Annotated in this window: 77 protein-coding genes, 3 tRNA genes and 1 pseudogene (2 of these 81 only partly in view); 10 read left to right on the top strand and 71 right to left on the bottom strand. The window is 67.3% G+C overall.

The features are described 5' to 3' along the window. Positions 1-76: the final stretch of a hypothetical protein gene (locus AC5JJ2_RS19265; RefSeq protein ID WP_495859646.1), read on the top strand. Its footprint begins 665 nt before the window's first position; only the last 76 of its 741 coding nucleotides appear in the window; the start codon falls outside the window, past its left edge; the stop codon is at positions 74-76. Positions 77-118: 42 nt separating this feature from the next. Further along, a tRNA-Arg gene (locus AC5JJ2_RS19260) sits at positions 119-192 on the top strand. 132 nt (positions 193-324) lie between these two features. On the opposite strand, the gene AC5JJ2_RS19255 is transcribed toward AC5JJ2_RS19260, so the two are convergent. Further along, a complete protein-coding gene (locus AC5JJ2_RS19255) occupies positions 325-924 on the bottom strand; it encodes a hypothetical protein (protein WP_495859645.1) in 600 nt (199 codons plus the stop codon). A 242-nt stretch (positions 925-1,166) separates the two neighbouring features. Here AC5JJ2_RS19255 and AC5JJ2_RS19250 point away from each other — a divergent pair, with 242 nt between their 5' ends. After that, positions 1,167-1,379 carry a hypothetical protein gene (locus AC5JJ2_RS19250; protein WP_495859644.1) on the top strand — a complete coding sequence of 71 codons (213 nt, stop codon included), beginning with the start codon at positions 1,167-1,169 and terminating at the stop codon, positions 1,377-1,379. A gap of 2 nt (positions 1,380-1,381) precedes the next feature. On the opposite strand, the gene AC5JJ2_RS19245 is transcribed toward AC5JJ2_RS19250, so the two are convergent. The 28 genes from AC5JJ2_RS19245 to AC5JJ2_RS19110 form a co-directional block, all read right to left on the bottom strand. Continuing rightward, positions 1,382-1,909 (bottom strand): hypothetical protein, encoded by a 528-nt coding sequence (locus AC5JJ2_RS19245; protein ID WP_495859643.1) that lies wholly within the window; start codon positions 1,907-1,909, stop codon positions 1,382-1,384. Beyond that, positions 1,897-2,049 carry a hypothetical protein gene (locus AC5JJ2_RS19240; RefSeq protein WP_495859642.1) on the bottom strand — a complete coding sequence of 51 codons (153 nt, stop codon included), beginning with the start codon at positions 2,047-2,049 and terminating at the stop codon, positions 1,897-1,899. Before AC5JJ2_RS19240 ends, AC5JJ2_RS19245 begins: the two co-directional genes overlap by 13 nt. Next, entirely contained in the window at positions 2,046-2,639 is a 594-nt protein-coding gene (locus tag AC5JJ2_RS19235) for a hypothetical protein (RefSeq protein ID WP_495859641.1), read from the bottom strand. The genes AC5JJ2_RS19240 and AC5JJ2_RS19235 overlap by 4 nt, the downstream gene beginning before the upstream one ends. Further along, complete coding sequence (locus AC5JJ2_RS19230) at positions 2,636-3,811, bottom strand: C1 family peptidase (protein WP_495859640.1); 1,176 nt, start codon at positions 3,809-3,811, stop codon at positions 2,636-2,638. Before AC5JJ2_RS19230 ends, AC5JJ2_RS19235 begins: the two co-directional genes overlap by 4 nt. Beyond that, entirely contained in the window at positions 3,808-4,515 is a 708-nt protein-coding gene (locus AC5JJ2_RS19225) for a hypothetical protein (protein ID WP_495859639.1), read from the bottom strand. Before AC5JJ2_RS19225 ends, AC5JJ2_RS19230 begins: the two co-directional genes overlap by 4 nt. Positions 4,516-4,594: 79 nt before the next feature. Further along, the gene (locus AC5JJ2_RS19220) at positions 4,595-5,179 is read right to left on the bottom strand and encodes a hypothetical protein (protein WP_495859638.1); all 585 of its coding nucleotides are present in this window, start codon (positions 5,177-5,179) and stop codon (positions 4,595-4,597) included. Beyond that, on the bottom strand, positions 5,172-5,936 hold the full coding sequence (locus AC5JJ2_RS19215; protein ID WP_495859637.1) for a hypothetical protein: 765 nt from the start codon (positions 5,934-5,936) through the stop codon (positions 5,172-5,174). Before AC5JJ2_RS19215 ends, AC5JJ2_RS19220 begins: the two co-directional genes overlap by 8 nt. A gap of 3 nt (positions 5,937-5,939) precedes the next feature. Further along, positions 5,940-6,767: a hypothetical protein gene (locus tag AC5JJ2_RS19210; protein ID WP_495859636.1), complete on the bottom strand. Its 828-nt coding sequence runs from the start codon at positions 6,765-6,767 to the stop codon at positions 5,940-5,942. Next, positions 6,767-7,093 carry a hypothetical protein gene (locus AC5JJ2_RS19205; protein ID WP_495859635.1) on the bottom strand — a complete coding sequence of 109 codons (327 nt, stop codon included), beginning with the start codon at positions 7,091-7,093 and terminating at the stop codon, positions 6,767-6,769. Before AC5JJ2_RS19205 ends, AC5JJ2_RS19210 begins: the two co-directional genes overlap by 1 nt. Before the next feature lie 3 nt (positions 7,094-7,096). Next, positions 7,097-7,483, bottom strand: a complete 387-nt coding sequence (locus tag AC5JJ2_RS19200; protein ID WP_495859634.1) for a hypothetical protein — start codon at positions 7,481-7,483, stop codon at positions 7,097-7,099. A 41-nt stretch (positions 7,484-7,524) separates the two neighbouring features. Next, complete coding sequence (locus AC5JJ2_RS19195; protein ID WP_495859633.1) at positions 7,525-7,872, bottom strand: hypothetical protein; 348 nt, start codon at positions 7,870-7,872, stop codon at positions 7,525-7,527. An 89-nt stretch (positions 7,873-7,961) separates the two neighbouring features. Further along, the gene (locus AC5JJ2_RS19190) at positions 7,962-9,641 is read right to left on the bottom strand and encodes a peptidase associated/transthyretin-like domain-containing protein (RefSeq protein WP_495859632.1); all 1,680 of its coding nucleotides are present in this window, start codon (positions 9,639-9,641) and stop codon (positions 7,962-7,964) included. Continuing rightward, positions 9,638-10,657: a hypothetical protein gene (locus AC5JJ2_RS19185; protein WP_495859631.1), complete on the bottom strand. Its 1,020-nt coding sequence runs from the start codon at positions 10,655-10,657 to the stop codon at positions 9,638-9,640. The genes AC5JJ2_RS19190 and AC5JJ2_RS19185 overlap by 4 nt, the downstream gene beginning before the upstream one ends. Further along, positions 10,657-13,746: a tape measure protein gene (locus AC5JJ2_RS19180; protein ID WP_495859630.1), complete on the bottom strand. Its 3,090-nt coding sequence runs from the start codon at positions 13,744-13,746 to the stop codon at positions 10,657-10,659. The genes AC5JJ2_RS19185 and AC5JJ2_RS19180 overlap by 1 nt, the downstream gene beginning before the upstream one ends. Next, the gene (locus AC5JJ2_RS19175; protein WP_495859629.1) at positions 13,743-14,021 is read right to left on the bottom strand and encodes a hypothetical protein; all 279 of its coding nucleotides are present in this window, start codon (positions 14,019-14,021) and stop codon (positions 13,743-13,745) included. The genes AC5JJ2_RS19180 and AC5JJ2_RS19175 overlap by 4 nt, the downstream gene beginning before the upstream one ends. A gap of 41 nt (positions 14,022-14,062) precedes the next feature. After that, positions 14,063-14,422 (bottom strand): hypothetical protein, encoded by a 360-nt coding sequence (locus tag AC5JJ2_RS19170; protein ID WP_495859628.1) that lies wholly within the window; start codon positions 14,420-14,422, stop codon positions 14,063-14,065. Between the two features lie 37 nt (positions 14,423-14,459). Continuing rightward, a complete protein-coding gene (locus AC5JJ2_RS19165; RefSeq protein ID WP_495859627.1) occupies positions 14,460-15,002 on the bottom strand; it encodes a hypothetical protein in 543 nt (180 codons plus the stop codon). A gap of 6 nt (positions 15,003-15,008) precedes the next feature. After that, a complete protein-coding gene (locus tag AC5JJ2_RS19160) occupies positions 15,009-15,461 on the bottom strand; it encodes a hypothetical protein (protein WP_495859626.1) in 453 nt (150 codons plus the stop codon). A 1-nt stretch (position 15,462) separates the two neighbouring features. Next, positions 15,463-16,146 carry a hypothetical protein gene (locus AC5JJ2_RS19155; protein ID WP_495859625.1) on the bottom strand — a complete coding sequence of 228 codons (684 nt, stop codon included), beginning with the start codon at positions 16,144-16,146 and terminating at the stop codon, positions 15,463-15,465. Then, positions 16,143-16,949: a phage head completion protein gene (locus tag AC5JJ2_RS19150; RefSeq protein WP_495859624.1), complete on the bottom strand. Its 807-nt coding sequence runs from the start codon at positions 16,947-16,949 to the stop codon at positions 16,143-16,145. The genes AC5JJ2_RS19155 and AC5JJ2_RS19150 overlap by 4 nt, the downstream gene beginning before the upstream one ends. Continuing rightward, positions 16,946-17,536, bottom strand: coding sequence for a head-tail connector protein (locus tag AC5JJ2_RS19145; RefSeq protein ID WP_495859623.1), 591 nt, complete (start codon positions 17,534-17,536; stop codon positions 16,946-16,948). Before AC5JJ2_RS19145 ends, AC5JJ2_RS19150 begins: the two co-directional genes overlap by 4 nt. A gap of 13 nt (positions 17,537-17,549) precedes the next feature. Beyond that, positions 17,550-17,993, bottom strand: a complete 444-nt coding sequence (locus AC5JJ2_RS19140; RefSeq protein ID WP_495859622.1) for a hypothetical protein — start codon at positions 17,991-17,993, stop codon at positions 17,550-17,552. 75 nt (positions 17,994-18,068) lie between these two features. Beyond that, a complete protein-coding gene (locus AC5JJ2_RS19135) occupies positions 18,069-19,622 on the bottom strand; it encodes a phage major capsid protein (RefSeq protein ID WP_495859621.1) in 1,554 nt (517 codons plus the stop codon). Positions 19,623-19,799: 177 nt separating this feature from the next. Then, positions 19,800-20,666: a S49 family peptidase gene (locus tag AC5JJ2_RS19130; protein ID WP_495859620.1), complete on the bottom strand. Its 867-nt coding sequence runs from the start codon at positions 20,664-20,666 to the stop codon at positions 19,800-19,802. Continuing rightward, positions 20,666-22,321, bottom strand: a complete 1,656-nt coding sequence (locus AC5JJ2_RS19125) for a phage portal protein (RefSeq protein WP_495859619.1) — start codon at positions 22,319-22,321, stop codon at positions 20,666-20,668. The genes AC5JJ2_RS19130 and AC5JJ2_RS19125 overlap by 1 nt, the downstream gene beginning before the upstream one ends. Then, positions 22,294-22,473: a hypothetical protein gene (locus AC5JJ2_RS19120; protein WP_495859618.1), complete on the bottom strand. Its 180-nt coding sequence runs from the start codon at positions 22,471-22,473 to the stop codon at positions 22,294-22,296. Before AC5JJ2_RS19120 ends, AC5JJ2_RS19125 begins: the two co-directional genes overlap by 28 nt. A gap of 7 nt (positions 22,474-22,480) precedes the next feature. Continuing rightward, complete coding sequence (locus AC5JJ2_RS19115) at positions 22,481-24,157, bottom strand: terminase large subunit (protein WP_495859617.1); 1,677 nt, start codon at positions 24,155-24,157, stop codon at positions 22,481-22,483. Next, positions 24,154-24,504, bottom strand: a complete 351-nt coding sequence (locus AC5JJ2_RS19110) for a hypothetical protein (RefSeq protein WP_495859616.1) — start codon at positions 24,502-24,504, stop codon at positions 24,154-24,156. Before AC5JJ2_RS19110 ends, AC5JJ2_RS19115 begins: the two co-directional genes overlap by 4 nt. Before the next feature lie 274 nt (positions 24,505-24,778). Here AC5JJ2_RS19110 and AC5JJ2_RS19105 point away from each other — a divergent pair, with 274 nt between their 5' ends. The 4 genes and pseudogenes from AC5JJ2_RS19105 (at position 24,779) to AC5JJ2_RS19090 (ending at position 26,719) form a co-directional block, all read left to right on the top strand. Next, positions 24,779-25,018 (top strand): hypothetical protein, encoded by a 240-nt coding sequence (locus tag AC5JJ2_RS19105; RefSeq protein WP_495859615.1) that lies wholly within the window; start codon positions 24,779-24,781, stop codon positions 25,016-25,018. A gap of 173 nt (positions 25,019-25,191) precedes the next feature. After that, positions 25,192-25,353, top strand: a pseudogene (locus tag AC5JJ2_RS19100) (hypothetical protein); the annotation flags it as partial. A gap of 187 nt (positions 25,354-25,540) precedes the next feature. Then, the gene (locus AC5JJ2_RS19095; protein WP_495859614.1) at positions 25,541-26,152 is read left to right on the top strand and encodes a hypothetical protein; all 612 of its coding nucleotides are present in this window, start codon (positions 25,541-25,543) and stop codon (positions 26,150-26,152) included. A 174-nt stretch (positions 26,153-26,326) separates the two neighbouring features. Next, positions 26,327-26,719: a hypothetical protein gene (locus AC5JJ2_RS19090; RefSeq protein WP_495859613.1), complete on the top strand. Its 393-nt coding sequence runs from the start codon at positions 26,327-26,329 to the stop codon at positions 26,717-26,719. 11 nt (positions 26,720-26,730) lie between these two features. Here the strand turns inward: AC5JJ2_RS19090 and AC5JJ2_RS19085 are convergent, their stop codons facing one another. The 41 genes from AC5JJ2_RS19085 to AC5JJ2_RS18885 form a co-directional block, all read right to left on the bottom strand. After that, positions 26,731-27,192: an HNH endonuclease gene (locus tag AC5JJ2_RS19085; protein ID WP_495859612.1), complete on the bottom strand. Its 462-nt coding sequence runs from the start codon at positions 27,190-27,192 to the stop codon at positions 26,731-26,733. A gap of 455 nt (positions 27,193-27,647) precedes the next feature. Further along, entirely contained in the window at positions 27,648-28,970 is a 1,323-nt protein-coding gene (locus AC5JJ2_RS19080; protein ID WP_495859611.1) for an ISL3 family transposase, read from the bottom strand. 3 nt (positions 28,971-28,973) lie between these two features. Next, the gene (locus AC5JJ2_RS19075; protein ID WP_495859610.1) at positions 28,974-29,666 is read right to left on the bottom strand and encodes a hypothetical protein; all 693 of its coding nucleotides are present in this window, start codon (positions 29,664-29,666) and stop codon (positions 28,974-28,976) included. 3 nt (positions 29,667-29,669) lie between these two features. Further along, on the bottom strand, positions 29,670-29,939 hold the full coding sequence (locus AC5JJ2_RS19070; RefSeq protein WP_495859609.1) for a hypothetical protein: 270 nt from the start codon (positions 29,937-29,939) through the stop codon (positions 29,670-29,672). 96 nt (positions 29,940-30,035) lie between these two features. Further along, the gene (locus AC5JJ2_RS19065; RefSeq protein ID WP_495859608.1) at positions 30,036-30,338 is read right to left on the bottom strand and encodes a hypothetical protein; all 303 of its coding nucleotides are present in this window, start codon (positions 30,336-30,338) and stop codon (positions 30,036-30,038) included. Positions 30,339-30,341: 3 nt separating this feature from the next. Continuing rightward, positions 30,342-31,190 carry a DNA adenine methylase gene (locus AC5JJ2_RS19060; RefSeq protein ID WP_495859607.1) on the bottom strand — a complete coding sequence of 283 codons (849 nt, stop codon included), beginning with the start codon at positions 31,188-31,190 and terminating at the stop codon, positions 30,342-30,344. Beyond that, positions 31,183-31,506: a hypothetical protein gene (locus AC5JJ2_RS19055; protein ID WP_495859606.1), complete on the bottom strand. Its 324-nt coding sequence runs from the start codon at positions 31,504-31,506 to the stop codon at positions 31,183-31,185. The genes AC5JJ2_RS19060 and AC5JJ2_RS19055 overlap by 8 nt, the downstream gene beginning before the upstream one ends. Positions 31,507-31,692: 186 nt before the next feature. After that, a complete protein-coding gene (locus AC5JJ2_RS19050) occupies positions 31,693-31,929 on the bottom strand; it encodes a hypothetical protein (protein WP_495859605.1) in 237 nt (78 codons plus the stop codon). Between the two features lie 109 nt (positions 31,930-32,038). Beyond that, positions 32,039-32,905 carry a RusA family crossover junction endodeoxyribonuclease gene (locus AC5JJ2_RS19045; protein ID WP_495859667.1) on the bottom strand — a complete coding sequence of 289 codons (867 nt, stop codon included), beginning with the start codon at positions 32,903-32,905 and terminating at the stop codon, positions 32,039-32,041. Positions 32,906-33,025: 120 nt separating this feature from the next. Next, positions 33,026-33,820: a hypothetical protein gene (locus AC5JJ2_RS19040; RefSeq protein ID WP_495859604.1), complete on the bottom strand. Its 795-nt coding sequence runs from the start codon at positions 33,818-33,820 to the stop codon at positions 33,026-33,028. A gap of 78 nt (positions 33,821-33,898) precedes the next feature. Further along, positions 33,899-34,231 carry a YfdP family phage-associated protein gene (locus AC5JJ2_RS19035; RefSeq protein ID WP_495859603.1) on the bottom strand — a complete coding sequence of 111 codons (333 nt, stop codon included), beginning with the start codon at positions 34,229-34,231 and terminating at the stop codon, positions 33,899-33,901. Between the two features lie 15 nt (positions 34,232-34,246). Then, complete coding sequence (locus AC5JJ2_RS19030; protein ID WP_495859602.1) at positions 34,247-34,459, bottom strand: hypothetical protein; 213 nt, start codon at positions 34,457-34,459, stop codon at positions 34,247-34,249. A gap of 11 nt (positions 34,460-34,470) precedes the next feature. Further along, a complete protein-coding gene (locus AC5JJ2_RS19025) occupies positions 34,471-34,791 on the bottom strand; it encodes a hypothetical protein (protein ID WP_495859601.1) in 321 nt (106 codons plus the stop codon). A gap of 94 nt (positions 34,792-34,885) precedes the next feature. After that, entirely contained in the window at positions 34,886-35,908 is a 1,023-nt protein-coding gene (locus AC5JJ2_RS19020) for a hypothetical protein (protein ID WP_495859600.1), read from the bottom strand. Further along, positions 35,898-36,314, bottom strand: a complete 417-nt coding sequence (locus tag AC5JJ2_RS19015) for a Mom family adenine methylcarbamoylation protein (protein ID WP_495859599.1) — start codon at positions 36,312-36,314, stop codon at positions 35,898-35,900. The genes AC5JJ2_RS19020 and AC5JJ2_RS19015 overlap by 11 nt, the downstream gene beginning before the upstream one ends. Before the next feature lie 76 nt (positions 36,315-36,390). Next, positions 36,391-36,463 (bottom strand) — tRNA-Glu (locus AC5JJ2_RS19010). Positions 36,464-36,480: 17 nt separating this feature from the next. Beyond that, positions 36,481-36,756, bottom strand: a complete 276-nt coding sequence (locus AC5JJ2_RS19005) for a hypothetical protein (RefSeq protein WP_495859598.1) — start codon at positions 36,754-36,756, stop codon at positions 36,481-36,483. 34 nt (positions 36,757-36,790) lie between these two features. Continuing rightward, positions 36,791-38,044: an AAA family ATPase gene (locus AC5JJ2_RS19000; protein ID WP_495859597.1), complete on the bottom strand. Its 1,254-nt coding sequence runs from the start codon at positions 38,042-38,044 to the stop codon at positions 36,791-36,793. A gap of 36 nt (positions 38,045-38,080) precedes the next feature. After that, positions 38,081-38,311: a hypothetical protein gene (locus AC5JJ2_RS18995; protein WP_495859596.1), complete on the bottom strand. Its 231-nt coding sequence runs from the start codon at positions 38,309-38,311 to the stop codon at positions 38,081-38,083. Between the two features lie 2 nt (positions 38,312-38,313). After that, entirely contained in the window at positions 38,314-38,652 is a 339-nt protein-coding gene (locus AC5JJ2_RS18990; protein WP_495859595.1) for a hypothetical protein, read from the bottom strand. Further along, the gene (locus AC5JJ2_RS18985) at positions 38,633-39,241 is read right to left on the bottom strand and encodes a J domain-containing protein (RefSeq protein ID WP_495859594.1); all 609 of its coding nucleotides are present in this window, start codon (positions 39,239-39,241) and stop codon (positions 38,633-38,635) included. Before AC5JJ2_RS18985 ends, AC5JJ2_RS18990 begins: the two co-directional genes overlap by 20 nt. Positions 39,242-39,260: 19 nt before the next feature. Beyond that, positions 39,261-39,791, bottom strand: coding sequence for a DUF1643 domain-containing protein (locus tag AC5JJ2_RS18980; RefSeq protein ID WP_495859593.1), 531 nt, complete (start codon positions 39,789-39,791; stop codon positions 39,261-39,263). Beyond that, positions 39,788-40,129, bottom strand: coding sequence for a DUF4326 domain-containing protein (locus tag AC5JJ2_RS18975; protein ID WP_495859592.1), 342 nt, complete (start codon positions 40,127-40,129; stop codon positions 39,788-39,790). The genes AC5JJ2_RS18980 and AC5JJ2_RS18975 overlap by 4 nt, the downstream gene beginning before the upstream one ends. Further along, a complete protein-coding gene (locus AC5JJ2_RS18970) occupies positions 40,117-41,559 on the bottom strand; it encodes a DNA cytosine methyltransferase (RefSeq protein ID WP_495859591.1) in 1,443 nt (480 codons plus the stop codon). Before AC5JJ2_RS18970 ends, AC5JJ2_RS18975 begins: the two co-directional genes overlap by 13 nt. Positions 41,560-41,571: 12 nt before the next feature. Next, the gene (locus AC5JJ2_RS18965; RefSeq protein WP_495859590.1) at positions 41,572-41,880 is read right to left on the bottom strand and encodes a hypothetical protein; all 309 of its coding nucleotides are present in this window, start codon (positions 41,878-41,880) and stop codon (positions 41,572-41,574) included. Further along, positions 41,877-42,398 (bottom strand): hypothetical protein, encoded by a 522-nt coding sequence (locus AC5JJ2_RS18960; RefSeq protein WP_495859589.1) that lies wholly within the window; start codon positions 42,396-42,398, stop codon positions 41,877-41,879. The genes AC5JJ2_RS18965 and AC5JJ2_RS18960 overlap by 4 nt, the downstream gene beginning before the upstream one ends. Next, the gene (locus AC5JJ2_RS18955) at positions 42,391-42,738 is read right to left on the bottom strand and encodes a hypothetical protein (protein ID WP_495859588.1); all 348 of its coding nucleotides are present in this window, start codon (positions 42,736-42,738) and stop codon (positions 42,391-42,393) included. Before AC5JJ2_RS18955 ends, AC5JJ2_RS18960 begins: the two co-directional genes overlap by 8 nt. Continuing rightward, positions 42,725-43,108 (bottom strand): hypothetical protein, encoded by a 384-nt coding sequence (locus AC5JJ2_RS18950; protein WP_495859587.1) that lies wholly within the window; start codon positions 43,106-43,108, stop codon positions 42,725-42,727. The genes AC5JJ2_RS18955 and AC5JJ2_RS18950 overlap by 14 nt, the downstream gene beginning before the upstream one ends. A 2-nt stretch (positions 43,109-43,110) precedes the next feature. Then, a complete protein-coding gene (locus tag AC5JJ2_RS18945) occupies positions 43,111-44,058 on the bottom strand; it encodes a hypothetical protein (RefSeq protein ID WP_495859586.1) in 948 nt (315 codons plus the stop codon). After that, positions 44,055-44,936, bottom strand: a complete 882-nt coding sequence (locus AC5JJ2_RS18940; protein ID WP_495859585.1) for a YqaJ viral recombinase family nuclease — start codon at positions 44,934-44,936, stop codon at positions 44,055-44,057. Before AC5JJ2_RS18940 ends, AC5JJ2_RS18945 begins: the two co-directional genes overlap by 4 nt. Beyond that, on the bottom strand, positions 44,911-45,489 hold the full coding sequence (locus AC5JJ2_RS18935) for a sigma-70 family RNA polymerase sigma factor (protein ID WP_495859584.1): 579 nt from the start codon (positions 45,487-45,489) through the stop codon (positions 44,911-44,913). Before AC5JJ2_RS18935 ends, AC5JJ2_RS18940 begins: the two co-directional genes overlap by 26 nt. A 126-nt stretch (positions 45,490-45,615) precedes the next feature. Continuing rightward, positions 45,616-46,227, bottom strand: coding sequence for a DUF7666 domain-containing protein (locus AC5JJ2_RS18930; RefSeq protein WP_495859583.1), 612 nt, complete (start codon positions 46,225-46,227; stop codon positions 45,616-45,618). A 26-nt stretch (positions 46,228-46,253) separates the two neighbouring features. Next, positions 46,254-46,499 carry a hypothetical protein gene (locus tag AC5JJ2_RS18925; RefSeq protein WP_495859582.1) on the bottom strand — a complete coding sequence of 82 codons (246 nt, stop codon included), beginning with the start codon at positions 46,497-46,499 and terminating at the stop codon, positions 46,254-46,256. A gap of 15 nt (positions 46,500-46,514) precedes the next feature. Then, complete coding sequence (locus AC5JJ2_RS18920; protein ID WP_495859581.1) at positions 46,515-46,709, bottom strand: hypothetical protein; 195 nt, start codon at positions 46,707-46,709, stop codon at positions 46,515-46,517. A gap of 90 nt (positions 46,710-46,799) precedes the next feature. Then, the gene (locus AC5JJ2_RS18915; RefSeq protein ID WP_495859580.1) at positions 46,800-47,216 is read right to left on the bottom strand and encodes a hypothetical protein; all 417 of its coding nucleotides are present in this window, start codon (positions 47,214-47,216) and stop codon (positions 46,800-46,802) included. A 34-nt stretch (positions 47,217-47,250) separates the two neighbouring features. Further along, positions 47,251-47,322: transfer RNA gene (locus AC5JJ2_RS18910), tRNA-Met, on the bottom strand. Positions 47,323-47,329: 7 nt separating this feature from the next. Then, positions 47,330-47,545, bottom strand: a complete 216-nt coding sequence (locus tag AC5JJ2_RS18905; RefSeq protein ID WP_495859579.1) for an Acb2/Tad1 domain-containing protein — start codon at positions 47,543-47,545, stop codon at positions 47,330-47,332. Positions 47,546-47,685: 140 nt separating this feature from the next. Continuing rightward, positions 47,686-48,318: a hypothetical protein gene (locus tag AC5JJ2_RS18900; RefSeq protein WP_495859578.1), complete on the bottom strand. Its 633-nt coding sequence runs from the start codon at positions 48,316-48,318 to the stop codon at positions 47,686-47,688. A 164-nt stretch (positions 48,319-48,482) separates the two neighbouring features. Further along, positions 48,483-48,641 carry a hypothetical protein gene (locus tag AC5JJ2_RS18895; RefSeq protein WP_495859577.1) on the bottom strand — a complete coding sequence of 53 codons (159 nt, stop codon included), beginning with the start codon at positions 48,639-48,641 and terminating at the stop codon, positions 48,483-48,485. A gap of 91 nt (positions 48,642-48,732) precedes the next feature. Beyond that, positions 48,733-49,047, bottom strand: a complete 315-nt coding sequence (locus AC5JJ2_RS18890) for a hypothetical protein (RefSeq protein WP_495859576.1) — start codon at positions 49,045-49,047, stop codon at positions 48,733-48,735. Between the two features lie 183 nt (positions 49,048-49,230). Continuing rightward, entirely contained in the window at positions 49,231-49,494 is a 264-nt protein-coding gene (locus tag AC5JJ2_RS18885) for a hypothetical protein (RefSeq protein ID WP_495859575.1), read from the bottom strand. 188 nt (positions 49,495-49,682) lie between these two features. Between AC5JJ2_RS18885 and AC5JJ2_RS18880 the strand changes: the two genes are divergently transcribed. Both AC5JJ2_RS18880 and AC5JJ2_RS18875 read left to right on the top strand, forming a co-directional pair. Continuing rightward, positions 49,683-49,874 carry a hypothetical protein gene (locus AC5JJ2_RS18880; protein WP_495859574.1) on the top strand — a complete coding sequence of 64 codons (192 nt, stop codon included), beginning with the start codon at positions 49,683-49,685 and terminating at the stop codon, positions 49,872-49,874. A 76-nt stretch (positions 49,875-49,950) separates the two neighbouring features. Beyond that, the gene (locus tag AC5JJ2_RS18875) at positions 49,951-50,130 is read left to right on the top strand and encodes a hypothetical protein (protein ID WP_495859573.1); all 180 of its coding nucleotides are present in this window, start codon (positions 49,951-49,953) and stop codon (positions 50,128-50,130) included. A 53-nt stretch (positions 50,131-50,183) separates the two neighbouring features. Here AC5JJ2_RS18875 and AC5JJ2_RS18870 read toward each other — a convergent pair whose 3' ends face one another. Continuing rightward, entirely contained in the window at positions 50,184-50,582 is a 399-nt protein-coding gene (locus AC5JJ2_RS18870; protein WP_495859572.1) for a hypothetical protein, read from the bottom strand. Positions 50,583-50,727: 145 nt separating this feature from the next. On the opposite strand from AC5JJ2_RS18870, the gene AC5JJ2_RS18865 reads away from it, so the two are divergent. After that, a protein-coding gene (locus AC5JJ2_RS18865; protein ID WP_495859571.1) for a tyrosine-type recombinase/integrase crosses the window boundary here: on the top strand, positions 50,728-51,104 show its 5' end (the start). The gene runs 1,009 nt beyond the window's last position; 377 of the gene's 1,386 nt are visible here — the first part of the coding sequence; the start codon lies at positions 50,728-50,730; its stop codon lies off the right edge, out of view.

Here is a 51,104-nt window from a genome sequence, read left to right as displayed (position 1 = left end):
CGCCGTCGTCCCGGCGGCCGCGACGGTGAAGCCGGCGGCGGCGAACCCGATCGCCCGCCCGTTCACGTCGCCGTGAGGCTTGAGCCGGCCGGGTGCGGCTCGTAGACTAGCGGGAGCCGCACCCGTAGCTCAACTGGACAGAGCATCGGTCTTCGGAACCGAGGGTTGGGGGTTCGAATCCCTCCGGGTGTACTGGGTTGTGACGATGAGGCCGGCCGGGTGTCCCCAATCGGGTGTACCCGGCCGGCCTCATTTCAGTCGATGTCGAATTCCACCAGCGGCGCGCGGCGGATCATCAGAACGAGAAACGGTAGAGAAATCAGGTCAACCGCCAGCCAGCATAAGAGAAACCTGAACAGGAACTCCAACGTCTCCATGCTCGGCCTCCTCGATGTGAAGGATTGATTGATCCCGCGCGTCGGGCGGGGAAGCTGACGCTCCCGGCCGCTGTTCCGGCACCGGCACGCCGCCCGACGCGCTGAGTCTCTGTTGTTCGATCGCCGCGTGCCGCTCGCAAATCTCCCGCCCCTCGGCCACGTCCCTTACCCGCGTCCACTCCCCGCCGTCGATCCGGAGCAGGAACACCCCCTCGCTTTTCTTCACGAGCCGGTAACGATCGTTGCCCGCGTAGTGGAGCCGCGGCAGCCAGCCGTTCACGAGGAACGTCGGGTCGTGCCGGGGGACCACCTTCCACGCGACCAGCGGCGGGGGCTGCGTCTTCCACTCCGTGTACCGGTCCAGCGCGACGGCGATGTCCCGGCGGAGCCGCTCGGCCTGGCCCAGGGTGAGCCGGAGCGAGTACGCGCCGCAGGTGAACCGGAACGGGTGGGTGCCCTTGACCTCCTGGGCCGTGCCGATGCTGTCGCCGGGCGGGTCGAAGGTAACGCCGACCTCGCGGCGGCCGTTTGGGTCGGACGTGGTCATGGGGCCTCCGGGGTTCTCTCTAAACGCCCAAAGCCCGCCGCACTCCGTGCGACAGGCCGGGCGAGGCGACTTCCTTGCCGCCAGGCATCGGGCCGGTTCCGTGTGGGGCCGGATTGCCGATGTTGAGCCTATGCTAGCCTCGGCTAGCCGTGGCGTCAAGTGGATTTCCCTTGCTTGCCTCGGAATGCCTGCGTATGATTGGGCTATCGCATTCCGCGGCAAGGGGTTATACGATGCAACTCATGGCCAAAAAGAAACCGAATTCGGCCGGCGGCCGTAGCAAGCGGGACTCCGTCTTCATGCCGGCGGGGTGGAGCGAGGTCGCGGAGAAATTGGCGGAAAAGGCCCGGCAGCCCATCGGCTGGTACGTGGTCGAGTTGCTCAAGCGCGAGGCGGACGCGGCCGGCATACCGACGCCGGCCGCCCCGTGGGAGTCGGGCAAATCTGCCGAATAGCTTCACCCGCCCGTGACCGCCGCGTGCGCGGCGTTCACCGCGTTGGGGTTCCCCTCGAACAGCCGCAGCAGGGCCAACAGCCGGTCGTCCAGCGTCGTCTCCGTGTTCGGGGCCGTGCGCTCGAGTATCTTGATCGCCACGGCGATCGCGACCTTCACGGCGATGCTTGCGGCCGGGTCGAATCCGGCCCCTCGTGCGGCCGCCTCCGCCCGGTCCACCACCGCCGAATCTTCGTGCAGCGCCTTCAGCACCTCGAACAGCTTCCCGCGGCCCTCGCCCCGCCGACGCAACTCGAGCGCGGCGGCCCGGAGGCCGAACCGCGACCGGTCGGACAGCCCCAACGGGGGGCCGGCCTGAATCCGGGGGACGCCGTCGTTGAAGATGTCCGGGGCGTCCTCGGGGACCACGACGATCACCTCGAACTCCTTCCCCTGAATCACCTTCACCGCCCCGCCGCCGGCGGTGGCCGCGAGCAGCAGGCCGACGATCAGTTTCCAGTAGGACTTCACCAACTTCTTCACGGTCTCCATGTCAGGCTCCGATAGAGTTTGAGGGGCAGGACCACGGGCAGGAACAAAGAAGCGACGCCGAGGCGTAACAGCTTCTCGGCGTCGCTCGTTTCGGGGGTCATCGCGCAGACGGCGGCGAACCGCCGCTCGATCCAGGTCATTGGCTCGGAACCTCGTCGGGCACGCGGACCGTTTCCGTGACGGGCTGGTCCACGAGCGTACACGTCCCGTTGCCGTTGCACTGCTTCACCTTCACCACCTTCGTCCGGGTGACCTCCTTCGTCGGGATCAGGTCGTCCCGCTCCTCGTAGGTCGGGGAGCCGTTCTGCAAGTAGCAGCGGAACACCCCCTTCGTGTTGCCGTCGAAGCTCGCGAGCGCCACGGCGTTCTTCGCCGAGGCGGGCACGCGGTAGCCGACGTACACGATCCGCTCCCCGCCCGACTGGACCGCCTTCAGCACCTGGCGGTATGGGTCCGGCTTGGTGGCGGCCCGCGTGAACTTCCCGTCGCAGTCGCAGGCGTCGCACTTGCACGCCCCACCGCACTTCTCGCACTTCGCGGCGGCGACGGGCTTGGCGGCTACCTTCTGGTCCACGTCCGCGGCGACGGCCAGCGCGAGGGCGGCCGCCGCCTTCGTCTTGGCCTTCTCCTTCACGGGGTCGGACGCGGCGGCCACGCAGCCGAAGGCGAGGAGGGCGACGAACAGCATGGCGGCCCAGCACAGGGCCGAAACGGGAATCGCGTTCTTCACGGCGCAAGCTCCGGGGCGAAGACAACGTCCCGGCCCCGGCCACGCGCCGGGGCGGGAACGTCTTTGAGGATGAACCAGGGGTTGCGGGTCGGGAACCCGACGGCGTCACTGAAGACGATGCAGTCGCCCTCGCGGGCCATCCGGTCCGCGGTGGCCCAATCGACGAAGAAGCTGCCCGGCGGCATGTCGTACTTCCCCGTCGGGCCGCGGACCCAGTCCGTGCCCCACGAGTTCACGAACAGGAAGCCGGGCCGCGGGCCGCCGATGACGCCGACTACGGCCATGCAGTGCCCCCACGTCCCGGACGCGCGAAGGAAGCCGTCCTTGTCGCGCGTCCAAGGGCCGCGGGAGCCGAAGCCGACGCGGGAGCCGATCGCGATCGGGTACGCCTGGCGGATCGCCTTCGCCATCTCGTCCGCGCTCCGGGCGAACGAGATGCCCTTGACCGGCGACTGCTTGGTGATCGGTTCCAGTTCATCCGGCAGCCCGGACCGGCCCCAGTCGCGGCAACGGTTCTCGTCGTACCGGGTCAGGTCCAAACGGCCGTACACGCCTTTCGGCAGCACGCCGTATCGCTTGGCGGCTTCGCCGGCCCACGCCGTCACGCTCCCGTCCCCGCGGATCCGGCCGCCGCCGATCTCCACGCGGGACAACCCGTACATGGCCTCCTGGACGAGTTCCTTGTGCGCGTCCAGCGGCAGCCCCTGCGAAAGGGCTTGGAGGATGATGAGGTATTCGATCGCCGTTGTGCTGCCAAAGCTCACGCACGACCCGACCCGACCCTGATCGCGGGCCGGCAGGTGTTGGCCCAAGAACTTCCTGACCCCGTCCGACAACAACACGTCCTGATCGTCGCCCATCACGGCGCGGCCGGCCGGCGTGTCGCCGAACCAACGCTCCTCGGGCGGCAGCGCGGTCCGGACTTCCTCGCGGCCCTCCGGGATGTCAAGCCAGCCGCCGAAGTAGTGGGCGTCCTCGCCGGGCGCGGCGGCCGGGGCGGATGCGACCGGGGCCGGCGGCGGGGCGTCGTCCTTCACCGGCGCGGGCGGGAGCAACAGGAAGACGACCGCGACGACCGCGGACAGGCTCAGGCCGAGGCAAGCGGCCGCGAACGCGAACGGCGTCAACCGGTATCGCTTCTTCGGGGCCGGGCAATTGTTGGGCTGGCTCACTTGCTGAGGTCCTCAAGGGTGGTCGCGAACAAGTTGAACAGTTGCTTGGCGGCCGCCCGCCGGTCGTCGGTCAGGGCCGCGTCCGGGGAGCCGAACAGCTTTAGCGTGGCCTCGCCGATCGCCTTCCGCGTGGCCGAGAGGTGCGAGGCGGGCAACTCCTTCTCGGCCACCTTCCGGATTTGGTCCAGCAGCGCGCCGGCGGTCGCCACGTCCTTGTTGTCGCAGTGCCCCGCGCCCGCCTCCCACAACCCGGACAGCTTCGCCGCGTCCAGTTTGTTCGCCGCCGTCGGGCCGCCGTCAGTCTTGAACCCGTCCTTGATTGCCAGGACGATCGGGTCGGGCTTCGGCGGGACGACGGGGCCGGGCGGGGCCGGCGGCGTCGGGCCGGGGACGGCGGGGCCGACGGTGACGACGACCCACGTACAGGGGCCGGTCGTGTAGCAGACGAGCGTGTATTGCCCCGGATGCTCGGCCGAGAACGCGCACCCGCCCTGGCCGTCGGTGATGATCTCCGCCCCGACCGTCCCAGCCTTCAGTTCCCACCGGGCCTTCGCGTCCGCGCTCCGCAGCCGCTTCAACTGGCCGACGCGGGCGGTCACCTCCTCGGCCTTCGCCGCGGGGACGGCGACGACCTCTTCGACCTTCGGCGGCGTCGGGGCTTGCGACGGGGAGACGAGCAACGCAACCAAAAAGGGGGTGAACATGACGTGCCCACTGTGTTGACGAAACGGTGTCATCACAGTTTAACACGTTATACCAAGTAAAACAAACAGGCGATAGGCATTACGCTCCGGCGGCCACGGCCGCCCCGACGAGCGGCAGCAGCTCGTCGGCTTGGACCCGGTCCGCGCCGGTGGCGACGACGGCGGCCGGGGCCGGCGGCTCCAGCGCCCACACGCCCCCGGCCGCCTCCCACGCGGCCCGGTCCGCGGCGACCCACGCGACGAGCGCGGCGGACCGCTCGGCCCGCGGCAGGGCGGCCAGTTCTTCGAGGTGGTCAATCACGACGCCGAGCAACTCGGCGACGTTGTTCCGCAGCTCGTACCCCACGCTGTCCGACGCCCGGACCGCCCGCGGCACGGGGTCGCCGGACTGAAGCAAGGCGGCCGCGGCCATTGCCGCCCGCTGCGCCGACAAGTCGGGGTTCACGGCGACCGGCTGACCGCCCAGCGTCACGACGCCGCCAGACAGCGCGTAGCCCTCCGTCGAGACGGCCAGTGCCGCGGCAAGCGCCGGGTTATCCTCGGGCGAAAGCGTGAGCGCCTCGGCCACGTCTGCGGGCAACGGGTGAGCCGCCAGTTCGACGGCGCTCCGGCGGAAGCCGAACGACCCGGACGCTCGGCGGTACAGGGTCAGCACGTCACGCATCCTCGTAGTCGAACAACGACACGGACCCACCGACCTCGGCCCCGCTCCCCTCGTCGTCGCGGGTGTTCAGATACAGTGACACGCCGTTCGCGGTGAGGAAGTCGGTCCGGCCGACTTGATGCAGTCGCGTCCACGTCCGGCGGTCGTAGCTCGCCCAAATTTCGCGGTTCGTGTTGTCGTCCACGAGCCGCATCCAGAATCTGTTCATCGCCGGACAGAACCCGTTTTTCGCCCGGTAATTGCTGTTGTAATCGGTACTGTTGTCGTACTTGTTGACCGCCCACTGCCCGCCGTAAAAGCTGCTCCCGCTCCCGCCCGCGTAGGCCAAGACGTACTTTCCGCCGCTGCTCCGGAACGCGACACCCGCGTTGAAATAACTGGTCAAGCCGAGGGCGCAGAGGCCGAAGGTGATCGTAAACGGGGCGGCCGGGGCGGACCGGTAGTACCAGCGGTTCGCGGCCCCCAGGTGTCCGGCGTCAGAGAGCGTGACCAGGCCGCCGGCAGTCGCGACGGCGGCCGTCCCCTGATTCGCCCACGTCCAACCGCTCGTCGGTGGCGGTTTCACAACGATCCCGTCGTACCGCACCTCCCACGCCGAGCCGGTGTAGACCTCCGTGAACGGGGCGTCCGTGCAGAGGTATTGATCGCCCGCGGAAGGGGACGCCGGCCGGGAGCCGACGAACGTGCCGCGGGTGACGGCGTTCCCGCCGCCGCCGCCCGCCGGCACTTGCCGTGAAGCCAAGACGGTCGCGGGCATCGGTTACTTCCGGTAGGAGACGCGGAGCTTGTCCCCGCTGATCGGGGCCGTGAGCATGGTGATCGTCGCGCTGCTGATCGTGTAGTCGTTGCCGGACCCCGACTCCTGCAGGACGCCGTTCAGGTACACGTGTTCGCTGCCGGTCGTCGGGGTGTTCGCGAGCGTGAACGTCGTGTTGCTGCCGTTCACACTGCCGCTCGGCGTCTCCTTGTCCACGAAGTTCGAGTTCGAGTACCCGCCGGCGACGAGCTGCGTCCAGTTGATCGCCGTCGAGCCGAGCGTGCCGCCGGCGTTCGACGTGCAGAGCCAGAGCGTGTCCGCGTTCGTCGTGCCTTCCTCGACTGTGACCAGCGCGCCGGGCACTTCCGCCCAGGCGTCCATGTCCGTCACGCGGGTGAGCGCCGAGGACGACCCGTTGAACTGGTAGATGCCGTTCTCGGCGGCCGACGACTGCGACTTCAGCAGCAGCCGGTCGCCGTTGGACAGCGTGACGCCGTCGAACGTGGACGTGCCGGGGTTGGAGACGGTGACGTTCGCCGTCGTCGCCGCCCGGACGCTGCCCTTCGCGTCGAACAGCGAGTTCAGGCTGCCGATCGCGGTGTCCACGTAGGACTTGTTCGCCGCGTCGTTCCCGCCGCTCGGGGTGGCGACGTTCGTGATCCGGTTGTTGCCGAGGTCGAGGTTCCCGGTCGCCGTTACGCTGCCGTCCTTCTTCAAGAAGTTCGCCCCGTCAGCGAGCTTCGAGGTGTCGATTCCCGCCCCGGCCGCGACCTTCGCGTTGTTGATCGCGCCGTCCGCGATCTGCCGTTGTGCGATCTGAGTCGTTGCCATCAGCCCCTCGTGTAATCGACCTGGATGGACTCGCCCGGCGTCGGCGAGGAGGTCAGCGCGATCGTCCGGACGCCGCTGGTCGTGAAGTCCGTGCCCGGCCGCTGGGACAGGCCGTTGACCCGCACCGACACGCTGCCGGGGACGAAGTCGTTGAGCGTCGTGAACGTCGCATTCGACCCGTTCACGCTGCCGCTGGGCGTCTCGCTGAAGACGACGCCCGCCCCGCCGCCGCCGCCGCTTGAGCCGTCCTTCCCCGCGGCCCCGGCGTGGATCGTGACCACGACGGGCGATCCGGCGACGTTCCGCACTCGGACCGTGTATCCCATAGGTCAACTCACTGGCTGGCCGTCCGCCAGCGGGTGTACGGTGATCGTGCCCACTTCCGCCCCGAACCCGCTCGTCCCCGACAACTCGCCGACGTGGAAGGTCAGTTCGTACTCGGTCGCTTCCGTGACCGGGAAGTTGTCCGAGTCCCGCGTCCACTCGGCCGGGATCCGGAACGCGAGCGTCGGGACGCCGTCGATCGTCTCCGGCGCGCCGAGGTTCGCCCCGCCGCCCGGCTCCCAGTCCCACCGCACCCGGTGCGTCTTCGAGACGAGGAACACGTACCCCTTCGTCGTCGCGAAATCGACGTAGGCGTTGTCCGGCCGCATCGCGTCCAGGAGGAGCGTGTACGGCCGGCCCATCGCCAACGGTTCGAGCCGATTGCAGGACATTATAACCTAGTTATACCACACGTTTTGATTCCGCTGCGGGGTCACTCGGCGGCCACGGAGACCAGCCGCCCCTTCACCCCGTCCGCCTCCGTGTACGTCACGGTCACGACCCGGCCCCGGAGGGATTCGAGTTCCTCCACCTGTTCGGGCGTGGCGAGGAACGCGAGCCGAAGCGAGGGTTCGGCCAGGACCACTTCCACGACGGTCACCCGGCGGCCGGCGTCGGCGAAGGTCTGGGGCCGGACCAGGGCGAGCCGGCCCCGGTTGCTCAGCAGTTCGACCGCGGCGGGGCCGTCCGGATTCGGGGCCGGGCGGCAAACCACGCCCGCCGCGGCCGCGAGGCCGGTGACGAACAGCAGCGTAACCCACGCGCGACGGGACTTCCTCATGACGCAAGCCACTCCATGCCGGGACGGGCGCGAATGTGGTTCGCGCCACCCGCGGGCGCATTTGGGCGGCGTTAGGAAAAACCGGGCCGTCACATCGGTTCGCTGAAGTAGACCGTGCCGACGTCGAGGTTCACCCCGCTGACGACGAACGGGCCGGCCGGCAGGTAGTCGGACCCTGGAATTTCCATCGTGTACGTCCCGTCCGGCACGTTCGAGAACACGAACGACCCGTCCCCACCGGCCACGCTCACGGTGTCTACCAGCGTGGCCCCGTCGTACAGGGCGATTGTCGTCCCCGCCGGTAGGCTGGTAATCAGGTCCAGGGCGAACCCCTCGACGCTGTACCCGTCCGGCGGAACCTCGTCGAAGAACTCGACCGTGCCGCCGGTGTCGGCCCCGCTGAACGTGATCGTCGCCGTGTCGTTCGCGAAGCTGTCCACCACGCCGCCAGGGTCCGTCTCCGACTCCCAATAGGCCGCGCCTTCCAGAGTGACCGTGTACGTGCCGTAGGGGAACAGGTCCGAGATCGTCGCGAGGCCGTCCCCGTCCAGCGGGTAGCTGGTCGTCGTCAGCCCGTTGGAAACGGTGATCGTCGCGTCCGGAAACGCCGGGGCGCTGATGTCCAGACCGGCCGACGCCGGCGGCGGCGGCGGGATCGGGCCGGGCGGCGGCGGGACCGTGGAGTCGCTGACGAGAATCCCGCCGCGGAACTCCAAAAAGCGACTGCCGACCTGAATGTTCAGGTCGATCCCGTCCCGCCAGCCCGGATAGCCGCCGGTATCGCCGGGCCGCTGGACGGCGAACCCTCCGTTTGATCGGCACTTAAAACCTAGCGTGACACTGCCGTTATCCATGAGCAAAGTGCTTCCAACACTTCGACCCATCCCCACGACGGTTCCGGAGTACCCAAACTTACTCAGGTCTTCGTTCGAGAAGCCGATACCGACGGCCAAGTAATCACCGGGCAACTGCGACCAGAAAACCGGTGACCCAATGCCGGCCGGCGTCAGCCACGTCACGCCCCGCTTGTCGAACGGGGGCGGGAGGCCGGTGTCCCCCGCGACTTGTAGCGTCAGCTTGCATGGGACCGGATTCAACTCGATGTAGTCGTTGAACACGTTGCTCGACACCGTCAGCGTGTCGCGAAAAAACTTCTCCCCCTTGAAGGACTGCTCGTCCGCCGAGACCAAGCCCCCGGCCCACGCGGTTTCCGCCGCCCCGCTGAATGCCGTCGGGTTCGCGTCGCCGACCACCTCGGCCAGGTCGTACTCCGTCGAGCTGATCGTCACCTTGCCGATGATCCGGCCGTGGTACCGGCGTCCGGTTTGGAGCGTCCCGCCGCCCACGGGCACGGCCCTCAGTTCGCCCGACCCGTCGGCGTACAGCAGCGTCGCCGGGTTGCGGAGCGTCCGGACGGCCGGGTACATCCCGCTCGCGATCTCGCCCGTGACCTTGACCTCCACCCCGGCCGGCGCGGTGACGAAGATCGGGGTGTCGTCCTCGTCGTACCCGACGAACCGGCCGAGCGGCTGTTCCAGCACGCGGACCGGGTCGCCCTCCTCGGCCTTCCCCTCCGCGGACGACCAAACCATCATGCGGCCCGTCGTCCCGACCCCGGCGTCCTGGCCGCCGAGGTTCTCCACGATCTCCACCTGCTCGGCGATCGCGCGGTTCGGGTCGGCCGCGCCCTCGGACGCGACGAACCGGCCCACGGCCGCGGCCATCCGCCGGGCGTCGCCCGCGTTCCGGAATCCAACGATCTCGCTCATGGCGGGGTGTACTGGGCGGGGAGGGTGATGTTGAGCGGGGCGAAGCTCTTGGTCGCGATCTTGCGGAACGTCGTTTGGTGCGGGGCGGCGCTGCCGGGCGGGTTGATGAAGTGGCCGTCCGCGTCCAGGCCCTGCGGCTCCGTGAACCGGTTCCCGTTGAGGATGATCGGCTTGACCCCGCCGGCCGCCACCTTCTGGTTCAGGCTCATCGACAGGATGATGTCCCGCCAGAAGTCCACCGCGGAGTGCGTCGGTCGCAGGTCGCCCGGCGCGTTGTCCTTCGCGAGCCAGCGGAACTCGTAGTTCACCGGCCACCACAGCGCGCCCCCGATCTCCTGCCAGTCGCTGTACGTGACGGGGAAACAGCACACGGTTTCCTGCGGCCGCCCGTTCCAGGTCGCGTTGTTGAGCGTGTACGCGAACGTGTCGTGCCAGTCGATCGCGTGATTCGGTTCGAGCCGGGTGATCCGGCACACGCGGATCATGAGCTTCCGGGTCGGCAGCGGGACCGGGCGTTCCCCGGACGAGATTTGGACCTTCGCGTTCAGCGCGTCGATCGTGTACGGGACCTCGATCTCTTCCTTGTCGTAAGCGATCTTGTACCCGAGGTCGCCGCCCGCGGGCGAGCCGGCCGGGTCTTGCCGGAGGGCCGCCGGGAGGTAGCCGGCGGGGACGGCCGGGTTCGATTCGTAGTCGTACCGCAACTCCACCGACGAGTGCGTGTTCCGCGAGGTCAGTGACACGCTCTGCAAGATTCGCAGGGCGTCCTTGACCGCGTAGGCGGCGAGGAGAGTCCCCTCGTGGTCCGTCTGCGGGTAGGGGTGGACGGGCCAAGCGGAATAGGCGGCCGGCAGCCGGTCGTCCGTCAGCAGGTCCATCGGATCGACCGCGCCCCAGTATTCTTTCTTGAGCAGGATCTTCACGAACAGCGAGCTTTGCCGCTGGAAGCCCGAGGTGATGAGGGCCTCGTGCATCGGCTCGCGGTTGATCTTTTCAATCGCCGGGTGCAGCGCCATTACCGCCCGCCTCCGAACTGGATGCCGACGAAGTTGAACCCGCCCGGCTTTTTGGCAATGTCCTTCAGCGTCTTGGAGATTTCCGTCTCGGCCTTCAGTTGCTCCTCCTGGCGGTCGTACGCCATCTTCACGAGGTCGCGGATCTCCTCCTCGGTCGGCTTGCGGTTCCGCTCGAACTCGTTCATCGCCTTCGTGAGGGCCGTTTCCGCGTCCTGGGTCCCGGCCCGCATGAGTTGGGGCGGGCCGCCGAGGGTCGCGCCCATCTTGTCCCGGAGCGCGTCGAACGCGAGAAACCGGGCGCGGTCGGCCTCCGGCCCGGTCAGCTTCTGCCGGAGGACGCCCATGTTGATGTCGTCCATCCGGTTCTTGAATGCGTCGAACGGGCGGTCCGCCGGGGCCGCGACCTCGGCCTTGATGTCCTCCATCCGCTTCCCGAAACCCGGCAACGCCGCCTCCGCCAGCTTGTCCAGTTGCTGGCCGACCCCCTTCAGGCTCTCGCCGAACTTGTTCAGGTAGCCGTTCGCCAGGATCACGTCCCGCTCGGTGACGTTGACCGGCTTCTTCGGCCGGGGGTCGTTGAGGATCCCGGCGTCGTACAGCGGCTGTTTCGGGTCCGAGATGATCCCGGCGGCGATCATCCGGGACCGGTAGTCCCGCGGCTGCCGCGGCGTCCGCCAACCCGTGACGCCGCTCGTCCCGATCGCGTTCAGGGCGTTGAGCCGGTCTGCCTCGAGGCGGGCGCTCACGTTCTTCGGGTCGGCGAACACCTTGCCGAGGACGCCTGCGGTCGTCTCGACGGCCGACTGCACGTTGCCGGGGACCTCGCCGAACACCGGGACGGACCACTGGCCGCCCGCCGCCTGCCGGAACAGGTCGCTGGGCGAGGCGTTGCGGAGGGCGGCCTGCTGGCGGCCGATCCGGGCGGCGAGGTCCGGGAGGACCCGCCCGCCGGCAGCCGCGGCCGGGCCGGGGACCGCCGCCGCCCGGAAGTTCCCGCCGACGACGCCCGTGCCGAACGGGTTGTCGGGGGCCCCGCCGCCCTGCCCGCCGCCCATCAGGTAGTCGTAAGCCTCGTAGGCCAGGATCGCCCACCCGACGCCGGGGATGAGCCGGCCCGCGCCCTTCGCCCCGAGCGTGCCGGCCCGCCCCAGGCGGCCGCTGACCGCCGCCGCGCCCGCGGCCCCGGCGAGGATTTCGCCGGTGTACTTCTGGTCCGGCAGGTGGTCGTACACGAACCCGCCGATCCGGAAGAGCGCGTCCGCGGCCATCAGCGCCCCGCGGGTGATCTCCAGGAAGGCGTTCAGGACGACCTTCCCGCCGTCGAGCAGGTCCGGGATCGTCTTCTCGGTCAGGCCCTTGAGCGCGGCGTCGAGCGAGTTCCAGTCCGGCATCCCCGGCGTCCCGAACAGGCTGCCGACCCCCCGGCCGACGCGACCGAGGAACGGCCCGGCCGTGCGGTCCAGGCCCTGGAAGAACTGGTCCAGCCGGCCCAGGTCGATGTTGCGGATGTCCTTGCCGGTCTGGTCCAGGAACTTGCCGAGGCCGGTGTTCTGGAAGAAGCTCGTCCCGACCCGCTGCGTGAAGAGTTCGATCGACTCGCTCAGGGCCTGGATGCGGCCGCTGACCGTCTGGCTGCGGGCCTCCATCAGGCCGAAGAACCGGCCGCCCGCGCCGGTCATCCGCTGGAACGCCCGCTCGATGACGTTCGCGCCGACCTGCCCCTGCTCGACGAGGCCGAGGAACCCGGCGACGCCGACGTTCTTGCCGGTCGTCTCGTTGTAGGCTGATGCGAAGTCGCCCACGCCGACCCCGGCTTCGGTGAACTGCCGCAGCTCCCCGCCCTGCAACCGCCCCTTCGCGATCACCTGCCCGTAGGCGAGCGACAGCCGGTTCAGGTCCGCGCCGGTCCCGCTCGCGACGTCGCCCAGCCGCGAGAGCGTGCCGCGGACGTCGTCCACGGCGACGCCGTAGGACAGCAGCAACTTCGCCTGGTCCAGGAGTTCGGACGACTTGAACGGCGTCTCGACGGCGAGTTGTTGCAGCGAGCCGACGAGGGCCGTCCCGCGGGCCGGGCTGCCGGTGAGGACGCCGAACGAGACGAGTTGCTCCTCGTACTTCCGCGTGGTGTCGAGGGCCGTTTGCGCGAGGCCGACGATCCCGCCGGCCACCTCGCCGATCAGCCGGCCGAGGGCGTAGCCGAGGGCGCGTTCGACGATGCCCCGGAAGAAACCGGCCGCGCCGCTCGCGATGCCGAGCGTTTGGTTCGCGAAGAACGACGCCGCGGACCCCGCCGCGCCGCTCGCCGCCCCGCCCGCGGTCACAGCCCCCGCCCGCAGCCGCCCGCGAAGTCCGCCGCCCGTCGCCGCGGGCGCTGCCGCGGCTTGCCCCTCGCTGGTCGCGTCGCCGGCCTCGGCGAGCAAGGCGTTGATCCGCCGCTGGACGCTGGCGGAGCGGAAGCGTTCGAGCCGCCGGGCCGCCGCCCGCCGCTCGTCCCGGTCCCGGCGGCGCTGCTGCCGCCGCTCGTCGGCGCTCACGCCGTCCTCGGGTAGCAGGTCGTAAGTGTCGGCCGTGAGCAGGCTCCGGCGGCCGACCCGTTCGGCCTCGCGTTGGTCGGACAGGAACGCCCGCTGGCCGCGGGTCGTGCGGCCGGGGGCGAGGGCGTAGAAGGTGGATTTCGATTCGCGGAGGAGCTTTTGCCCGCGGCGGCGGGCGTCGGCGTATACCTTCTCGGCCTCCTTCGTCTGGTCCAGTTCGCGCTTTGCGTCGGCGAGAATCGCGGAAGAGGTGGCGGACTCGATGTCCGGGAAGATCGGGCGGCTGCCGCGGCCCCCCAACCCGCCCCGGAGCGGCGAGGGGCCGCCCGGCCCGACGCCCTTCGTGCGGAACTGCGCGGCCGCCTCCTTCGCCAGCTTCGTCGCGCGGGCGAGGTCCACGAAGGACTGCGTGATCTTGTCGAGCTTCCGGCTGGCGTCGTCGGCCGCCTTCGGGAGCTTGTTGATCTCCTTCGTCGCCTCGTCCACGCCGGGGCCGACGCCGCTCGCGTCGGCGACGACCCCCAGCGACACGGTTCCGACGTTGATGCGGCTCATTCCCGGACCTGGCAGTTTTGATTCTGCGCCACCCGCCGTTCGACCGCGGCCGCGTACTCGGCGTCCGACAGCCGGGCGTCCGGGTCGCGGTCGGCCCGCTTCGTGAACGGGTTAACGGCCTCGTCCCGGAACGGCGGCTTCCCGAGCAGGAACGGCGACGACGCGATGAGGTTCAGCAGCTTGGCGGTGACCCGCGTGAAGTGCAGGATCTGGTCCAGCGGCTCGTCGCCCGCGTTCACGTCGGCGACGTGCGACCGGAACTCCTGCTCGGTCATCAACTCCTTCAGCACGTCGGCCGGCCAGCCGAAGTGCCGCGCTAGCTTGCGCCAGTTGGCGGCGCGGGCGTCCCGTTTCCCGCCGGCCCGCCCTCCTCGACCGTGTTCACGTCGGCCGCGATCTCGGCCAGGAACCGGACCTCGGCGGCGTTCCCGTCGGCCAGGTCGTCCAGGTCCTTGTCGGTGAACAGCGGCTTGGCCGTCTCCGGGTCGAAGCAGGTCGCGATGACGAGCATCGCGTGATCCCGGACGCGGCTCGTCGTCTTCTCCCGCTTCTTCTGCAGCTCGTCGTACTGGCTCCCGCGGAGGCAGAAGACGCGGACCGTGCCCCAGGGGGTTTCCACGTCCCGGAACCGGGGCGTGCCGAGGGCTTGCAGGAACTTCGATCGGACCGTGGACATGGGGACTCCGGTGGGGGCGAATCCGGGCGGGCCGCCGTTACGACGTGGCCGCCTTCGCGAACTTGCCGACATCCAGCGTCGGCTTGAATTCGAGTTCCATCATGATCGGCGCGCCGTTGTCGTCGAAGATCAGGTTGCACTTCGTGAGGTACGCGCGCTGGACGAACCGGGCCGGGCGGGTCTGCCCGCCCAACAGGGGGAACGTGAACAGGAATGCCAACAGCGTCCGGTTGTCCTTGATCGCGTTCAGGTCGTCGAACTTGTCCCCGTCGTCCGTGTACGTGGTCATCAGCCCGACCGGGTTCAGCCGCTTGAACCCGGTGGCGAAGTCCTCGACGACGGCCGCCTCCGGGTCACCGCAGCGGTGTTCGGTCGTCTCGACCTCGGCGTTCGCGATCCCGGACGGCCGGCTGATGCACTTGATTCGGGTCCAGTCCGCGGAGTCGGACGGGATCGGGTACGGGACGGCGGCCGGGACCGGGGACGGCAGGCTGCCGGCGGCCACGGCCCCCAGGAAGTCGGCGTCGGTCGTCGTGTAGTGGAACAGGTAACCGCTGCTCGGGAGCATTTCGTCGGCCATCGGTCGTCACTCCTGGAAAGAGACGGTCACCAGCAGCTGCTCGAAGTGCAGCGTGTTGTGCGCGTCGGTCTGGGGCACGGACCCGTCGCTCTCCGGGTCGCTCGCCTCGGCCCAGTACACCCACGGGCCGGGGTCGGCCGCCGGCCCCCACTTCACCGGGGCGGACTGCTCCGCGTCGTTCTTCTTGGTCCGGCCGGGGAAGGCGTCTTCGAGGTCCTTCCGCAACCGCTCGCAGCACGTCGCGTCCTCGTCGAACACCTCGACCAGGAACGTCTCCTGGCCGAACCCGGTCCGGCCGATGTCGCCGGCCGCGTAGTGCTTGCCGCCGACCAGCCGGTACGCCGCGGCCGGCAGGTGGTCGAACGTCCCGTCCTTGTTCATCGCCACGAAGTTCGGGTACACCTGGCACGTCGCCAGGGCCGCGCGGAGCTTCGTCGCGAGGGCTTCCTTCAGGGTCACGTCAGCCTCGGAAGATCGACCGGCCGCGGGCGGCGGCCTTCGCCGCGATCCGGGGCAGGTCGCGTTGCACCAAGGCCACCACGCCGGCCACCGCGTTCTGCTGCATGGCGGGCAGGCTGTTCCGCATCGGGCGAAACTCCCGCGCCGGCCCGGCGGACCGGGCGAAGATCAGGAAGCCGCCGGGGACCCGCTTCGGCGGGGTCGGCTTCTTGCCCAACTTGCGGGCCTCCCCGCCCGCGATCGCGATCCCCGGCTTGCGGCGGCCGTCCAGCCGCGGGACGACGAGCGCCAGCACTTTGGCCTTCGTCGGCCGGACCGCCTTCCGCCCGCCCTCGATCAGGTGCAGGATCTTCGGCGGGTCCGTCGTGCCGGGGTTCGTCTGCCGCCACAGCCCGCGGGACCGGTAGCCGAACGCCGGGTGCAGGATCCGGTGATACCGCCGCGGCCCCACCAGCCCGATCGCCCCCTGCCCGTCCCGGAACTTCTGCACCTTCACCCCGATGGACCGCGTCGTCGCGCTCGTCAGCCGGTTGCGGCTCAGGTTCTGCCGGACGACCGGCACGACCTTCCGGCAACCGGCCTGAACGCCGCGGAGCATGAGCGGCCCGGCCACCTCGTCCTTGACCGCCCGGAGCGCCTCCCGCACCTGCGCCACGCCCGACACCCTGACCCGGAGGTTCTTCACGCCACCCGCTCCGCGTACAGGATTTCCAACTCGTTCCGGGGCGGCTTGCTGAGGGCCACGCCCTGGATGCCGAGCGCCCGGCCGTTGTGCAGCAGCCGCATCGTCGGGTGGACCGGGACCCCCCCGCGGCAGTAGGCCAGCCCGGTCGCGTTCGCGACGATCAACCGCTCCTGGATCCCCTGGCGGCCCGGCCGCTCGTCGAAGGTCACCCGGAGGTCCGCGAACGTGAGCCACTCCTCCGCGGCCTGTTGGCCGGACGCCTTCTGCCGCTTCGCCGCGGCCTGCAACTCCACCCGGTGCCGGTAGCCGCCGATCCGCCCGCCGGCCTCGCCGCCGGGGGTCGTCCGGGCCGGCTGCGGGTGGTTCCCGACCGCGGCCCCGGCCATCGCCGAAATCGGCTTCCCGCACCACACCGCGACCCCGGCCCCGCCCGGCGAGACCTCGGCCAAGCTGTCCGCCGCCGTCGCGCAGCGGTAGCAGGCCAACGTCCCGTTCACCCGCAGCGGCAGCCCGCCGGCCAGCGTGAGCAGTTCGAGCCGCAGGCTCACGCCCTCCGGGACGACGGACACCGGCGTCGCGGTCGTCAGGGTCACCGTCTCGGCCGCGTGCCCGACGATTCGCACCGACACGTCGAGCGACGCCGGCAACTCGTGTTCGCCGGGGGCCAGTTGGATCACGTCCCCGTCCGCGGCGTCGTCGAGGGCCTCGGCGAGCGTCGCCCGGCCGTCCGCCCCCGGCAGGAACTGCCCCGGCGTCCCGGCCGCCCAGACCCCGGCCGTCAGGCCGACGTAGAAGGTCGTCACGGGTAGCCTCGCTTCGCCTCGGCGTCGATGAACTGGTTCACGACCGCCGGGACCTTCAGTTCGCCGGCCTTCACGAAGGCGTCCCGGTGTTCGTAGGTCGCGGTCGCGATCATCACGACCGCCATCTTGAACCCGTCCCGCGCGGCCGTCGCGACCGCCGGCCCCGCCTCGTAGGTCACCGTCACGGCCCCGAGCGCCCCCGGCTTCGTCTCCGGCCAGGGCTGGTCGGCGAGCGGCGTGACGAGCGGCGGGTTGTGCGTCAACCACTCCTGCCGGGCGTCGGCCGCCAGCGTCGCCTCGGCCCCGTCCCGGTCCTTGTAGGCCACGGTCGTGACGGACCGGACCGGCTCCCGGCCGAGCCGCAGGGCCCCGCACGGGAACCCGCCGAACCGCTCCGCGACCGTCGCCGGGCAGAGGACCGTGTCGGCCCGCGTCTCTACGTACCGTTGGGCGGCCCGGATCATCGCCGCGATCAGCGCGTCCTCGCCCGTGCCCTCCACCCCGCCCGCGTTCGCCTTCACCTCGCCGACCGTGACGCACAGGTCGGCGGGGGCCGCGGGCCGGGTGATGTCGATCGAGGAGGGCATGGGTCAGCGGGCCTTACACGCCGAGGACGAGGTGCGCCTTGCCGCCGATCAACCCGCTGTTGTCGGCCGCCTCGCGGAACTGCTTCCCGACCAGGCCGACCCCGGCCCCGACGGTGATGTTCTGCGTGGTCCGCTTCACCTTGAAGTAGGCGTACCGCTGGCTGACCCGGTCGAAGCTGACGGCGAGCAGCTTCCCGTTGTCGGCGGAAGTCACGGCGATCACGCCCGTCGTGCCCTCCAGGACGGCCCCGGACTTGTCGGAGGCCGCCGCCGAGTACACCTCGACCTCGACGTTCGCCCCGTCCACGATCGTGGGCAGGTAGAACAGGCCGGTCAGTTCCGCGGCCCCCTGGCCCGCGCCCATGTCGATCACGCTGGTGTCCACGGCCGTCACGCCGGCCGCTTGCAGGGCCATCAGCAGCACCGGCTTGAAATCGCTCTTGAAGTTTCGTTCCATGTTCGGCTCGGTTCGGGGTGTGGCGGTCGGGTGGTGTCCCTCCCCCCCTCACGGGGGAGGGAGAGGGTTGGTCGGTTACGCCGCGGCCATGCGGAGCCAGGAAATCGGCATGTTGCCGAGGTTCTTCAGCCGCTGGTCCAGGCTCATCAGGGCGGTGAAGATCGTGATGAGTTGCCGCCGCTTGCTCGTCACGTCCCGGATCAGGACCGGCACGCCGCCGCCCGCCCGGCGCAGGACGATCTTCGACCAGTCCCCGAACGCCGCGACGTAGTTGTTGGCCGCCCGCGTCGAGGCCAGGGCGTAGTTGAAGAAGATCGGGTAGTTCCGGAGTGTCCGCCGGTTGCTCGTCGTCTCCTGCCCGAGGTTGAAGAACGGGCGGCCCTGGAGGTCCTTCAGCGTTTCGAGGTAGCCGAGGATGGACCGGTGCATCGACCAGCCGACCGACGGGCCGTTCGTCCACATCTGATCGAGCAGGTATTCCGGGCCGGACCCGCCGAGTTCGTCCACGGCAATGACGGTCGCGGACGCGGCGGTCTTCACCTTCGCGCTGCCGCGGTGGTTCGCGTCGTTTTTGAACACGCGAAGGGTGGCCGTCTGCGCCCCGTCCGGCTCGTTGACGCCGTTGCCGGTCGTCAGCACCGTGCCGAAGCAGCGGCCGAGCCGCTCCCCGAGGGCTTGGCCGGCGATGGTCGGCATGGCGTACCGGGACCGCTCGATTTGGCGGTTCGTTAACTCGAAGTCGTCGCTGGTGTAGTCGAAGTACCGCCAGACGATCGTGTCCAGGACGGCCCGCTTGTTCTCGCCGATCGTGGCCGCCTCGCGGACCTGCCGGCCGACGTTGGCCGTGTCGTCGAACACGTCCTGGCGGATGTCCTCGTAGTCGTCCGTGACGGTGATCGTGATCGGGTGATCGAGGATGCCGCCGTACGTGTACATGTTCTGTTCGAGCGTCGCCAGCACCGTCGGCAGCCGGTTCAGCCGGCCGTACCCGTCCGTGTCCCGGCTGTCCCCGGTCGGGTCCGCGGCCGCCTGGTACTCGGTCGCGTAGTTCCCCCCGTACCGGACGGCGTGCCGGTGCAGGCCGTCGATGTACGCCCGGTGGCCGTCGAACATGCCCCCGTCGGCCCGGCGGTCGGCCACCTTCACCCGCTCGCCGCTGGGCAGTTCCACCACGGCCGTCGGGAGGGGCGTGATCTCCTCGGCGAACACGTTGATCCCAGCCCGCTTCGCCGCCCGCACGTCCTCTTCCGTGATGAGGTCCGGGCTGGCCCCGGCCGCCCACGCCGCGAACGCCCGGTCGATGTCCGCGGCCCGGTTCGTGTTGCCCGGCCGCTCGCTGCCGTCCCGCGGCTTATAGTCGTACGCCTTGAACTTCTCGTCGTGGTCGGCGATCGCCTTCAGCGCGTTCAGCCGGTCGTCCCGGCCCCGCTGGTCTTCCCGCTTGCTGAGGGCGGACTCGTACTCCTCGTTCGCCTTCTTGTACCCGGCGTGGAGCGCCTCGAACTTGTCGAGGTCCTCCTTCGTGGCCGCGTACCCGTCGGCGTTGATCTTCGCGCCGAACTCCTGGAAGTCGTGCTTGGCGGTCTCGCGGGCGGTCTTCAGGATCGGCAGTTCGGCTTCGATCGACATGGCTCGCTCCCGGCCGGGTGAGCCGGGGCGAGCGATCTTGGTAAGCGACGCGGCGGCGGCCACACCGGCGAAACAGGGGTTTCGCTGGCTGACCGCCGCCTCACGCGAACGGGTCAAACAGATTGGTTTAACTTCGTAATACCAACACTACACTACGATCCGCGGGTGTCAAGCGGATCACGCCATCGCCGCGGCCCGCCGGCGGGCGGACTTGGCCCGGATGTCCGCGATCACGTCCTCCAGGGTGGCGACCCGGTCCACCATCCCGGCCGCCCGCGCGTCCTCGGCCGTCAGCACGTCCCCGCGGCCGAACCCTGACTCCACCCGGTCCACGGTCACCCGCCGGCCGCGGGCCACGTCCCCGACGAACATGGCGTGGAACTTCAGGATCATGGCCTGGATCGACGCGCGGGCCTCGTCCGACAGCGGCCGGAACGGGCTGCCGAGGGCCTTGAGCGGGCTGGTCGTCAGCTCCGTGACCCGCACGCCGGCGTCTTCGAGGGCCTTCGACCGGTCGATGTGCGTGTACTTCACGCCGATCGATCCGACCGACCCGGACGGCGTGACGACGGCCTCCGTCGCCTGGGCCATCAGCCAGTAGCCGGCGCTCGCGCTCAGGTGGTTCGCCACGGCGGTCACCGGCTTCCGGCCGGCCGCCGCCCGGACCTTCGCGGCCAACTCCGGGACGCCCGATACGGCCCCGCCCGGCGTGTCCATGTCGAGAACGATGTGCCCGATCTGCGAGTTCGCCGCCGCCCCGTCGATTTGCTTCCCGACGTACTCCGCCGTCGTCAGCCCGCTCGCCGGACTCGCCCCGCCGCGGGGGTAGATCGTGCCCCGCACGGGGATCACGGCCACGTCCCCCGGCGCGGCGTAGTCTCGCGGCTGTTGGGCTTCATGGCCCGGAACCGGGTATGCCGCAACGCGGCCTTCAAACCGGTCCGCGATGACGCGCAGGAGGACGGTTTCCATTTCGTACAGCCGCTCCGGGAGAATCGCCCAGTGCGTGCCGTAGAACGTCTGAAGGATTTGCTCGAAGTACATCACTCGTCTCCCGCCGCGGCCGCGGCCATGTCCTCGGGAAGGGTAATCAGCAGCACCGGGTAGCGCTCGTTCACCCGGTTGTGAAGCTCGGCCTCGTGGCACTCGGCGACGGCCAACAGCTTCTCGGCCAGCACCGCGACCGCCGCCTCCGCCGCGCCGTCGCGCATGATGCCGGCGGACGCGACCTGCTCCCGGACCACCCGGACGAACTCGGCGTCGCGGGTCAGCCAACTGACGAACTGCATGTACGCCCGGCCGCTCGACGCCCGCCGCTCGCACGTCTGCACGGCCCGCTTGACGAGCGTTTCGAGGGCCTCGGCCGCCGCCTTCTTCCGCGGCCGGCCGGCGGGCTTGGTGTCGCCGGGCGACGGGGTGTTGTTCTGCCCGTCCTTGCCGACGTTCTTCGGGATGTGGAGCTTGTCCGCCTCCGGGTCGTCGATCGGCGGCTCGCCGAGGCGGTTCAGGATGCCGTTCGGCGTCGCGATCGGCGTCCCGGCCCCGTACGCGCGGATCATCTCGGCCAGGTCGCGGACCGTCGCCCACTCCAGCTTCGAGACGTTGAACTCGCAGACGTGGGTTTCCCCGCGGCGCTCCTCGTCGCTCAGGCACTTCGCCTGGGCTTGGTCGGCGAACGCCCAGAGGTAGTTCCCGATCCCGAACTGGTAGAACGCCCGGATCTTGGCTTCGAGGGACTCCCCGCTGTCGTTGTCCGTGTCCCCGAGCAGGCTCGACGGGACGCCGGTGTAGTTCGACACGTCCCGGATCGGGATCCGGGACAACTCGGCCTCGGCCTGGTACTCCGGGCTGTAGTCGAGCGTCTCGGCCTTCAGGTTGTCCCCGAGGATGATCGGGTTGCCGCTCTGCTCGTACCCGGCGTGCCGGTCCCGGAAGTCCGCCTGGATCCGCTCGCGGGTCTCCTTCGTGACCGTCTTCTCGGTCATGAGCGCGATCGCCGGCCGGCCGCCGTTCTTGGCCCGCACGGACCGGACCTTCGTGCCGCCGATCCCCTCGGCCACCGAGAACCGGGCGTGCTGCCACGGCGGGAGGACGGACAGGCCGTTCCGCGCCCGGAGGAGCGTCAGGTCGATCACGTCGCGGGCCGGGAACGCCGCGTCGTACCGCACGCCCGGCTTCTCCTCCTCGACGTTCGCCACCCGGAAGTACCACGGCTCGCCGTCGGAGATGCGGAACTCCAACTCGCCCGGCTGCGTCGGGTGGATCAGGATTCCGCCCTTGTCCTTCGGCCGCCGCTGGATCACGGCCCGGCCGGTCCCGTGGGTGAGCATGAGCTGCACGAGGCGGAACTTCATCTCCCCGGCCGTGTACCGGAGGTTCGCCTGCCCCGCGAGCGCGAAGTACGCCGGGTGGTCCCGGTCCGGTTCCTTGCTCTCCCCCGACTTGCCGCGGGTCACCTTCTTGACCTGAAGCGGCGTCCGCGCGACGAGGAACCCGACGATCACGACCGCCCGCCACCACGGGCTGTACAGGTAGCAGTCGTCCGGCAGGAGCGACTCCGGGTCCGTGCCCTCGCCCGGCGCGAACGGCGACCGCAACATGCGGTCGTGCCCGACCCGCGGGTGCGCCGTCCCGGTCAGGATCTCGTCCTCGGTGGCGGCCGAGAACCGCTTCAGGCCGATGCGTTCGACGAACGACAAGGGGCAACCTCCAGGAACTTCGCGGCCGCGGCCCCGGCCGCGCCCACGATCATCAGGAGCGGGCCGAACCCGAACGTCGCGTAGGCCCCGGCGACGAACGCCAGTAGGCCGCCGAAGAATCCAACGTCGCGGGTCGTGATCGTCAGCGTCATGGGGTCCTCAGTACACGTACTGGTGGTTCCGGTTGTCCAGCACGCCGCGGAGCGCCATGATCCCGCCGACCACGCCGTCCACCGACTTCCCGGACCACCGGTCCGGCTTCACCGGCCGGACGTTCTGGTTCACGTCGCGTTTCACCTCGACGTGCCCGACCTGCCAGGACATCACGGCGTTGCCGGGGTGTTGGATCAACCCGTCCTGCACGAGCCGGTCCCATTCTTGCGACGGGCCGGTGAAGGCGGTAATGGTCTGCTCGAACAGCGTCCGGTCGCATCCGAGGCCCTCGGCGATCGTGCTGCCGTCCTTCGCCAACTCGCCCTCGACCAAGCTCTGCGTCAGTTCCTCGGCCAGCGCCGGATCGTAGTACAGGCCGCGGAGGTTCACGACTTGGCGGACCTCCCGGATGTCGTTCTTGACCCGCGTGTAGTCCACCCGCGACCCGTCCGTGAGCGTCAGGAAGCCGCGGCTCGCCCAGGTCAGGAACGGGAACAGCCGGTCCCGCTTCCGCGCCGTCTTCTCCGGGAGCCAGAACATCGGCCACAACCGGAGGCACTCCGGGCCGTCCTCCGGCCACGGGAAGACCATCACGAACGCGGTCATGTCCCGCGTCCGGCTCAGATCGAGGCCGCCCCAGCAATCTCGCCCACGCAGATCATCGAGCGTGTACTTCCGGCAGCCCTCCGCCCACCCGAAGATGTCGAGCCAACGGGCAGTGGAAGAGACCCACAGGTTGCCGCGGTACTGGAGGAACGCGCTAAAGCTCGCCGGTTCGCCGCGGCTGCGGTTAAAGTCGTCGAGGTACTCTTGCGGATCGACGATCTCGTTCCACGCCGGGTTCGCCTGTTGGCCGTGCTTGACAGGGTCTTGGGCAAAAACCTCTTCCGTGATTTCGTCCGGGCAGCAGTATTCGACGTGGAGGAAGGACAGGTCGTCCCGCTCGCCCCTCGCGACCTGCCGGCCGTAGTCGAACCGGCGCTTCCCCTCGCAAGTAGGATCGTCTCCAGCAGTCGATACTGAAACGTCGAGAGGTTCGGCACGCGAAATCCCGGCCCGGCTAGTACGGCGATAAAGTTCTTCAGAGACAACGTGGTATTCATCCCAGAAAACGGACCCATTTAACCCTTCCTTCGACTGCCGGTTGCTCGAACTGGCCGCGGACAGGACCGTCATCCGCGAATCCGACGGCAAATGCTGGATTTCCAGCGTGTTCGCGTAGATTTTGCAGTCCTCGGACAGTTCCGGGGACTGTTCCACCATCTTCACGGCGTGCCGCTGGGAAATTCGGGCCTGCTCGCCGTCCTTCGCCGCCGCGTAGACCTTCTGGCCCGGCTCCCCGTCGCCGATCAGCACGTACAACTCGAGCGCGGCCATGAACGGCGACTTCCCGTTCTTCTTCGCGGCCCACAAACTGGCCTGCCGGAACCGCCGGACCCACCGTTTTCTCAGCTTGTTCCACCGCCGCCACCCGAACAGGCGGATGATGAACAGCTTCTGGTACGTCAGCAGCCGGATCAACTCGCCCGCCCCCTCGCCCTCGTACAGCCGGCAGTGCGTTTCGATCCAGTCGATGACCCGCTCGGCGGCTTCCAGGTCCATCACGCAGCCGGCGCGGGCTGCTCTGTCGTCGGAGGCGTCCAGGATCCAGTTCTTGGTGTCCGTGTCGATGCACGCGATCACGTCTTCGCCCCGAAGTCCTCCGGCGTCAGTCCGTCGAGCTTGGTCTTGGGCTTCTCGGCCCGCTTCTTACCCTCCTTAACCCCGAGGGCCTTTCGGTCGGCCGGCGTCATGCCGAACTTGGCCGACATCAACAACCACTTGTCGATCATAATCCCGATCCCGATGTCCGCCTTCGGCTCGGCGGCCTTCATCTTCCCGTGCAACCTGTCGTACAGCAGGCAGACGATCTCCATCGACGGGGCGTCGAGCGCCGTCAGGAACTCCTTCCCCCGGCTCTTGAGTAAGTTCCACAAATAACGCCCGTGAACGCCGAACTCGGACACCGACGGCGTTTCTTCGTCCAGCACGAACAGCCCCCGCCCCTTGCATGGTCGTACTAAGTATAACACATGGCCCGTTTTTGTTTTTTGCTCGAAAAACGCACGCCACCCGGTGTGGTCAGGGGTTCGGGCCGTCCGGGTCGCAACCCCCCCCTGGTGTACACGCGCCCAATTGTGAGAGATTCATGAGAACTGGCTAGCCGGGGCTTGACGCGGCTAGCCTGGTCCCTACACTGGACGCACCGGGCCGCGGTGCGGGCCGGCCGTGGCCCCGCCGGGTGCGTGGGCAGAGGTGCTACCGATGACGACCTACGCCAACGCCCGCTGTGCCGTCCGCCTGCTCCGGTCCGCCCGTGCCCTGACCGCCGACGCGCGGGCTGAGCGCCGGGCCGGGCACGACGCGGCGGCCGAGTACCTGCGGGAGCTGGCGGCCGCGCACACGGCGGCCGCGCTGTGGCTGGTGGACCGGGTGACGGACGACGGTCTGGCCGCGGCCGGCCTGACGCCGGACGGCGTGGGCGAGTTGCTCGCCGCGGAGTGACCGTTCGCCCCGTGGTCCCGTGGGGCAACCACGACGGGACCGCTTCCGGCGTGCGGAACGCCGGCCGTTGGCGGACGGGTCCCGCATGGAACGCGCCCGCGTGCAACGCGAAATCGACAAACGGGCGGCGCTGATGGAAGACGTTCTGTCCCGGTACGACGCGCCGACGAACGGCGTGGGCAGCTTTGAACGCCGTGACGGAATCGGCCGACCACGGGAAGCTGGGCGGCCGGCAGACGGGCGCGGACAAGGCGTCCCGCCGGTTCGAATCCGTCGTGAACGGCGCGGCGGACGAGGTCAAGCAAGTGGCTTACCAGACGGCCACCCACTCGTGATGCGGGGCGAGTTCTCCGTGTCCCGTTATCTCGTGATGCCGCTGAACTGATTTCGGAAACGTCGATCCTTCGCGCCGCGCGTGCGGCGCGGTACACTGCCGGGAAATTCTCGGCCGCCGGGCGCGGAACCTGTCACACACGCCGCCCGGCCGACAAGCACAGGTGACACCACACGGGAGAGATAGTCATGCAACCTGAATTCTGGTCCGAATCTAACGACCCGGTCGGCACCGTCCGTGTCGTCGTTGACGAGTTCGGTCGGACCCAGTGCCGCAAGATAATTGCCGAGCGAACGAGGTACGTGTCTCGCGAGGAGCGAGAGGATACGGACGATTTCGGTGGCGAAGTTGGTTACGTCCGATATGTCCGCGTCGTCAGCGTCTCAGAAAGCGAAGCCTCGCTGGAGCCGGCCAACGAAACGACTCTGGCTCAGGCCGCAACGACTCGACAACGGTTCGCCCTGGAATTGTCGCTCGCGCCCGTGGCCTACGAAACCAATTTTGACTGGTGGCTGGCCCCCGAGACGGACTCGCCGACGTTTGGCGACCACTGGGGCAAATACCGTGGACTCGGTCAATACGCGTGGTATCGGCGGTCTGGAGACAGGGTATACGTCCTCCGCTACGGGCCGTGCTGGGAAGAAGCGGTTAAGGACGCAAGGAAAAACGACTACCTGCGGCAGAACGAGGCGAACATTTCCGCCGAGGAATTCGCCGAACGCCGGGAGTTGTGCCGGCAGTACGCGGAGTTGCCCTATTCCAATCGGGAGACGCTGCTGCGGGTGATAGCAAGCATGTGACTACCCGCCCCGCCAGCGTCACGCCGGGTTCGCGTCCGGCACGGGGCTTCGTCGCTAGTGCGACACGGACGGCGAGCCGATCCCGCCGGCGGACCCGGCGCGTTCCGGGCGGAGGGTTCTACCGTGTCCGGTATTCATGTCGTCACGCCCACGGGCAAACGCCCGATGCGGTTCATGGGTTCACTCGTCGCCGAGGCAACTAGCTTGCCACCCGATGACGTGCCCGCCGGTAAGAAGGCGGGTCCGGCGTTCAAAAGGTATTTCGTTCTGAGGGTTTACACGCCGGCAACGATGCCACCGAAACACCTCGGCGTCATCCTGTTCAACTCTGTCTATCCGAACGAGCCGCAGCAGACTTTCGCGGAGTTGTTCGATTCGCGGCAGGAAATGTTCCGTTGGTTCCGCGAGTTCGACCCGTGCGGCCCGGCAATCTGGAAGTGGGTTCCGTGGAATGAGAATGGGGCGGAAAAACGGGTGAGGCAGGTTCAAGAGGTCATCGCCGCGTGGTACAGGTCGGCAGTCGCCGAACTGTCCTCGGCCTGCGAACCCCCGGAGGATCTCACATGAAATCCGGGGAGTCAATAATAGTCGCTGTAGTCGTCGGGCTGCTCGCCCTGGCCGGTCTCGTCCTGGCCGGGGTGCTGTACCTGGGGGCCGTTCTGATCGAGGCTTTGGTTCCGAAGCCGGAGAAATAAATCGGAAATGCCGCACGGGGGCGGGGGCGTCGGCTGTTCCTGGACGGGACGGCCGAAGCCCCCGTCTTCGTTTGCCGTCTTCACGCTGTGGCAGGACGCGCACAAGCCCTGGAGATTCTCCCGGTCCCAGAACAACGCCGGGTCGCCCTTGTGCGGGCGGACGTGGTCGGCCACCGTCGCGGGGACGATCCGGCCCCGCCTGGCACACTCGGCGCACAAGCGGGGTTCCTGCGCGAACCATGCCTTGCGGAACCGCTGCCAGACGGACCCGTAGCCCCGCTCCGTGGTCGTGCCGCGGTTGCGGGGGGCGCGGGGGCGATGGAGGCGGCGCGGTTCGTCGGGCATGGGTTGCTACGGGGCTGCTGGGTCGTTAGATGTGAGTTCGGTTTGCGTTTTGAAGCACAGATACTTTCCCTTGCTGAGGCGGTTGACGTGTCCGCCCGACGGCGTGCGGATGGATTTCAATCCTTCATGTTCAAAGGTTTCCCCACTTAACTCCTGAGATCGAAGAAACTCCGTGTATACGTGCAGTCGGTGTTCGTTCCCCGCGGCGTCGGTGGCTGTGAAGGATTGCGTTAGGCGCTCCATTGTTGATTCTCCCGTGGCAGCAGTGCCGTCTAAATTGTACTCTCTTCACTCCGTCAGCGCCTTCAGTTCCTGGATGCGGTCGGCGATCCGCCCGAGCAGGCCGGCGAACCCGGTTAGTTCTGGGCCACATTGTATCCCAAACGCTTTGTCAGATTTTTCGGCTATCCGGAAACCGCTGTTGGAAACCAAGGATGACGAGTAGCACCGTTCGACTATCGCCGGCCTGTGGGCCGCTCCCGCCGGCCAGCGTCTTCCAACAGGCCGGCGAGCAGCGCATCCACGTCGGTTCCGAGGACGGGTTCCGGGGGTATGTACGCCGGCAGCAGGCTCCCCCGCTTGCCCGACTGGCGGGGCGTCGGCGGCAACTTGTGCAGCGTCGGGGTGAACAGCATCTTGGCCCGGATGGCCTTGAAGCTGTACCCCCGACCATTGCGGGCGATGACTTTGGCGATGCCGTTCAGCGTCTCGGTGATGGCGTTGGTCACGGGGTACTCCCAATAGGCGAACACCTCGGTCTGCCAGTTCCTCATGGCGGTCAGCAGCGACTTGAAGGCCGAGATCAGTTCGGTGCCCTTGATGCTCGTCTCCCACTCGACGTAAGCCTTGAAGGCGCTGTCCCGGTCAGGTTCGTCGTAGATGCGGTAGAAGGCTTCTTTGAGCCGGTACGCCTCGGCCAACACCGGGAACTGGGCGAACCAACTCTCCATCGTGGCCTTCTGGTCGTCCCGAAGGTCGTGGGGCCGGCTCAGGAGGATGAAGCGGTCGTGCATCAGCTTGCGGCGGAACTTGGCCTCCAACTGACCCCGCTGCGACTTGCGGATGGTCTCCATCGCAACCGACGCCATGCGAACGACATGGAACTTGTCCACGACCACGGCGGCGTGGGGGATGGTCGCCCGCACCACGTCGGCGTAGGTGCGGGCCATGTCCATCGTCACGACCTTCACCTTCTCCCGGTCGGGCATCTGCTCGAAGTGGGCCAGCACCGTCTTCTTGGTGCGGTCTTCCAGCACGCCGATGATCGTCCGTTCCGCCGGGTTGGTCAGCACGCACCGGGCCTTGCCGAGCAGGTGAAGCTCGTCGATCCCCAGCCACTCCGGGGTGATGAACCGGGTCGTCTCCTCCAAGTGCTTCACCCGCTGGTCGAACAGCAGCCGCACCATCTTCTCGTCCAAGCCGGCGTCCTGAGCCACGCTGGCGAAGGTGCGGGCGATGCTCTGCTCCCCGACCCAGAGAGCCAGCCGGGAGGTCATCTGCCTCCGCTCGTCCACGTACAGGAGAGGTTGCAGGAGCGTCTTGCCGCAGTTCTGGCAGCGGTATCGCTTCCGCTTCAAGTGGATCGTCACCCGCTTGCCGTGGCTCGGCAGGTCGGCAATGTCCTGCCCGTAAGTCCCGTGGCGGTGCAGCTTCTCGAACAGCGTGCGGCAGTGCGGGCACCCCTTCGGTTCGAGGCCGATGGTGGCCGTGACGTGGTAGTCGGTGGGCGACTCCTTCACCTCCACGACATCCCAGTTCGGGAGGTTCAGGAAGCTCACGGCCTACTCCGCAAGGTCGAACAGGGACAACGGTTCCTTCGCCGGCTCGGTGATGTTCCGTGTCCACCGCTGATACCGCTTCACCACGATGGCGAGGCACTCGCCGAACGTCAGGTGCGACAGGTCGGCTATTGTGCGAAGCTTCATGGCGTCCCGCCACCAGTTCGTAGAGTCCACGCTGTCCAGCCGCCGACAGTGGGTGTACCCCCGCATGGCCCAGCCGTGGACGTGCAGCCCGTCTGGTATCCGGTCCAAGGCGGCGCGCACCCACCGCTCCTTGCCGGCCCTCGGCGGCAGCAGTCCCAACCCGATCCAGCGAGTTCGCTCTTTGGCGATCGCCACGAGGTCGTCCAGCAGTTCCGGCGGGTCGCTCTCGTGGAAGGTGGGGAACCCCAGCGGGAACGCCTCGTAGTTGCGGAGGGACCGCCGCCAGTCCCCGGCGATGTCGTCGAGGCCGGCCACAGCGTCGGCGTGACCGTCCCATCGCTCGGCCCACTCGGCGTAGGCGGTCAGGTCGATCTTCTTGCCGCTGCTGAACTCGCTGAACGCCCCGCTGTCGATCAGGATGCGGTCAAACGACTGCTGGTAGCCCTTGCCCAGCCAGTCCGAGTAGCAGGCGTAGGAGAGCAACACCGGCATCCCGGCGACGTGCTCGGCCTGCTGCTGCGTGTTCGGACTGGCGAGGTAGACCAACACGGCTCAGCCCTCGGTCTGGGGGACCGCCCGGCACTCCGTCATGAACCGTCCGTGTGCCCCGCTCGTGACCACCGGGCACCCGATCCGGTCGGCGAGCGTTTGCGTCAGCGACTCTTGGTAGATCGGGGCCTCTGTCGCCCGGTCGATCTCCGCTTGGATGGACTCCACCGTGACGACCCGGTTCTCGATGTGGAACTCGGCCTCGTACACGTCCGGGCACCCGTGGGGGCACTTGCCCACGATGGTCGTGCGGTGAACGGTCGTCGTCTTCATCCCGTAGCACTCCGAGAAGAAACCGGAAACCACTGTGGTAGTATACGGCAGAACAGACCGGACATCCACAGCGAATTCCGGTTTCGGTGCGGTCAATCACGGCGATTTACCCCACAGTCGTTTCCGGATAGCCGATTTTTCCACCCTCCAGGCAGGCGGGCCGTCGAATCTCTTCCAGAAAACTGTGACATACAGTTCCGGCCGATTCGCCAGCCACTTGCACGCCACGGCCAGTTCGTCCTCGCCGCTCTCCTCGCACCAGTCGCGGAGAACCTTGATGCGGTTGGTGTCGTTCGGCAACTCCTCGACGGCCGCCACCAGCCCGGCGAACTTCTCCGGGAAGAACTTCTCGCAGCCGGGGACGGACACGAGGTCTTTCAACATGATCGTGACGGGCATGGCTCACACCAGATTTCGGAACAGTAATTCGGTTTGCGCGGTGATCGGGCTACGGCCCGTGTTGGTCATGTTCTTCTGCACCTGCGGCGCGAGGCACTCCCACCGGGCCGAGTGGTACAGCGCGTCCAGCATCGGGTCGGGATAGTAGCTCACGACCACGCGGGCCTGCTTGAACCGGGCGAGCGCCGCCGCGAGGCGTTCGTGATCGGCCGGGGCGAAGTCGTGTTCATACTTGAACGACTTCTTCACGTAGGGCGGGTCCACGTAGATCGCGGTCCCGGCCTGGTCCTGGATGTTGTCGATCACCTCGAAGGCGTCGCGGTTCAACACGTCCACCCGCCGCATCCGGTCCATCAGCCAGGGCAGGGATTCCAGAACCGAGGCGAACCGCACGCCGCCCGACCCGCCCTTCGTGCTGAACCGCGCGCAGAAGTTCGTGTTGTACTTCATCGTCCCGGCCGTGCCGTTCCGCCCCAGCCACCACACCACGAGCGCGAGGTACGACCGCCGCAGGTCCGGCTTCGACTCATCCGCCGCGAACGGCTTCAGGAACTCATCGCGTGCCGCGTGGTACAGCCGCTCGGAACAGATCGTGTCGTGCAGCCGGGCCAGCAGCCGGCGTTTCAGCTTGGCATCCTGCAAGACCCAGCAGAGGTTCGTCAGGTCGCCGTTCAGGTCGTTCACCACCTCGAACCGGCAAGGCTCCTTCGCGAACAGCACCGCCCCGCCGCCGAAGAACGGCTCGAAGTAGCCGGTGTGCGGGCCGAGCAGCTCGACGATTCGCGGGGCGAGCTGCCGCTTCGACCCGGCCCAGGGCGATAGGCATTTGATTTTCGGGGCGGTGTCATTCATCGACTTCGATTCCTTTCTCGCTCGCGATCCATTCCGAGATCGACACGGTAACCCCGTCCTGGCCTTCCTCGTACTGGTCGTCGTCGGCCATCTGGGAACGGGGAATCCAGTGGCGTTCGCCCTGGTACAGAATCTGGATCGCCTTCTCGCGGGTGCGGAGGATCTTGCACTCTTCCAGGTGGACGTAGCCAGAGTAACTCATTGCCCGTGCCCTCTCGTTTCGTTCGTCGCTCTCATCGTACTTCCTCAGTTGGTAGCCGCAGTACAGCCCCACCGTGAACCCGGCACAGCAGGCGACGGAAATCAGCAGGGGCACGGTGTCATCCATCGTTGCGGTCGATCCCGTCGAACAGGGTTGCGGGTTTCTGCTTATCCGCCGGCGGCTCCTGCTTCGGCTGTACGACGGGGGCCGCGGGTTTCGGCCGCGGGGCCGCCCAGAATATGCCGCAGGCGTTACACCATCCGCAGCCGCACGGGTTCCGGGCCTTCAGTTCCTCGGCGGTCATATTACCTTCCGGTAGCCGAGCGACTTCGCGATGGTGAGGATGTCGAGGTGAGTCGGAAATTTCACCTTGTTCTTCCTCTTGAACTCTTCCACAGCTTTCAGGAACTCCATGTCGTCGGCGGTGTACTCAGTTCCGAGTTCCGTCGTGCTGAGTTTCTTCGCCCGCGACTGCTGCCGCGGCCGCTTCTTCCCCTTCCAGTAGGGCACGTTCTTCAAAACGATTTGCTTCTTCACGCGGCCCTCAACTGGATGCGGACGCCGCGCAACCCGCCCGGCTCCTGGCCCACGGTGCAGACCCAATTCTCGCTGCCGTCTTCCACGCCCATCAGCGAGCAGATCGTTATCATTTGGAATCAGCCTTGCGCCTCGTTTCCCAGCCCTTCTTGGCGATCGCTCTGAGTTCTTCGGTTGTTAGAGGTTTCACCCGCGAAGGCTTCGGGCCAGCATGGTAACACACCTGTGAGCAGTAGTTCTTTACTTGCCCTGGCCTTGACCAAGAATTCGGCCTATTGATGGCGTTACCACAAACATCGCACTTTGCTCGTCGTCGGGAGTGTTTACCTTTGCACGCCACGCTGCAAAAGTGGTCGCCGGTTTTACTCTTCTTCTCGACGCTTCGCTTTCGAATAAATTCGCGGCCGCAGTGCGTACAGTTGAAGGCGGCGGATCGCATGGTGCTAACCATGTAGCACTTGCGGGAACAATAAACGCGCATCCGCCAGGACTTGTAGAGTCGGAACCGTTTGCCGCATACGTTGCAGGTTCCGGACTCCCGGCAAATCGGATGGAGCCGGTAAACTACGAACTCCGTCCGCGGGCTTTCGCCATCGTAAACACTCCATCCCATCAATTCTTTTACCTGCGAGTCATCGCAGAAAATCAAGCGGTTCATGGCATCGAGAACCGTCTTCAACATGTTGTCTACGTCCTTACGTTGGTGGGTTTGCACGTAGAAAACGGCTCGAATTCCATATGCCCATTCGCCATCAGGCTCCGCTCCCACGAGGCGGCTCCGGACCAGATCAGCCAGTTCCCTTTGGTGATCCTTCGTCGATCCCGGAGTATACACACGACCGTTCCTCCCGAGCCTGGGACGTTGCTTCGGGACCGGCTCGCCGTAGTGGGTGTCTCTCACCACCAAGCGTTCCAAGGGTACTTCCGCCAGATACCTGCCAGGTTCAAAATGCTCGCACACCCCACCAGCGATCATCGGTGGCCTTTCGGGTATCGGTAAAGCGGCAGCGGTCGAAGCGGGGCGGGCCTCGATGTGCCCGCCCCGGATCAGCACCTCTTCCCACGCGGGATCAATTCCCATCGCGAACCCCGCTGGTTAGCCCGGCCAGCCGTGCATCAGGACCTTTTCCACTTCCTCCGGCTTCACGCCCGCCTCCGTCAGCGCCGAGAGGAGCCGGCGGTGGACGAAGGACGCGGCCTCGAACTCCGCCTTCTCGATCTCGCCGGGAAGAATCACGAACCGGAACACCTCGGCCTCCGGGTCCAGGTCGAACGCGACGCGGACGCGGACCTTGAGCGGCGCGAGGGCCTCCGCCCAGTACGGGACCTCGAACGTCAGCACGTCGGGCAGCTTGTCCGCCCCGCTCGCCTCGGCCACCATCGAGCGGGACATGGAGACGTTCGCCTTCTGGACGATGCCGGTCGCCTCCTGCACCTTCTTCACGTCCACCTTCCGCAGGTCGTTCACGATGGTCGGGTGGACGTTGAGGCAGCCGGCGAACGTCGTCCGGAGCAGGTGGTACACCTCGATCTGCTTCAGCTTCGCCGCCTTCTGGTCCTTCCACTCCCGCAGCTTGGCGAGCGGCTCGGAATGAGTGAGGTGCAGCTTCGTCGCGTCGCGCCGGGTCTCCACGTCGTGGACGACGTGAACACCGCCCTCGTGGTACCACGTCTCGCCGGCCTTGCTCTCGGCCTGCACTTTCGCGACCGACTCGAAGTCGTAAACGACGTTGTTCTCGGGCTTCGGCTCCGTCGCGTGTTTCGTCAACTTGCCGTCCGCGTCAATAGTGTGATAGACGTGGTCCGGTTCGTCGGGGGCCTTGAAGACGCGGTTGCCGTTGGCCTTCACGGCCAGGCCCGCGATCTCCGAAACGAACTTCTCCGTCAGCATGGCATCTCCGTTCGCGTTTGAAAGTTTTGAATGGGCGGTGGTGTCTTGCGTCGGCCGCGGGGCGGTCCCGCGGCGGGGTTACTTCTCCATCAGGTCGTTCGTGGTCGTCTGGTCCGGGTTCTCCGGGGCGTCGTCGCGGAAGACGACCCCGCCGACCGCCGCGTTGTACTTCCCGATCGTCGTCGGCGGGACGTAGCTCGGCAGCTTGTACCCGACCTCCGTGTCGATCTTCACCTGCCCAGTCTCGCCGTCCGGGGCGAGCGTGACCTTGATCGTGATCGTCCGCTTCTTCCCGTCGTGGCCCCGCTCCTGGATGTCCTTCATCACCTGGCGTAAGGCTTCGTCGGTGATCTTCCCGAAGTAGCCGTCGTTCAGCTTGGCGAGCGTGTCCCCGCCCAGAATCTGCTTCACCGTTCACCTCCCGTTTCAGTGGCCGTACATGCCCGGCCACCCTTGGCACGTTCCCGTTTCGTCGGCCGCGGGGCGGCCCGCACTCGCGCGGAGCCACTCGTAATCCCGCCGCCATGATTCCGCCGCCTCCTCCGACCGCCAGCACCGGCCGAGGAGGTAGAACCCGCCCGCCACCAGCACGGCGTTCAGGACGGCTTGCCCTGCGATCACGATCTGTTCCGGCGTCATCCGTGTTCCGCCTATCGGTTCGCCCGCAGCGACGGGCCGCAAAGTTCGATGATCGTCCCGCCCTCGATCCGGTCGCGGATCTGCGCGTCGAACAACTCGCCGAGGGCCGCGGGCGTGTGGTTCGACACCAGCACGAGCGGCTTGCCCTCGCGGTAGTCGATCAGGTCCACGAACACCTGCAGCTTCGCCGGCGGGCAGGGCGATCCGGGCCGGCAGTCCATGCCGAACTGATCGATCACGCACAGGTCCGCCCGCTTCCAGCGATATCGGAACTGGTTCGCCGTCTGCTCGCCGGTGCCGAACTCGGCGTCCACGCACTCCCGGCCGGTCATGTACACCCCGTCCCGGACGCAGTCGAGCAGCAGCAGCGCCGCCGAGGACTTTCCCCGCCCCGGCAGCCCGTGGAGCGTCAGCGGCCACGGGGATTCACCACGGCACGCCGCCGCGATCCGCTCCCGGAGATCCTTCGGGACCAGCTTCGCCCGCCGCGGCTTGTCCGGGCGGAGACGCGCGTGCGGGCGGGCCAGCGTCAACACCCCCGACGCGAACGTGCCGGGCTTCGGCGGCGGCGTAGTCGGTGGCGGGGGCGACGATCCGGCCGCCTCCCGCAGCCGGGCCGTTTCCAACAGCCTTTGCATCGCCTCGGCGATCGGGTCCATGCTGCGTCGTCCTGGGGGCCTGGTCCTGCGCTCGGGACAGCCACGTCGAGAGAAACCGGGGCATCCCCTTCGCCGTCTTGCGGCGGGTGGGATTGTCGATGCACCACTGCCGGGCCTTCCGGCACTCGGCCAGCACGTCCACGCCGGGGTACGCCTCCCCCCACTCGTCGATCTTGGCCTGGGTCAGCGGCCACTCCTGATCCCCCTCCCCGACGGCCGGGATGGTCAGCACCGGCGGCGGGGGTGGCGTCGCCGCCGGCTCGGACGCCGCCGGCTTCGGCGGCTCCGAGCAAGATTTCTCTTCTTCTTCCCTCTCTGACCTCTGACCTCTGACCTCTGATCTCTGATCTCTGATCTCTGTGTGCCGCGCGGCGTCTGTTTCGCCGTTTTCGCCGCCGCGCGGCGTCTGTTTCGCCGTTTTCGCCGCCGCGCGGCGTCCGCCCGGCTTGATGCCGCAGTAGCTATCCATGCCCGCCGGCAGGTTGCCCGCGCGGGCCATCCGCTTCCGGGCGTACTCCGGCGCGTGGTCCCACAGGTCGTGTATCCGGTACAACCCGTCCGGCCCTTGATCGACGAACCCGGCCGCCTTCGCCGCCTTCGCGAACCGCCCCGACTCGCCGGTGAACTCCGCGGCCGCCTCAACGTCCAAGTCGTCGCCGACGACCGGGGATCCGGTCTGATACCCGCGCCGCCACATCAGCATCAGGTAGCCGAGGACGTGCGGCGTCGGCTCGCCCAGCAGTCGGACGAGGCGGAGGAACTTCCGATGATCGAGTAACTCAGCCTGCATGGATGACCTTGTCCCACCGTTGCTTCGGGGCGTCGCTTTGGACCTTCGGCCGTCTTCGTGCCGGCGTGTCCCATTCGCCGCCATCGCTGAGTCGGGCAGGCTTCCACCCGGCCGCGCGGTAGATGCAGCCGGTGTGAGCCTCGGTGTCCTGCGAGCTGCACAGCCGGCGGACGGCCGGTAACTGGCGACGGATCAGGAGTTCCATCACTCGCAAGCCCCGACTGCCCGTGTTCTTGGGAGCGTCTGGGGCAATCGCGTACCTCCGTAGTTCCAACCACGTCCCGTCCTGGGGCAAGGCTCGCGCTGCCGGCAACGACCAGATGCCGACGCAGTAGATCAGGCCGCCGTAGATGCCGCAGAAGCAGGTGAACCGCCGTTCCGGGTTCTTGATGGCCCCGGTCCCCATCCGGGGAAGCCGGGAATGCCAAAGCCGGTTCAGTTCCATCGCCGTATCAAACCGCACCCGCTCGAACGTCAGTTGAAGCGCCGAGGTCGGACTCGAACCGCCCCCTCCCACCTGGAACAGCGGGTATGCCACCCTTGCACCTTCGGCGCGTTGTTGCACTTCCACCTCAGAACGGGATGTTGGCTTCGAGACACGCGGCGGAACAGAACCGGTGGCCGACCCGCTTTCGCCACGGCCACAGCCGGCGGCCGCAGTCCGCGCACCGGCTGCCGAGGTACAGCCCGAGTTCGATCAGCCAGAACCGGACCTGCCAGTACCAGCCGAACCGCCAGCCCTCGGCCCCGGCCGGGGTCCCGCACCGCACGCACCCGGAGTACGGGTCCTCGTCGCCCGCCGCGCAGCCGATCGCGTAGCACTCCCGCCGGCGAAAGAAGTCTCGCATGGAAAGTCCGCCCGAAAGTAGGGGTTGGCCTGGGTTACGCGACGGCCGCGGCGTCGTTGTTCGTCACAACCGCACCGTCCTCCATGACGATCCCGATCTTGCCCGAGTTGTCCACCCGCTCCACCCAGACCTGATAGTCCTGGGCGGCGGCCAGGTCCGCGATCGTCCGCAGGCCGTCGTCGTCGAGCAGGGAGCCGTCCTTGATGCGGATCACCCGCAGCTTCGGGTTGGCGGCCATCGCGATCGCGACGGACGCGCGGAGCTGCTCGGCCGAGGAGCACTGGTCGAACGGCACGCCGTTCAGGAACACGCGGCCGTCGCCGAGGGTCAGGCCGGGGATCGGCATCGCCGCGGACTCCAGGGCCTTCGCCTTCGCCGCGTTCCGGGCTTCGATCCGCTCGCTGATCGCCTCGGAATCCGCTTCGAGCTGGGCCGCCCGGTCGGTCAGTTCGGCGAGGGCGGCGCGGTTGCGGAAGTCGGCGTTCTTGTGTTCGGCCAACTCGATTTCGTCGTGGAACGGCCGCAGGTTGATGACGGGCGGGATCGGCTCGAAGGCCGCGATCTTCTCCTGGACCACACGGAGGTTCACTTCGGCCTGGGCCAGTTCCTTCCGGGCGGTCTCGACCTCCCGGAGCAGGCCGGCCTCCAAGTGGCGTACCCGCTCCTGGCGCATCAGCTCGTTGTTCGCCGCCGCGTTCGCCTTGCTGGCCGCCTCGATCTTGGCGAGGAGCTGCTTCACGTCGATCGGCGCGTCCATGTCCGGGAACTTGATCGTGATCGCCTCGGCCCGCGTCCGGGCCTCCTTCGCCTCGCGGTTCCGGTCCCGCCGGCGGTCGGCGTCGGCCTTGTTCTGACCCTCGATCGCGTCCAGGTCCAGGTCGATCTTCGCCACCCGCTTCAGCTCGTCGTACTGGTCCCGCGGCTTCATGTGGGCGAACGCGAGCGGGTCGAACGACAACTCCCCGATCAGGCCGTCCAGCATGGCTTGCGGGGACGGGTAGCGAGCGCCCTCCGCGTTCTCGACGATCAGCGTCGTGCCGTTCGGCGTGAACCGCCGCTCGACGGTGATCTCCCCGAGGTTCAGCCGGACGCGGGCGCGTTCCTCGCCGTTCCGGATGGGCCGGTCCTGGATGCCGTCCTTGCCGGCGAGCGCCCAGAAGATCGAGTCAAGCACGCTGGTCTTGCCCGACCCGTTCTTCCCCGTGATCTGGATGAAGTCGCTAGTCGGCGTGATCTCGACGACCTTCAGCTTCTTCACGTTCTCCGCGGTCAGTTGCACGATCTTCATGACAGGTTCTCGTAGGTTTCTGTGGGCCTGGTGTGGCTACTTCTTCAGGTCGTAACAATCCGCGAACTCATCGACGGTGTGTTTGCCGCCCTTCGTTTCGCGGGCGTGGTGGCTCAGTTCCAGGAGGCAGGCGGAGTAGTACCCCGGCTGATGTTCCTGGCAGATGTCGTTCATCTCCTCTTCGGTGAGGTGGTTCCGAAGTTCCTGGACCAAATCGTCGATGCACCGGGCCGCGTTCTTCGTGAGGCCGGACAGGGAACACTTCATGCTCACGGCGTCGCTCCTTCGCTCTTGGTCTCGCGGGTGGTGAAAAAGCCCTCGAACATTGGCTCCTCCTGCATCAGCAGCCGCGCGTAGTACGCGGCGTGGTTGTTGTTCAAACGGAATTCACCGTCCCGCTCCTTGACATCGATGTCCATGTGCCAGCGGATCCGGTGGAGGATTGCGTCGGCGCTGTAGTGGTCCAGGCCGTTGTTCAGGACCTGATAGGCGAACTTCCGGAACAGCCGGAACACCTCCGGGTTCGCCGCATGGAACCGGCGGAAGGCTTCTTCCAAGGTCGGCTTCGGCTTGCTGGTCGGGCCGGTCTCAGGGGATGCCGCGTTCACGCTTGAACTCCTCGTAGGCCGTGTTCAGGGTGGACATCGCCTCATGACTGCCGCCGCGGTCGGGATGGCGCTGCAGCGCGAGTTCCTTGTACCGGTCGTGGATCGTCGTTGTCGGCCAGTGCGGTTCGACGTTCAGAACATGCCACCACTTCCGAACGGGCGGCGCGGGCGGGAGGGCGGTGAACCCGCTGAACGCCGCCTCGACCATGTCCCCCGTGCCCCAGCGGTCGATCCCGCGGAGGGCCTCGATCGTCTTCCGGATCGACTGAATGTTGTCCTCGACCTTGTTCCACCGGTCGCAAGCGACGCACTTTTGCTTCCCGTTCTTGTCCAGGAAGTACACCGCCACGCCGGGATCGTCGGGCGTCCGCTGGCCGGCGAGCGGCAGCCCATCGCGGCGGAGGCTCACGTTCGTCGAGATGACGACGGCCCGCCCCCGTAGCAGCTTGATCTCCTTCAGCAGCGTGTCCCGCGCCACCGTGAAGCTCGTCTCGAACCGGGACCGCTCCCGCCGGTGGCCGGGCGTCCGCGGCTTGTTCAGCGGCCACTGGAGCGGGAAGGCTTCCACGCCGATCGTCGTCTGGGTCACGTCGGATCCGCCTTTCGGTTCAGGCCAGTGCGATGGTCGGTTCCAGGTCGGCTCGGAGGTACAGCGGGTGCATCGGGTCGCCGTTCTTCGTGGCTTTCAACGCCGTCATGCCAGGGCCGACGCCGTTGCTGATGATCGCGTGGTTCGCCAGCTCGACGACTTCCCGATCCCGGCCGCACAGCCGGCCGTGCGTGCCCCAGGCCGCGACGTGCAGGTCCGCCCGGAGGCACGCCGCGACAATGTGCCTGTCGTTGTCCGGCCCGACCGCCTCGGCCTTCGCGAGCTTATACAGGGACCGCGGGTCCGTCGCCCGCCACGCGAACAGGTTCACGACGATTATCCCGCCCTTCCCCCACGCCTGCGCGAAGCCCATGCACCGGCGAATCGTCGGGTCGTCGATCCGCGAATCGGCCGTGCTTGGGTTTAACATCACGAAGAGGACCGGCTTCTTGGACCGGTCCCAGGTCCGCGTCAGCTCGTACCGGTAGTTCGTGCAGAGGCTGATGACCGCGGCTCGGTAAATGTCGGCGTATTTGATCGTGAGGCTCACCACTCACCACCCTTCATGTCTTCGGGGAATCGCTCGATCATCGCCTGCGCGACGATGTAGGCGTGACACGGCAGCGGAGGATCACCCTGGGCGAAGTACCCGCACCAGCAGGCCAGCGGGAACCGGCCGCACTCCGTTTCGGCCCGCAGCCGCTGCAACCGCTTCGCCAGGTCCGGCAGGGCGTGCAGCCACGCCGCGAACTCCAACAACGCCCGCTCGCCCCTGAACGGGTTCGCCAACTCGTGGCCCGGCAGCCCGGCGTGAGGCCGCCCAAGATAGATGAAGCCCTGGCTCAACTTGTGCGGCCAAAGGCCCCGCAGCGAAATCACGCGGTACATCCTGCCCCCAGCATCGAGCCAGCCAACGCGCGGGCCTGGTTCACTTCGACGGCGTTACCGATCTGCTTGACCTGCTCGCCGCGGTTGCCGGTGATCTTGTAGTCGCGCGGGAAACCCATCGCGGCCTTGAGTTCGTGGGGCTGCAACATTCGGAACCGGATGTCGAGCGCGACGCGGTCCGGCTCGACGAGGCCGAACCGGTCCTTCGACGTGACGGTCGCCAACGGGTCGTCGGTCGAATCGGGAATGCCAGTCCCGTAGTACGGCGTGATGAACGGCTGGACGACGCCGTTACACCCGCCGTTCACGGCAGTGACCGTCCGCAGCGGGTCGCGGATGTCGTCAACGCTCATGTTCTCGAACTGCCGGTGGGGGAGGATGAACGGCTCGACCAGCCCGTAGCGGCCGGCGTGCGTCAGTTGCACCATGCAGCCCTCGACGACGCCGTGCGTCTGCCCGCCGGCCACGATCGTCGGCATCGGCGACTCGGCCGAGTGCGTCCGCGGGGCCTGGCCCGGCCGCTCGCCGTAGTTCGTCGGGATGATGAACGCGAACCGGTTGCTCTGGCCGGTGATCGTCGGCAGCGGGTCGTCCATCCCGTGGGCGTACCGCTGGTCATGTTCCCGGCTCTTGAGGTAGTTCATCGCGACTAGGAACGGTTCCGCCGCCGCGCCGCCGAACTTCTTCAACCCGGCCTCGATCCGCTTCAGCGTGTTCTCCGACAGCGGCCGCTTCCGGGCGAAGATGCTCTCGCCGAGGATCGGCCAGTCGATGATCTCCCGTGCCGCCCGCCACCGCGGGAGCGTGCCGAACAGGTTCGCCCGCACGTCGCGGCTGTGCGTCGGCGTCGGCCACGCGATCTTCCGCCGGCCCCGCACGGCCTGGATGAATAACCGCCGTCGGGACGTTGCCGCGCCGAAGTCGGCCGCGTTCAGAACCCGCCACTCGACCCGGTAGCCGGCGGCCTCCAGGGCGCGGATGAACGTCTTGAAAATCTCGCCCTTCTTGCTGGCGAGCGCCTTCCCGTCCGATCCGAGCGGACCCCACGAAACGAACTCCGGGACGTTCTCGATCAGGACGCGGTCCACCTTCAGCGCCGTCACCCACTCCAGGACTACCCAGGCCGAGGCCCGCGACTGGTCGTTCTTCGGCTTCCCGCCACGGGCGTTGCTGTGGTGCGTGCATTCCGGCGACGCCACGAGCAGATCGAGCTTCCCGCCCGGAACCGCCTCGCCCGGCTTCAGCCGGGTCAGGTCCTGGCAGAAGTGGGCGGCCCGCGGGTGGTTCGCCGCGTGCGTCTCGACCGCCCGCTCCCAGTGGTTCACGGCCACCAGTTCGAGCTTCCGCCCCGACGCCTCGGCGAACTGGCTCACGCCCGTGGACGTGCCGCCCGCACCGCAAAACAGATCTGTCACGATCAACCGTTTCATCTATGCACCGAATTAAGAGTGCGTGTTCGCGAGCGGGCAGCCGTCGTCCGCCAGCCGCTGGATTTCCGGTTCGGGCGGCTGCGCCTGCAGCTCGTCCCGCTTGATCTTCTCCATCGCGTCCTGCACGGCCGAGTCCCGCTCGGCCTGGGTGGACGACTTGAGCGCCGTGGCGATCAGCCTCGTCAGCGAGCCGATCGTGTCGGCCGGCATCTCCAACACCCAGCACGCGGCGCACTTGCCTCGCTCGCCCTCTTGGATGCTGCGTAGGGTGCGGTTGCACTTCTGGCAGCGATCGTGAATCGTGATTGTTCTGATACTCACCCGTCGTCCTCCCCCTGATAGTCCTCGTCGAAGCCGTCGTCGTCCTGTTCGCAGTCCTCGCAGCCGGGGCACTCCGTCGAACCGTGATAATGGCAGACGCAGAAATCGCCTCCGCATTCACAGTTCAGCGAACCTGTCCCGCCGCAGTTCAGTTCAAGTCCGCTGTCGTCGAGCATCTCGCCAATTGGCCCAGAAGCCCCGCACCAACACTCGAAACCCTCGTCGCCCTCGTCATCAGCTTCAATCAGCTCCTCAACGAAGTCAGACTCCGCCCAGGTGTCGCAGTGCTTGCACCCGTAGTGCCCCGTACCGGAATGGTCAGTGCCGTGTTGCTTGTCCCAAAGGCGGACGGCTCGTTCACGGGCGTTGTCTTCCGGGTCGAAGTCGTCTTCAGGGCTATCGCAGAACGCTTCCAGCCAGTGGTGTTGCCCGCTGCACGCCTCGCAGCCCTTCGGGGCGCGAGGGCAGATCGCGGGGCCGTGGACGCGAGGGTCGGCGTGCGGGGTGGCGTCAGGCACGGATCTGCGCTCCTTCGGCCTTCTTGGATAGCAGTTCGCTTTGCTTCTTGATCTGCTCGCCCATGCTGTAGATCAATTCCTGCTGGTCTTTGATGAGGCGGCGAAGCTCGTCGAGCGACACCGCACCGCTGGCCGTACTCATATGGTGGGCGCAGATCTGAGCCTCCAGAATCTTCGGGTCGTTCAGTTGGTTCTTGCCAGTCCGGAGCCGCTCGCCGATCCACGCCCGGATCGCCGCGGGTGCTGCCGGGTCGCGGGCGAGCAGGACGAAGATACGCTCGTCGTCCTTCGCCTTGTTGAGGCAGCTATTCGGGTCTGCGATCTCGTCACACTTTAACATTCGCCTTCCCCCCCTTCGCTCGGTTCTTTCGCCTCGATTCCGCGTGCTGCGGGGCGTCGTGGGCCAGGTGACACCGTTGGCACAGGAACGCCAACACCTCGTCCCGGTGGTCTTCCAGCGTGTGGTTCAGGTGGGCCACAGTACAGACGATCCGGAAAGCCTTCACCCGCAGCCCGCCTTGCGTTTCTAACATCGTCCCCGGCTTCACGTCGCGTAGGCGGCGGAAGCTGCCGCCGTATATGCGATAGCCGATCAGGTGATTCCCGATCCCGCAGAACTCGCAACAGTTCCCGGCCCGCTGCCGAATCCGTTCGCGGATCTCCTTCCAGTCGGCCGGGTACTTCGCCCGGTTCTCCGGCTTGATGGGCATGGCTACCTCCTGATTGCGTCCATGTCCGTCTTCTCTGGGCCGTCGCCGAACAGCTTCCCGCCGCCCGGCTGCTCCGTCGGCGATTCCGGCGGCTTGTCCGCGGGCTTCTTCTCGGCCGGCTTGTCACCGCCCTTGCCGCGGCGGTCCTGGATCTTCTGCTTCACGCCATCGAGTCGGGACGTGGTCTGCGGCTCGAAGAACGCCTCCAACGGCTCGCCCTCCTTCAGCCCGTTGGCGATCAACCGCAGGTCGTCGATGCCCTTTTGCGTGATGTCGTCCACGCCGGCCACGTCCAGGGCCTTGCAGATCTGTTCCTCGCTGACCTTGTAGCTGCGGGAGAAGAACTCCAGCATCTTCTTCCGCGTCACTTCGAGCGGTTCCTGATTGCCCTTCACGACCTCGCGGGCTACTTCGAGAAGGTCGTTGATGTACGCCCGCGGGATGACGGCCAGGATCGCGTTCCGCCGGGCCTTCGCCTGGCACGCCATGCCCGCCGTCTCGATCAGGTGCTGCGGGTAGCGGTTGCCGTTCTTGTTCAGGATCGACGTGGTGACGACCGCTTCCTGCCGCAGGTTGCGTTGCAGGTCCCAGGCGGACGCCTTCGCGCTGACCGTCTTCTCCGTGGCGACCGGCTCCTCGACGGTGATGTCCAGGTTCTGCCAGCACATCGCGACCAGCTCCGCGAGGCGGACGGACGGACCGACGACCTTCCCGCCGCCGACCGGCTTCGCGTACTCGGCGCTGCGGGCGGTGTCGATGTCCGTCTTCAGCAGCTCCGTCGCCTCGCCCTTGAACCGGGCGATCGACCGCGGGAAGCTCCGGGCCGTCGCGATCCGCTTGTCCAGGAGCGCCGCGGCGAGCTGGATCTGGTGGTTGACGGTCTGGGCCGCCGGGAGGAACCCCGGCAACATCGACCCGGTGTCCTCGATCTCCGTGATGGCTTGGCTCACGATGCCCATCCTTTCCTGATTCGTAGGTCAAAGTAACTGGTGGCCTGGACCGTGTACTCTTTGCGGTGAACTTCCTTCCGGGCGACGAGCCGACCGTCGGGCAGCATCCCGGTTTCCGCGTCTTCGAGGGCCGCGACGAGCCGGGCCTTCACCTCGTCCCGCTGGTCCTTCAGCCCGGAAATCTCGTCGCCGAGGGCCGAGTACCGGTCGGCCAGCCGCTGAGCCTCGTCGTCGAGCGACACGGCCCGGCCCTTGATCGGCGTGTGCAGCTTCTGCAAGGCATCAAGCGTTGACCGGTGCGACCAGTCCGGCGGCGGCGGGGTCTCCTCCTCGACGCACCGCCAGAACTCCCGGAGCGGGTCGAACACCGTGTCCAGGTAGCCGGGGTCGCGGGGCACGCGGTAGCGGCGGAAGTCCGAGCCGCCGACCAGCACGAACACCCAGCACACTTCCGTGCCGTAGGTCTCATGGAGAACTTCAAGCTGGTGCTGGGCCTGAAGCCAGTAGTCTTCGGGGACCTCGTCCGTCTCCGGCTCGCCCCACCCGTCGGCGCGGGCCGTGGTCTTGATCTCGACAGCCTCGCCCGATTGATTCAGCCGGTCCGGGGACGCCCGCAGGAACCGATGCTCGCGGTGAATGACGGTCGGAATCTTGTTCAACGTCCACCCGTGGTGGTCGCAGATCGCGGCCGCGATCATCGGTTCCGCACGAACGCCCCACTCCTGATGCGTAGTCATCTCCGTGGCGTCGGCCGGCCGGACCTTGCTCAGGTACACGTCCAGGGCCGTGCCGAACCGGGACAGCCCCAGAACCTTGGCAACGTCGCTGCTCCCTATTCCCTTGCGGCGGTCTTCAAGAAACGCTTGCCGGTTCACCATTGGCCTCCTCTCGCAACTGCCTCAGCACACGTTGGACGATGTTCGAAATCCGCGACTCGCTCACCCCGCGGGCCGCGCCAATCTCCTTCATCAGCCGGCCGGCCACGAAATAATCGGCAAGGATCTCCCGCTCCGTCCGCGATAGGCTGCGGAGCAACGCCAACCCCAAGAACTCGTCGAAGTCCGACTCCTCGCCGAGGGCGACGGTGTACGACGGCTCGTACTGGCCCATCTGGCCCTTCTCGTCCGCGAGCTTGGCGAATACGACGGGCAGTTCACGGCCCGCCCGCCTGTGTTTCCGCTTCACCAGCCCGCACGTCCCCAGGTGATCGACGACCGCGCCGTACACCCGCTGGTTCGCGTAGTTCCAGAACGTCTTGCCGAGGTCGGGGTTGTACTTCCGCCACGCCTCCAAGCAGCCCATCCGCCCGACTTGCATCAGGTCGTCGAACGATTCCAGGTGGTTGAGCGTGGACCCTTGCAACACGCACGCGACCAGCCGGCGGATCCGCTCCTCGTTTTCGAGCAACACGTCCGATTCGGAAGCCTGCATCGCACGGGGTTCCCGCCGGCCAAAGAAACCCGACCCGCGGGAGTCGAACCCACGCCGCGCTCACTCCTACGCGCGACCGCCCGGCGGAGTCGGGGGCGGCGAGGGGGCCGCCGCCAGAGCCAAGATTCAATCCGACAAAGGGTTTTGGTCCGCAGCCTTAACGACCTGCCCTGATTGGGACAACTCGTACCAAACGCCAGGCTCAATACCGTTCTCGCCCGCGTAAGCGACGACATGCCGAAGTCGCGTGCCGTCCCAGCAAGACAGAATGATGGAGCCGTTCGGACCACACTTCGCGACTGCGTGTTGTTTGAGACAGCAGGCCACCGAATGTTCGCCCGTGGTCGATGCCGGAGCCTTGTAGCCCGTGGTCGATGCCGGAGCCTGTTCGCCCGCGGTCGATGCCAAATGAAGCAGACGCTTTTCTGCAATCAAAGACTGCGCGCCCGGCAACCCGCCGCAGTAGACGACGTTGCCGGACGGGAACTTGACCTTGTCCACGAGATCAACGACTTCGGCCATCTTCACCTCGACGACGAGCCATTTCGCGGTCGGATCGGAGAGATGGGAGAGAGACCAGTCGCCGATACCCCAAAGTAGACCGTGCAGACCGTTCCCGCATTCGGGCTTCGGGTTCCAGTCCGGGCACTCGGCCCGGCCGCTTTCAGGCCACTTGAAATTGTTCTGTGCGACCATGCTCGCCGGGCACGAGCGAAGGACGTATGCGAAACCTTCCATCGTCAACCTCTTGGTGTTTGACTGTTTCAGTCCGTGAAGAACGCCCACACCGCGTCCTCCACGGCCGACGGGAGGTTCTTCTGCGAACAGACCTTCCGGGCGTAGCTGACCGTGTTGTGGTCCTGGCCGTCCACCTTCGCCCCGTTCCGCATGGCATCGACGGTGCGGAACTTGGCGAACACGGCCTTCACCACCTCCAGGGCGTCCACCATTCGGCAGCCCTTCGCGTCGCAGAGCGTTTCGAGCCGGCACTTGTTCAGCGTGTCCAACATGACGAACCCCCTTGTTCAGAAACCCCGGCCGGTGTGCCACTGCCCAACTCCAAGAGCAGCGGCGGGCGGAACGGGAACATGACCGCCCCCGGCCGGGGTTGTTTCGGACTCGTCCGGGCCGTCGCCGGGGCCGCCGAGGGCCGCGAGTAGCGCGACCACGAGCAGGCCCAGGGCGACGACGATTAACTCGACCTTGTTCGAATCGATCACGGGTGAATCCTCCCGGCCCGTGGTCTCCGCGGGCATCCGTCACCTCGAACACCCTGGGGCAACGCACCCCACCACGGGCCGGGAGGTCGGTTACCGCCGCCCGCGGAAGAACCGCGGTGGCGAGGAAGACGGTTGAGGCTGCTTGTGGCAGTCCACGCACGACGCCGGCGCGGACTTGAACTCGCTTGCGAAGTCGAATGTCGCGGCCTGGGCCGACGGTAGGGTCACGGGGATCTCGACCGCCCGGACCGCCGGCGCGCCGTTCGTGAACTTCGCCACCGGCAGCACCGCCACGCTAGCGACCTGCCGGAACGTCACGGTCCCGGTGGAACACGACGGGGATTCGCCGCGTCGCTCCGCCCGGACCTCGGCAATTCGCCGGGGGGCAGGGCCGTCACACGACCGCCGCCCGGCGAGCAGCCGCTTCAGGGGGCCGGCCTGCGCGTCCGAGAGGGCGCAGCACACCACCAGGGCCGCGCACGCGGCCCGCAACAAGAATCGCTTCATCACTCACCTCTTGATCCCCGCGATGCGCGGGAAGTTGCGGGGGCCGGGGTCGAACCGGCGACCTCCAGGTTATGAGCCTGGCGAGATACCTCTTCTCCACCCCGCAAGCTGAACTACTTCGTGATCTCGGAATCCGGGTCGTTCAGAACAATGCTCTTGATCGCCCACATCGCGGAGGTTTCCAACTCCGTGAGTGCGACACTCCGCTCGCGCGAGGCCGGGCAAGCGGCTTCGATCTTCTCATGCAGTTCCGAGAAGGCTTCTCGGATACAGCGGATCGCTTCCAAGCCGTATGCTGAGGGGGCGTGGTGCGCGTAGGTCTTAATCATCTGCAACCTCGTATTGGTCCCTGAAATAAGGAGCCTCGCCACGCCATGCATCGCCTTGCCGCGCCATGCGCGGCCTCGCCATGCCGGGCCGTGCCCCGCCCTACCCGGCCACGCCGTACCGAGCCGCGACGCGCCCTGCATCATTCCCACGATGCAACTCGGAACTTGCCGAACTGCCCGCGGAAGGTCCCGATGCCGAGGGCGATCCCGCCGCCCTCGAAGATGTTGATGAGCTGCTGTTCTTGCAGGTGCGGGTTCGGGTAGATCGTGATGGTGAACGCCAGCGACCACGGCAGCGGCAGCACCGGCCGGACCTTCGGGTTCGGGATCCCCTTCTCCAGCCGCGCTACGCTGCGATGGATATAGACGCCGGATTCCGGGTCGCGGTCGCCCTCGAACCGGCCGAACGCCACGGGCTTACCGTCCCGGAGGAACGGGATGTACGCCGGCCCGATGGTCACGAACGACAGGCACGCCAGGGCTGTCTTCTTGTACGTCCTCGCGTCCAGGAGTCGCTTCGGCGCGGAATCCGTGTTCTGGGCCGATAGAAACGACATGAGATTCTGCGAAGGCAACACGAGGTGTCGATCGTTCGCCGGGTCGAAATAGAGCTTTTGCCATGCTTCCAGTACCGTTTGGTTGTCGCCGGGGTACCGGTCGAACATCACGTCGGTGATGCCATCGATCGACACGGACCGAGTCACGATGCCCCGCGTGCCTTTTTCGGCCCGCGACTTGGCCGCGCCGCTTCTCGCCGTCGTCTTGCTGCTCATACATACTCCTTTGTGGAAAAGCCTTGCCGCGCCTCGACCGGCCAGGCCAAGCCGCGCCGAGCCACACCCAGCCACGCCCTGCCATACCCCGCCGCGCCCTGCCACACCCCGCCGAGCCAGGTCCGGCCGCACCAGGCCAAGCCGTGACTGGCTTGTGTTTGCTGTCACCACCTCGGTAGTTCCGAGGGATCGCACCCGTACTGGACGCACAGCCGCACGTCGTCGGCGGTCGCGTCCGGGAAGTCGAACAGCTTCCGGGCGTAGTCTTCCAGCTCGTCCACCATGAACCGCAGGAGCGCCGCCGCCCGGTGTCGGTTCTCCATCTAGGCCAGCGTGTTCGCCAGCCACTTGAACCGCTCGCACTGGCCGATGATCTCGTCCAGCGGATCGGGCGGTGGCGGCGACTTCGCCGGCTTACATTCCCCACCCAACAGCAGCGGTCGGCTCGACGACGGGATACTCACCTTTCGCCTCCAGTTCGTGGAGCCAGTTGTAAACCGTCTTCAACGACACCCCGAGTATCGGGGCCAGCTTGTTCGGCTGCCGCCCGTGATGCGCGACCAGTTCCCGGAGGTAAGCCCGCCGCAATTCGTCGGCCATCGGGGGATCGGGTAGCCGGGCCAGTTCCCGGATCAGGCTGTCGCGGATTCGACCGTCTTTGGTTGGCCTTTCGCGCCCCAGGGGTTCCGCGGGCGTTTCTTCCTTCGAGGCTTCAGCGATCGAACCCATTGCTCTAATTCCTCTCTCCGCCACCGGGGGCCTCCGACGGTCTCGACGGCGGCCGGCATCCGGCCCGAATTCTCCCCGGCGTGCAATGACGCGACGCAGATACCCAGGAGTTGGGAAGCCTCCCGAGCCGTCAGCAGCAACTTCTTCGGCGCGGCGAGGGCGTCTCGAATCTCCCGGAGCAGTTCAACCGCCTTGCCCACTCGCCACCTTGCCTTTCTTGCCGAACACCTTCTCGCAGAAGGCCACGGCGTCCGCGTACAGGATCTCCCGCGTGCCGGTTGTGGGGCAGGTCGTCGAGGGCAAGGTGACAAGCTCGTTCGTCGCGTCGAGGTGGACGCCGCTCTGAAGCCACCGGCGGATCGTCGGAAGGGACCGGGTTTTCCCGTCGGTGTACTCCCGGATCATCGCCCGCATCTGCTTCACGGTGATCTTCTTCGCGGCCCGCATCCCATCACCTCGGTTCTCGTCGCTCGTTGCGATTGCCCTGACACTATTACCCATCGGCAGCCTGACGCGGGCTACTTTAGCCTGAAACGGGCTAACTCAGCCCATCCTCGGCCGTCACAGCCGATTCCAGCCCGAAATCTTCACTGATTCGGCTTGCACCTTCCCGCGCCGTCCGTTCAATTCTGGCCATGGGAAAGAAGAAGCCGCCCGCCGAACCGAAGCCATCCGCCGCCCAGGTTCGCGTCACGTTGGATCGCGACGTGTACGACCTGCTTGCGGCCCTGCCCGACATCGGCAAGAAAAATAGCCTCTCGTACCACGCGAACTTGCTCATCAGGGAGGCGATCCGCGCCCGCGAGAACGCCAAGAAGGACAAGTGACGCGCCGCACTCGGCACGCTCGAATGATAAGCGGTCCGGTGTTCCGCCCCCGACGGTGCTGCTGAGGGTGACTGTGATGGAAGCGAAAGACCCGAAGGAAGAATCGAGTCTCGAGAAGGGGTTCAACGGGACGATCGGCGGTTGCCTCGCCGTCTTCCTGATCGTGCTGGCCGTCGTATTCTACGGCGCGGCCAGGGACAAGTTGAGCAAGTATCTGAAGGGCGACCCCAAGCCGCCCGCCGTCGAGAAGGAATGAAAAAACCCCGGTTCCTCCGGGGCCGCTCGTAGGCGATAGCTCGGCGTCCGGCCTCACGTCGGGGCGTTCAACTTGTAGGCCCCCAGCGGCTGCCCCGGAAAGGCGTCGCTCGAAACGATCATCGTCCGCCAGGCCGGGTGCCCCTTGAACACCGATTGAAGCCGGCCGCACATCGAGTCCGCGTTCTCCAGGAGGGTGTCTTGGTGGACCCACTCGTACCCATCGACCCAGGCCCGCCACAGCACCGCCACGATCGCCCGCTGCGTCGGGCTGAAGGCGTACTGGGTTCCGAACCAGTTCACGGACGTGAAGTCGGGGGAGTGGGTGGCCTTGTCCCTGGCGCTCGTCGGCGTTGGCGGCGGCATCGGGGATTGCACGTCCTGCAGGATCGGCAACTGGCCGACGATCTCGACCCGGCCGTCCCGGATCTTCGCGTGGGGTTGAAGAGGCATGTCAGGCTCCAAGAAGGACACGGATTGGCAGCACCGTTTGAAAGATATACAGCCGTACAGTAAGCTGTCAAAGTGTCCGGTTGTAATTTTTGCCGATTCGTTATGGCCGGGGTGGGGAAGTTCCGTCAAGGCGCGCAGGTGAGAAATGCCGTCGCTCATCAAGATCACGAAGACGATTTACCGGGACGCGGCCGGCCGCCGGTGCGACAAGGCCGCGCCGGGGGCGCGGAAGTTCAACGTCAAGACCCGGAAATGGTACGGCCGCGGCGTCCCCGGCTTCCCGCCGAAGAAGGGGTTCCCGCTGTCGGCCGACCGGCGGGTGGCCGAGGCGATGTTGGCGAAGATGGTGTCCGACGCGGAACGGGGCATCCACGACCTTCCCGAGCGGAACGGCGGGGCGAAGCAACTCGCCGCGCTGCTGCCGGAGTTCGGCGAGGACATGGCCGTCGGTCTGGGCAGCAAGGTGCGGGGCAAGTCCCGGCTCCCGTCGCCCGAACAAGTTGACCTGAACCTGCAGCGCGT

The sequence above is a fragment of the Limnoglobus sp. genome (genome assembly GCF_059499385.1).
Note: the sequence above shows the minus strand (reverse complement) of the source record. Positions and strands in the feature narration are given on the sequence as shown.

Coding starts and splice junctions, on each gene's coding strand:
- AC5JJ2_RS18900 (WP_495859578.1), bottom strand. CDS start 48,318: ATGAGCAGCAAGACGACGGCGAGAAGCGGCGCGGCCAAGTCGCGGGCC.
- AC5JJ2_RS19065 (WP_495859608.1), bottom strand. CDS start 30,338: ATGCCCGTCACGATCATGTTGAAAGACCTCGTGTCCGTCCCCGGCTGC.
- AC5JJ2_RS18925 (WP_495859582.1), bottom strand. CDS start 46,499: ATGTTGGACACGCTGAACAAGTGCCGGCTCGAAACGCTCTGCGACGCG.
- AC5JJ2_RS19095 (WP_495859614.1), top strand. CDS start 25,541: ATGCAACCTGAATTCTGGTCCGAATCTAACGACCCGGTCGGCACCGTC.
- AC5JJ2_RS19025 (WP_495859601.1), bottom strand. CDS start 34,791: ATGACCGGCCGGGAGTGCGTGGACGCCGAGTTCGGCACCGGCGAGCAG.
- AC5JJ2_RS19195 (WP_495859633.1), bottom strand. CDS start 7,872: ATGAGGAAGTCCCGTCGCGCGTGGGTTACGCTGCTGTTCGTCACCGGC.
- AC5JJ2_RS18890 (WP_495859576.1), bottom strand. CDS start 49,047: ATGGGTTCGATCGCTGAAGCCTCGAAGGAAGAAACGCCCGCGGAACCC.
- AC5JJ2_RS19240 (WP_495859642.1), bottom strand. CDS start 2,049: ATGACCTGGATCGAGCGGCGGTTCGCCGCCGTCTGCGCGATGACCCCC.
- AC5JJ2_RS19040 (WP_495859604.1), bottom strand. CDS start 33,820: ATGCTGACGGAGAAGTTCGTTTCGGAGATCGCGGGCCTGGCCGTGAAG.
- AC5JJ2_RS18930 (WP_495859583.1), bottom strand. CDS start 46,227: ATGGAAGGTTTCGCATACGTCCTTCGCTCGTGCCCGGCGAGCATGGTC.
- AC5JJ2_RS18955 (WP_495859588.1), bottom strand. CDS start 42,738: ATGTTAAAGTGTGACGAGATCGCAGACCCGAATAGCTGCCTCAACAAG.
- AC5JJ2_RS19140 (WP_495859622.1), bottom strand. CDS start 17,993: ATGGAACGAAACTTCAAGAGCGATTTCAAGCCGGTGCTGCTGATGGCC.
- AC5JJ2_RS19215 (WP_495859637.1), bottom strand. CDS start 5,936: ATGCCCGCGACCGTCTTGGCTTCACGGCAAGTGCCGGCGGGCGGCGGC.
- AC5JJ2_RS18935 (WP_495859584.1), bottom strand. CDS start 45,489: ATGCAGGCTTCCGAATCGGACGTGTTGCTCGAAAACGAGGAGCGGATC.
- AC5JJ2_RS19190 (WP_495859632.1), bottom strand. CDS start 9,641: ATGAGCGAGATCGTTGGATTCCGGAACGCGGGCGACGCCCGGCGGATG.
- AC5JJ2_RS18870 (WP_495859572.1), bottom strand. CDS start 50,582: ATGCCTCTTCAACCCCACGCGAAGATCCGGGACGGCCGGGTCGAGATC.
- AC5JJ2_RS19205 (WP_495859635.1), bottom strand. CDS start 7,093: ATGGGATACACGGTCCGAGTGCGGAACGTCGCCGGATCGCCCGTCGTG.
- AC5JJ2_RS19045 (WP_495859667.1), bottom strand. CDS start 32,905: ATGATCGCTGGTGGGGTGTGCGAGCATTTTGAACCTGGCAGGTATCTG.
- AC5JJ2_RS18875 (WP_495859573.1), top strand. CDS start 49,951: ATGGAAGCGAAAGACCCGAAGGAAGAATCGAGTCTCGAGAAGGGGTTC.
- AC5JJ2_RS19015 (WP_495859599.1), bottom strand. CDS start 36,314: ATGGGGACCGGGGCCATCAAGAACCCGGAACGGCGGTTCACCTGCTTC.
- AC5JJ2_RS19145 (WP_495859623.1), bottom strand. CDS start 17,536: ATGCCCTCCTCGATCGACATCACCCGGCCCGCGGCCCCCGCCGACCTG.
- AC5JJ2_RS19000 (WP_495859597.1), bottom strand. CDS start 38,044: ATGAAGATCGTGCAACTGACCGCGGAGAACGTGAAGAAGCTGAAGGTC.
- AC5JJ2_RS19070 (WP_495859609.1), bottom strand. CDS start 29,939: ATGAAGACGACGACCGTTCACCGCACGACCATCGTGGGCAAGTGCCCC.
- AC5JJ2_RS19020 (WP_495859600.1), bottom strand. CDS start 35,908: ATGCAGGCTGAGTTACTCGATCATCGGAAGTTCCTCCGCCTCGTCCGA.
- AC5JJ2_RS19085 (WP_495859612.1), bottom strand. CDS start 27,192: ATGCCCGACGAACCGCGCCGCCTCCATCGCCCCCGCGCCCCCCGCAAC.
- AC5JJ2_RS19185 (WP_495859631.1), bottom strand. CDS start 10,657: ATGGCGCTGCACCCGGCGATTGAAAAGATCAACCGCGAGCCGATGCAC.
- AC5JJ2_RS19250 (WP_495859644.1), top strand. CDS start 1,167: ATGGCCAAAAAGAAACCGAATTCGGCCGGCGGCCGTAGCAAGCGGGAC.
- AC5JJ2_RS19220 (WP_495859638.1), bottom strand. CDS start 5,179: ATGCGTGACGTGCTGACCCTGTACCGCCGAGCGTCCGGGTCGTTCGGC.
- AC5JJ2_RS19210 (WP_495859636.1), bottom strand. CDS start 6,767: ATGGCAACGACTCAGATCGCACAACGGCAGATCGCGGACGGCGCGATC.
- AC5JJ2_RS19120 (WP_495859618.1), bottom strand. CDS start 22,473: ATGACGCTGACGATCACGACCCGCGACGTTGGATTCTTCGGCGGCCTA.
- AC5JJ2_RS19225 (WP_495859639.1), bottom strand. CDS start 4,515: ATGTTCACCCCCTTTTTGGTTGCGTTGCTCGTCTCCCCGTCGCAAGCC.
- AC5JJ2_RS18895 (WP_495859577.1), bottom strand. CDS start 48,641: ATGGAGAACCGACACCGGGCGGCGGCGCTCCTGCGGTTCATGGTGGAC.
- AC5JJ2_RS18905 (WP_495859579.1), bottom strand. CDS start 47,545: ATGATTAAGACCTACGCGCACCACGCCCCCTCAGCATACGGCTTGGAA.
- AC5JJ2_RS19165 (WP_495859627.1), bottom strand. CDS start 15,002: ATGGCCGACGAAATGCTCCCGAGCAGCGGTTACCTGTTCCACTACACG.
- AC5JJ2_RS19090 (WP_495859613.1), top strand. CDS start 26,327: ATGGGTTCACTCGTCGCCGAGGCAACTAGCTTGCCACCCGATGACGTG.
- AC5JJ2_RS19175 (WP_495859629.1), bottom strand. CDS start 14,021: ATGACCGAGCAGGAGTTCCGGTCGCACGTCGCCGACGTGAACGCGGGC.
- AC5JJ2_RS19200 (WP_495859634.1), bottom strand. CDS start 7,483: ATGTCCTGCAATCGGCTCGAACCGTTGGCGATGGGCCGGCCGTACACG.
- AC5JJ2_RS19105 (WP_495859615.1), top strand. CDS start 24,779: ATGACGACCTACGCCAACGCCCGCTGTGCCGTCCGCCTGCTCCGGTCC.
- AC5JJ2_RS19060 (WP_495859607.1), bottom strand. CDS start 31,190: ATGAATGACACCGCCCCGAAAATCAAATGCCTATCGCCCTGGGCCGGG.
- AC5JJ2_RS18880 (WP_495859574.1), top strand. CDS start 49,683: ATGGGAAAGAAGAAGCCGCCCGCCGAACCGAAGCCATCCGCCGCCCAG.
- AC5JJ2_RS18995 (WP_495859596.1), bottom strand. CDS start 38,311: ATGAAGTGTTCCCTGTCCGGCCTCACGAAGAACGCGGCCCGGTGCATC.
- AC5JJ2_RS18970 (WP_495859591.1), bottom strand. CDS start 41,559: ATGAAACGGTTGATCGTGACAGATCTGTTTTGCGGTGCGGGCGGCACG.
- AC5JJ2_RS19130 (WP_495859620.1), bottom strand. CDS start 20,666: ATGTACTTCGAGCAAATCCTTCAGACGTTCTACGGCACGCACTGGGCG.
- AC5JJ2_RS18975 (WP_495859592.1), bottom strand. CDS start 40,129: ATGTACCGCGTGATTTCGCTGCGGGGCCTTTGGCCGCACAAGTTGAGC.
- AC5JJ2_RS19005 (WP_495859598.1), bottom strand. CDS start 36,756: ATGCGAGACTTCTTTCGCCGGCGGGAGTGCTACGCGATCGGCTGCGCG.
- AC5JJ2_RS19245 (WP_495859643.1), bottom strand. CDS start 1,909: ATGGAGACCGTGAAGAAGTTGGTGAAGTCCTACTGGAAACTGATCGTC.
- AC5JJ2_RS19255 (WP_495859645.1), bottom strand. CDS start 924: ATGACCACGTCCGACCCAAACGGCCGCCGCGAGGTCGGCGTTACCTTC.
- AC5JJ2_RS18915 (WP_495859580.1), bottom strand. CDS start 47,216: ATGAAGCGATTCTTGTTGCGGGCCGCGTGCGCGGCCCTGGTGGTGTGC.
- AC5JJ2_RS19135 (WP_495859621.1), bottom strand. CDS start 19,622: ATGTCGATCGAAGCCGAACTGCCGATCCTGAAGACCGCCCGCGAGACC.
- AC5JJ2_RS18940 (WP_495859585.1), bottom strand. CDS start 44,936: ATGGTGAACCGGCAAGCGTTTCTTGAAGACCGCCGCAAGGGAATAGGG.
- AC5JJ2_RS19180 (WP_495859630.1), bottom strand. CDS start 13,746: ATGAGCCGCATCAACGTCGGAACCGTGTCGCTGGGGGTCGTCGCCGAC.
- AC5JJ2_RS19170 (WP_495859628.1), bottom strand. CDS start 14,422: ATGTCCACGGTCCGATCGAAGTTCCTGCAAGCCCTCGGCACGCCCCGG.
- AC5JJ2_RS18885 (WP_495859575.1), bottom strand. CDS start 49,494: ATGCGGGCCGCGAAGAAGATCACCGTGAAGCAGATGCGGGCGATGATC.
- AC5JJ2_RS19030 (WP_495859602.1), bottom strand. CDS start 34,459: ATGACGCCGGAACAGATCGTGATCGCAGGGCAAGCCGTCCTGAACGCC.
- AC5JJ2_RS18950 (WP_495859587.1), bottom strand. CDS start 43,108: ATGCCCATCAAGCCGGAGAACCGGGCGAAGTACCCGGCCGACTGGAAG.